General features: G+C 72.9%; 48 protein-coding genes and 6 pseudogenes (2 of these 54 running past the window's edge). 25 read left to right on the top strand and 29 right to left on the bottom strand.

Annotated elements, in window-relative coordinates; all coding sequences use genetic code 11:
* Positions 1-9, bottom strand: partial view of a streptophobe family protein gene (locus AC5677_RS30345; RefSeq protein ID WP_497191060.1) — the beginning only. 1275 nt of this gene lie to the left of the window's left edge; only the first 9 of its 1284 coding nucleotides appear in the window; it begins with the start codon at positions 7-9; the stop codon falls past the left edge of the window.
* A gap of 180 nt (positions 10-189) precedes the next feature.
* Here AC5677_RS30345 and AC5677_RS30340 point away from each other — a divergent pair, with 180 nt between their 5' ends.
* Positions 190-1449, top strand: a complete 1260-nt coding sequence (locus AC5677_RS30340; RefSeq protein ID WP_497191059.1) for a DUF6777 domain-containing protein — start codon at positions 190-192, stop codon at positions 1447-1449.
* 223 nt (positions 1450-1672) lie between these two features.
* Positions 1673-2857: a L,D-transpeptidase gene (locus AC5677_RS30335; protein ID WP_497191058.1), complete on the top strand. Its 1185-nt coding sequence runs from the start codon at positions 1673-1675 to the stop codon at positions 2855-2857.
* 78 nt (positions 2858-2935) lie between these two features.
* Here AC5677_RS30335 and AC5677_RS30330 read toward each other — a convergent pair whose 3' ends face one another.
* The 8 genes and pseudogenes from AC5677_RS30330 to AC5677_RS30295 form a co-directional block, all read right to left on the bottom strand.
* Positions 2936-4993: a phosphocholine-specific phospholipase C gene (locus AC5677_RS30330; RefSeq protein ID WP_497191057.1), complete on the bottom strand. Its 2058-nt coding sequence runs from the start codon at positions 4991-4993 to the stop codon at positions 2936-2938.
* A 302-nt stretch (positions 4994-5295) separates the two neighbouring features.
* Positions 5296-6609, bottom strand: coding sequence for an MFS transporter (locus AC5677_RS30325; protein ID WP_497191056.1), 1314 nt, complete (start codon positions 6607-6609; stop codon positions 5296-5298).
* Positions 6606-7664, bottom strand: coding sequence for a PLP-dependent cysteine synthase family protein (locus tag AC5677_RS30320; protein WP_497196816.1), 1059 nt, complete (start codon positions 7662-7664; stop codon positions 6606-6608). Before AC5677_RS30320 ends, AC5677_RS30325 begins: the two co-directional genes overlap by 4 nt.
* A gap of 205 nt (positions 7665-7869) precedes the next feature.
* Positions 7870-8241 (bottom strand): hypothetical protein, encoded by a 372-nt coding sequence (locus AC5677_RS30315; RefSeq protein ID WP_497191055.1) that lies wholly within the window; start codon positions 8239-8241, stop codon positions 7870-7872.
* Positions 8242-8464: 223 nt separating this feature from the next.
* Positions 8465-9001: a hypothetical protein gene (locus AC5677_RS30310; RefSeq protein ID WP_497191054.1), complete on the bottom strand. Its 537-nt coding sequence runs from the start codon at positions 8999-9001 to the stop codon at positions 8465-8467.
* Positions 9002-9105: 104 nt separating this feature from the next.
* Positions 9106-9804 (bottom strand): annotated as a pseudogene (locus AC5677_RS30305) (RNA-guided endonuclease InsQ/TnpB family protein); the annotation flags it as partial.
* Positions 9759-10010: pseudogene (locus tag AC5677_RS30300) on the bottom strand ((2Fe-2S)-binding protein); the annotation flags it as partial. The pseudogenes AC5677_RS30300 and AC5677_RS30305, both read right to left, overlap by 46 nt.
* The gene (locus AC5677_RS30295; RefSeq protein WP_497191053.1) at positions 10007-10399 is read right to left on the bottom strand and encodes a hypothetical protein; all 393 of its coding nucleotides are present in this window, start codon (positions 10397-10399) and stop codon (positions 10007-10009) included. The gene AC5677_RS30295 and the pseudogene AC5677_RS30300, both read right to left, overlap by 4 nt.
* A gap of 406 nt (positions 10400-10805) precedes the next feature.
* Between AC5677_RS30295 and AC5677_RS30290 the strand changes: the two genes are divergently transcribed.
* Positions 10806-12026 (top strand): serine hydrolase domain-containing protein, encoded by a 1221-nt coding sequence (locus tag AC5677_RS30290; protein WP_497191052.1) that lies wholly within the window; start codon positions 10806-10808, stop codon positions 12024-12026.
* Positions 12027-12087: 61 nt separating this feature from the next.
* On the opposite strand, the gene AC5677_RS30285 is transcribed toward AC5677_RS30290, so the two are convergent.
* Positions 12088-12612 (bottom strand): MarR family winged helix-turn-helix transcriptional regulator, encoded by a 525-nt coding sequence (locus AC5677_RS30285; protein WP_497191051.1) that lies wholly within the window; start codon positions 12610-12612, stop codon positions 12088-12090.
* Positions 12613-12783: 171 nt separating this feature from the next.
* Between AC5677_RS30285 and AC5677_RS30280 the strand changes: the two genes are divergently transcribed.
* Complete coding sequence (locus AC5677_RS30280; protein WP_497191050.1) at positions 12784-13098, top strand: hypothetical protein; 315 nt, start codon at positions 12784-12786, stop codon at positions 13096-13098.
* Here AC5677_RS30280 and AC5677_RS30275 read toward each other — a convergent pair.
* The gene (locus AC5677_RS30275; RefSeq protein WP_497196815.1) at positions 13063-14451 is read right to left on the bottom strand and encodes a hypothetical protein; all 1389 of its coding nucleotides are present in this window, start codon (positions 14449-14451) and stop codon (positions 13063-13065) included. The two genes, AC5677_RS30280 and AC5677_RS30275, sit on opposite strands and share 36 nt — an antisense overlap.
* 180 nt (positions 14452-14631) lie before the next feature.
* On the opposite strand from AC5677_RS30275, the gene AC5677_RS30270 reads away from it, so the two are divergent.
* Positions 14632-15888, top strand: coding sequence for a molybdopterin-dependent oxidoreductase (locus tag AC5677_RS30270; RefSeq protein WP_497196814.1), 1257 nt, complete (start codon positions 14632-14634; stop codon positions 15886-15888).
* Between the two features lie 107 nt (positions 15889-15995).
* Entirely contained in the window at positions 15996-16478 is a 483-nt protein-coding gene (locus AC5677_RS30265; protein ID WP_497196813.1) for a hypothetical protein, read from the top strand.
* A 206-nt stretch (positions 16479-16684) separates the two neighbouring features.
* Here AC5677_RS30265 and AC5677_RS30260 read toward each other — a convergent pair.
* From AC5677_RS30260 to AC5677_RS30245, 4 genes and pseudogenes are all read right to left on the bottom strand, one after another.
* Positions 16685-17122, bottom strand: a pseudogene (locus AC5677_RS30260) (methyltransferase domain-containing protein); the annotation flags it as partial.
* Complete coding sequence (locus tag AC5677_RS30255) at positions 17119-17796, bottom strand: TIGR04282 family arsenosugar biosynthesis glycosyltransferase (protein WP_497191049.1); 678 nt, start codon at positions 17794-17796, stop codon at positions 17119-17121. The gene AC5677_RS30255 and the pseudogene AC5677_RS30260, both read right to left, overlap by 4 nt.
* The gene (locus AC5677_RS30250) at positions 17793-18485 is read right to left on the bottom strand and encodes a glycosyltransferase family 2 protein (protein WP_497196812.1); all 693 of its coding nucleotides are present in this window, start codon (positions 18483-18485) and stop codon (positions 17793-17795) included. Before AC5677_RS30250 ends, AC5677_RS30255 begins: the two co-directional genes overlap by 4 nt.
* Before the next feature lie 51 nt (positions 18486-18536).
* Positions 18537-19580 (bottom strand): annotated as a pseudogene (locus AC5677_RS30245) (NAD-dependent epimerase/dehydratase family protein); the annotation flags it as partial.
* Positions 19581-19789: 209 nt separating this feature from the next.
* Between AC5677_RS30245 and AC5677_RS30240 the strand changes: the two are divergent.
* Together AC5677_RS30240 and AC5677_RS30235 are read left to right on the top strand one after the other, a co-directional pair.
* Complete coding sequence (locus tag AC5677_RS30240; protein WP_497191048.1) at positions 19790-20887, top strand: PP2C family protein-serine/threonine phosphatase; 1098 nt, start codon at positions 19790-19792, stop codon at positions 20885-20887.
* Positions 20888-21291: 404 nt separating this feature from the next.
* Positions 21292-21783: an HPP family protein gene (locus tag AC5677_RS30235; RefSeq protein WP_497191047.1), complete on the top strand. Its 492-nt coding sequence runs from the start codon at positions 21292-21294 to the stop codon at positions 21781-21783.
* Between the two features lie 25 nt (positions 21784-21808).
* On the opposite strand, the gene AC5677_RS30230 is transcribed toward AC5677_RS30235, so the two are convergent.
* From AC5677_RS30230 to AC5677_RS30195, 8 genes and pseudogenes are all read right to left on the bottom strand, one after another.
* Positions 21809-23008 carry a 4-hydroxybenzoate 3-monooxygenase gene (locus AC5677_RS30230; protein ID WP_497191046.1) on the bottom strand — a complete coding sequence of 400 codons (1200 nt, stop codon included), beginning with the start codon at positions 23006-23008 and terminating at the stop codon, positions 21809-21811.
* Entirely contained in the window at positions 23005-23835 is an 831-nt protein-coding gene (locus AC5677_RS30225) for an alpha/beta fold hydrolase (protein ID WP_497191045.1), read from the bottom strand. Before AC5677_RS30225 ends, AC5677_RS30230 begins: the two co-directional genes overlap by 4 nt.
* Positions 23832-25220, bottom strand: a complete 1389-nt coding sequence (pcaB, locus tag AC5677_RS30220; RefSeq protein WP_497196811.1) for a 3-carboxy-cis,cis-muconate cycloisomerase — start codon at positions 25218-25220, stop codon at positions 23832-23834. The genes AC5677_RS30225 and pcaB overlap by 4 nt, the downstream gene beginning before the upstream one ends.
* A gap of 58 nt (positions 25221-25278) precedes the next feature.
* Positions 25279-25899, bottom strand: coding sequence for a protocatechuate 3,4-dioxygenase subunit alpha (pcaG, locus tag AC5677_RS30215; protein ID WP_497191044.1), 621 nt, complete (start codon positions 25897-25899; stop codon positions 25279-25281).
* Positions 25899-26735 (bottom strand): protocatechuate 3,4-dioxygenase subunit beta, encoded by an 837-nt coding sequence (gene pcaH / locus AC5677_RS30210; protein WP_497191043.1) that lies wholly within the window; start codon positions 26733-26735, stop codon positions 25899-25901. The genes pcaG and pcaH overlap by 1 nt, the downstream gene beginning before the upstream one ends.
* Before the next feature lie 60 nt (positions 26736-26795).
* Complete coding sequence (locus AC5677_RS30205; RefSeq protein ID WP_497196810.1) at positions 26796-28004, bottom strand: thiolase family protein; 1209 nt, start codon at positions 28002-28004, stop codon at positions 26796-26798.
* Entirely contained in the window at positions 28004-28729 is a 726-nt protein-coding gene (locus AC5677_RS30200) for a CoA-transferase subunit beta (protein ID WP_497196809.1), read from the bottom strand. The genes AC5677_RS30205 and AC5677_RS30200 overlap by 1 nt, the downstream gene beginning before the upstream one ends.
* A gap of 144 nt (positions 28730-28873) precedes the next feature.
* Positions 28874-29674 (bottom strand): annotated as a pseudogene (locus tag AC5677_RS30195) (CoA transferase subunit A); the annotation flags it as partial.
* 172 nt (positions 29675-29846) lie between these two features.
* Here AC5677_RS30195 and AC5677_RS30190 point away from each other — a divergent pair.
* A complete protein-coding gene (locus tag AC5677_RS30190) occupies positions 29847-31544 on the top strand; it encodes an IclR family transcriptional regulator domain-containing protein (protein WP_497191042.1) in 1698 nt (565 codons plus the stop codon).
* A gap of 51 nt (positions 31545-31595) precedes the next feature.
* Here AC5677_RS30190 and AC5677_RS30185 read toward each other — a convergent pair whose 3' ends face one another.
* Together AC5677_RS30185 and AC5677_RS30180 are read right to left on the bottom strand one after the other, a co-directional pair.
* Positions 31596-32930 (bottom strand): MFS transporter, encoded by a 1335-nt coding sequence (locus tag AC5677_RS30185; RefSeq protein WP_497191041.1) that lies wholly within the window; start codon positions 32928-32930, stop codon positions 31596-31598.
* Positions 32931-33066: 136 nt separating this feature from the next.
* Positions 33067-34125, bottom strand: a complete 1059-nt coding sequence (locus AC5677_RS30180) for a YihY/virulence factor BrkB family protein (protein WP_497191040.1) — start codon at positions 34123-34125, stop codon at positions 33067-33069.
* Between the two features lie 18 nt (positions 34126-34143).
* On the opposite strand from AC5677_RS30180, the gene AC5677_RS30175 reads away from it, so the two are divergent.
* On the top strand, positions 34144-35787 hold the full coding sequence (locus tag AC5677_RS30175) for an acyl-CoA dehydrogenase family protein (RefSeq protein WP_497191039.1): 1644 nt from the start codon (positions 34144-34146) through the stop codon (positions 35785-35787).
* Between the two features lie 161 nt (positions 35788-35948).
* Here AC5677_RS30175 and AC5677_RS30170 read toward each other — a convergent pair whose 3' ends face one another.
* The gene (locus AC5677_RS30170) at positions 35949-36365 is read right to left on the bottom strand and encodes a hypothetical protein (RefSeq protein ID WP_497191038.1); all 417 of its coding nucleotides are present in this window, start codon (positions 36363-36365) and stop codon (positions 35949-35951) included.
* A gap of 310 nt (positions 36366-36675) precedes the next feature.
* On the opposite strand from AC5677_RS30170, the gene AC5677_RS30165 reads away from it, so the two are divergent.
* The 14 genes from AC5677_RS30165 (at position 36676) to AC5677_RS30100 (ending at position 50020) form a co-directional block, all read left to right on the top strand.
* Complete coding sequence (locus AC5677_RS30165) at positions 36676-38007, top strand: helix-turn-helix domain-containing protein (protein ID WP_497191037.1); 1332 nt, start codon at positions 36676-36678, stop codon at positions 38005-38007.
* Between the two features lie 463 nt (positions 38008-38470).
* Entirely contained in the window at positions 38471-39172 is a 702-nt protein-coding gene (locus tag AC5677_RS30160) for a class F sortase (RefSeq protein ID WP_497191036.1), read from the top strand.
* 321 nt (positions 39173-39493) lie between these two features.
* The gene (locus AC5677_RS30155; protein ID WP_497191035.1) at positions 39494-40096 is read left to right on the top strand and encodes a GNAT family N-acetyltransferase; all 603 of its coding nucleotides are present in this window, start codon (positions 39494-39496) and stop codon (positions 40094-40096) included.
* Between the two features lie 130 nt (positions 40097-40226).
* On the top strand, positions 40227-40310 hold the full coding sequence (locus AC5677_RS30150) for a putative leader peptide (protein ID WP_352300790.1): 84 nt from the start codon (positions 40227-40229) through the stop codon (positions 40308-40310).
* A 209-nt stretch (positions 40311-40519) separates the two neighbouring features.
* Positions 40520-42232, top strand: a complete 1713-nt coding sequence (locus tag AC5677_RS30145; protein WP_497191034.1) for a nitrite/sulfite reductase — start codon at positions 40520-40522, stop codon at positions 42230-42232.
* Positions 42233-42311: 79 nt separating this feature from the next.
* The gene (locus AC5677_RS30140) at positions 42312-42512 is read left to right on the top strand and encodes a hypothetical protein (protein WP_497191033.1); all 201 of its coding nucleotides are present in this window, start codon (positions 42312-42314) and stop codon (positions 42510-42512) included.
* Positions 42509-43198, top strand: a complete 690-nt coding sequence (locus AC5677_RS30135; protein WP_497191032.1) for a phosphoadenylyl-sulfate reductase — start codon at positions 42509-42511, stop codon at positions 43196-43198. The genes AC5677_RS30140 and AC5677_RS30135 overlap by 4 nt, the downstream gene beginning before the upstream one ends.
* The gene (cysC, locus tag AC5677_RS30130; protein ID WP_497191031.1) at positions 43198-43812 is read left to right on the top strand and encodes an adenylyl-sulfate kinase; all 615 of its coding nucleotides are present in this window, start codon (positions 43198-43200) and stop codon (positions 43810-43812) included. Before AC5677_RS30135 ends, cysC begins: the two co-directional genes overlap by 1 nt.
* Complete coding sequence (gene cysD, locus AC5677_RS30125; protein WP_497191030.1) at positions 43809-44747, top strand: sulfate adenylyltransferase subunit CysD; 939 nt, start codon at positions 43809-43811, stop codon at positions 44745-44747. The genes cysC and cysD overlap by 4 nt, the downstream gene beginning before the upstream one ends.
* A 2-nt stretch (positions 44748-44749) precedes the next feature.
* A complete protein-coding gene (locus AC5677_RS30120) occupies positions 44750-46105 on the top strand; it encodes a sulfate adenylyltransferase subunit 1 (protein ID WP_497191029.1) in 1356 nt (451 codons plus the stop codon).
* Positions 46106-46319: 214 nt separating this feature from the next.
* Positions 46320-47426: an aliphatic sulfonate ABC transporter substrate-binding protein gene (locus AC5677_RS30115; RefSeq protein WP_497191028.1), complete on the top strand. Its 1107-nt coding sequence runs from the start codon at positions 46320-46322 to the stop codon at positions 47424-47426.
* A gap of 46 nt (positions 47427-47472) precedes the next feature.
* A complete protein-coding gene (locus AC5677_RS30110) occupies positions 47473-48276 on the top strand; it encodes an ABC transporter ATP-binding protein (RefSeq protein ID WP_497191027.1) in 804 nt (267 codons plus the stop codon).
* Positions 48263-49234 (top strand): ABC transporter permease, encoded by a 972-nt coding sequence (locus tag AC5677_RS30105; protein WP_497191026.1) that lies wholly within the window; start codon positions 48263-48265, stop codon positions 49232-49234. The genes AC5677_RS30110 and AC5677_RS30105 overlap by 14 nt, the downstream gene beginning before the upstream one ends.
* 15 nt (positions 49235-49249) lie before the next feature.
* Positions 49250-50020, top strand: a complete 771-nt coding sequence (locus AC5677_RS30100) for a sirohydrochlorin chelatase (RefSeq protein WP_497191025.1) — start codon at positions 49250-49252, stop codon at positions 50018-50020.
* Positions 50021-50059: 39 nt separating this feature from the next.
* On the opposite strand, the pseudogene AC5677_RS30095 reads toward AC5677_RS30100, so the two are convergent.
* Positions 50060-51160: pseudogene (locus AC5677_RS30095) on the bottom strand (glycosyltransferase family 2 protein); the annotation flags it as partial.
* A 241-nt stretch (positions 51161-51401) separates the two neighbouring features.
* Positions 51402-52343, bottom strand: coding sequence for a LysR family transcriptional regulator (locus AC5677_RS30090; RefSeq protein WP_497191024.1), 942 nt, complete (start codon positions 52341-52343; stop codon positions 51402-51404).
* A gap of 362 nt (positions 52344-52705) precedes the next feature.
* Here AC5677_RS30090 and dnaE point away from each other — a divergent pair, with 362 nt between their 5' ends.
* On the top strand, positions 52706-56302 hold the full coding sequence (gene dnaE, locus AC5677_RS30085; RefSeq protein ID WP_497191023.1) for a DNA polymerase III subunit alpha: 3597 nt from the start codon (positions 52706-52708) through the stop codon (positions 56300-56302).
* A gap of 121 nt (positions 56303-56423) precedes the next feature.
* Here dnaE and AC5677_RS30080 read toward each other — a convergent pair whose 3' ends face one another.
* Positions 56424-57341: the 3' portion of a S8 family peptidase gene (locus tag AC5677_RS30080; protein ID WP_497191022.1), read on the bottom strand. It continues 288 nt past the right edge of the window; 918 of the gene's 1206 nt are visible here — the last part of the coding sequence; the start codon falls outside the window, past its right edge; its stop codon occupies positions 56424-56426.

Below are 57341 nucleotides of genomic sequence, written 5' to 3'. Positions count from 1 at the left end.
CTGACTCACGCTGCCTCCTGCCGGACGGCGGGTCGGGGGAATCTCCCCCACGGTAAGCACGCACAGGCCACCCCGCTTGCGGACGACACCGACCACCGGCACACAATGACCCAAAGGTTGACGAATCCGGGCAGACTCCGGGCGGCGCTCGCTTCGCCGGATGGCCCGCACGCGCCGGAAGAGGGACCCGTGACATCTCAGCCGCCGCCCGACAGCCACCCGACCGGACCGCCGTCAGGTCCGCTCTCCGGCCCCTCCGCGGGCTCACCGTCCGGGTCCTCGTCCGGCCCCTCGTCCGAGCGGCCGACGCGGCAGGGCGGGCCGCCGACCGAGGTGGACCGGCCGCACGGACCCGGCGGCGGGGGCCCGGATGACGGCGGGTCCGGTGGCGGCGGGTCCGGCGGCGGAGGCGGCGGCAGGGGCGGTGGGGCGGGCGGCGGTGCGCCCTGGTGGCGGTCCACCCCCCGGGTCGCGATCATCGCGGCCGCCGTCGTGGCGGCCGTCGCGCTGACCGTCATCCTGACCCGTCCGAGCGGCAACGGCGCGGGCGAGGTGTTCCTCCAGCCCGCCGCCGCGGAGGGGCCCGACCCCTTCACCAAATCGACGGCGAAGCAGTCCGCCCCGCCGCCGTCACCGAGCGCGTCCACCGGTACGCCGTCGAGCCCGTCGCCCGGTACCGCGTCCGGCACGCCCAACTACCCGGGCTCGGAGCCCGGCCTGTACGGCGGCAGCCGGAACGCCGCCGCCTGCGACGTCGAGCAGCAGATCCGGTTCCTGGCGAGCGACCGGGCCAAGGCCAAGGCATTCGCCGGCGCCGCGGGCATCGACGCCGGCGCCGTACCGTCCTTTCTGCGCTCGCTGACGCCGGTACGGCTGCGGATGGACACCCGCGTGACCAACAACGGCTTCCAGGACGGCAAGGCCGTCCCCTTCCAGTCGGTGCTGCAGGCCGGCACCGCCGTCCTCATCGACTCCCGCGGTCTGCCGCGGGTGCGCTGCGCCTGCGGCAACCCGCTCCAGCGACCGGTGCCCCTCAAGGCCCATGCCCGCACGACCGGCACGGCCTGGCCCGGATACCGCGCCTCGAACACGGTGGCCGTGCAGCCCGCCACCACCGAGGTGAAGTCCTTCGTCCTCTACGACCCGGAAACGGGCGAGTACTTCAAGCGCCCCAAGGGCAGCAACGGCGGCACCGACCGCTGGACATCGCCCCCCACCCGGTCCCCCTCCGGAACCCCGTCCTCCCCGACCTCCTCCGCCTCGGAGACCTCCCCCACCTCCACGTCCTCGGAGTCCTCCGCCACCCCGTCCCCCACCGGCACCGAGACCGCCGCCACCCCGCCCGGAACCCCGACCGGCACCCAGGGCCCGACCGCGCCGCCACCCACCACCGGGTCCCAGCCCGCACCGGCGTCGACGGGCGGCGGTACGGGGCAGACCAGCCCGTGAACCCACCCGGGGTCCACGCCCGCGCCGACCCCGGCGACCGGAGCCGTGCCCCGGACCAAGACCGGCACCGACACCAAGACCGAGACCAAGTCCCAGACCGAGACCGAGACCGAGACCGAACCGTGGCATAAATCTCCGATCCCTCAGACAACCTCCGAAGCAGACAAACCCTCTGTAGGTGCGGCGGGTTCCCGCCGTCAGCTGTCTGCTTTGGAGGACCTTCGTGCACGCCGCACCTCGTCGCCATTCCGTCCGGTACCTGCCTGCGCTGATAGCGACGGCCACCCTGCTGACCGCGTGCGGGACGGGTGGCGGCGCGGACTCGTCGAAGGCCGACGAGCCCACGGCCAAGGTGACGGTCACCCCGGCCGCGGGCAGCAAGTCGGTCAAGCTGGGCTCGGCCATATCCATACGCGCCGACCGCGGCAAGCTCACCTCGGTCGAGGTCAAGGACGACCAGGGCACCAAGGTCGACGGGCGGATGGGCGCCGGCGGTACGTCCTGGACGTCGAACGGCAAGGTCCGCCCCAAGACCACCTACACGGTGAAGACCCGGGCGAAGTCGACGGGCGGCAAGGAAACCGCCGCCACCTCGGTCTTCACCACGGAAGCGGCCGACAAGATCAACAAGCTCACGAACTTCCCCGGCGGCGGGCAGACCGTGGGCACCGGAATGCCGGTCTCGATCCTCTTCGACAACCCCGTCGCCACGGACCGTCGGGCCGGTATCGAGAAGGCGCTGAAGGTCACCACCCAGCCGCATGTCGAGGGCGCCTGGGGCTGGGTGAAGGACTATTCCGGCAAGGACCGGATCGACTGGCGGCCCAAGGACTACTGGCCGTCGGGCACCAAGGTTTCCGTCAAGGGCGCGCTGTCCGGGATCGACTCCGGCTCCAACGGCGGCTGGTTCGCCCGCGACTACAACTTCGGCTTCCGCATAGGCGCCGACCACAAGGCCGTCATCGACGTGCCCTCGCACACCCTGACCATGTACGAGAACGGCAAGAAGGTCGGCAGCGTCGTCGGCTCCGCGGGCTCCCCCCAGGACCCCACCCGTGGCGGCGTGCACACTGTGCGCAGCAAGAACGCGGCCGAGACCATGGACTCCTCCACCATCGGCCACGGCAACGAGTGGATGCTGGACTCGAAGTGGGTCACCCACCTCACCGCCTCGGGCACCTTCCTGCACTCCGCGCCCTGGAACAACCAGCTCGGCGTGGCCAACACCAGCCACGGCTGCTTCGGGATGTCCACCGGCGACGCCAAGACGGTCTACGACTTCCTGACGATCGGCTCCACGGTCAAGGTGAACGGAACCAGCAACCCCAACAAGACCGACGTCGGCAACGGCCTCGAGGTCTGGCAGGAGACCTGGCAGCAGTGGCAGCAGCGTTCCGCGCTGCGCTGACCCCCATTGGTCCGCTCCACCCGCAACGGGCAGGGGCCGGTGCCCGAGGCACCGGCCCCTGCCGGGCGGAGCGGCCGCTCAGCCGGTGATGATCGCCGGGTCGCTCACCCCCGGCTGACCGTTCTCGACGTGTCCGGCGAGGCGCCGCAGGAAGCCGGCGTCCGCGTCGGAGGCCACCGTCAGGTCGTACCAGCGCTTGCTGGCCCGCAGGTCGACGGTGTGGTCCACGGTGGCGCCCGCCTTGACCTTGAACGTCTCGGCCGCGCCACCGTACGCGTTGGTCACGGTGAGGTTGACGTCGGCGGATCCCTTGTTCGTCAGGGTCAGCTTGAGGTTGCCGCTGACCTTGTCGTGGCGGGCGGTCACCTCGGGTCCCGCGGTCTTGCCGGGGCCCTTGAAGACGCGCAGGAAGCCGTTGGGGCCGAACACCGACAGATCGTGTGTGCCCTTGGAGTACGCCGAGTTCCAGGTGTCGGAGAGCGTCTTGCCCGCCTCCGTGGTGTACGTCCAGGGGCCGTCGGTGCGGTTGCCGGAGCGGACGTGGAAGCAGGCGCCCGCCGCGTCACCGCCGCTGAAGGTGAGCGTGAACTTCCCCGCCGCCGGGTCCGCGGCGCCGTCCACCAGCGGCGCGTACCGCAGCGGGCGGGAGGGGCGGGAGCCGGCCTCCTGCTTGGGCAGGGCCGGGTTCGCGGGGGCGTGCGGGACGTAGTCGGGGTGCCGCTCGTGGTCCGGCGGCTGGTAGGCCGCGGTGTCGGGGAGCTTCGCCGGGTCGGTGTCCTTGACGCCGAAGTCGAAGGCGGAGGTGAGGTCGCCCGCGATGGCGCGCCGCCACGGCGAGATGTTCGGCTCCTTGACGCCGTAGCGCTTCTCCATGAACTGGATGATCGAGGTGTGGTCGAGGACCTCCGAGCACACGAACCCGCCGGTGCTCCACGGCGAGACCACGATCATCGGGACCCGCTGGCCCATGCCGTAGTGGCCCGCGGAGTAGCTCGCGTCACCGGGGAAGTAGTCCAGCGTCGTGTCGACGGTGGACTTGCCCTGGGAGGCGGAGGAGGGGACGTACGGGGGGACGATGTGGTCGAAGTAGCCGTCGTTCTCGTCGTACGTGATGAACAGGGCGGTCTTGCTCCACACGTCGGGGTTGGACGTGAGGGCGTCCAGGACCTGGGAGATGTACCAGGCGCCGAAGTTCACCGGCCAGTTGGGGTGTTCGCTGAACGCCTCGGGCGCGGCGATCCAGGAGACCTTGGGGAGCTTGCCGGCCTTCACATCCGCCTTGAGGACGTCGAAGTAGCCGTCGCCCGCCTTGGCGTTGGTGCCGGTGCGGGCCTTGTCGTAGAGCGGGTCGCCGGGCTTGGCGTTGCGGTACTTGTTGAAGAAGAGCAGCGAGTTGTCGCCGTAGTTGCCACGGTAGGCGTCCTCGATCCAGCCCCACTTGCCGTTGGCGTCCAGGCCGTCACCGATGTCCTGGTACACCTTCCAGGAGACCCCGGCCTGCTCCAGGCGCTCGGCGTAGGTCGTCCAGTCGTACCCGGCCTCCGCATTGCCGAGGACCGGGCCGCCGCCCTTGCCGTCGTTGCCGACGTGACCGGAGAGCATGTAGTAGCGGTTGGGGTCGGTGGCCCCCATGAACGAACAGTGGTAGTCGTCGCAGACGGTGAACGCATCGGCGAGCGCGTAGTGGAACGGAATGTCCTTGCGGGTGAGATACGCCATGGTGCGCTCGGACTTGGCGGGCACCCACTGGTCGTACTTGCCGTTGTTGAACGCCTTGTGGCCGCCGGCCCAGTCGTGGTCGAGGCCCGCGATGAACTGCATGCCGAGGTCCTCGGCGTCCGGGTGGAAGGGCAGCACGTCCTTGCCGACGCCGGGCTGGTTCCACACCGGCTTGCCGTTGGGCAGCGTCACCGGGCGCGGGTCACCGAAGCCGCGGACGCCCTTCATCGTGCCGAAGTAGTGGTCGAAGGAACGGTTCTCCTGCATGAGCACGACGATGTGCTCGACGTCCTGGATGGAGCCGGAACGGCGGGTGGCAGGAATGGCCGCGGCGCGGGCGATGCTGCCGGACAGGGCGGAGACGCCCGCGGTGGCACCGGCTATCTGGAGGAAGCGCCGACGGTTGAGTTCAGCCATGGCTTCGGGAACCTCTCGGTGTGTGGGGGATTTTGCGGAAGTGGAGACCGTGCTGTGTGTTCGTGTGAGGGGTTGTAAGGAAACAGGGCTCAGCAGAGTGTTCCAAGAGGAACGAGCGCCAGGGAAGCGGGGGTGTCCCAAGTGCGACACCTCGCGGTACGCACGGCGAACTCCCCGGGCGGGGGCGCCGGGAGACGGCGTGGTGGCGTATTTCCGGTGAACGGCGCAAGAGGGTGCAGGTCGTGCGGCGGCCGTCCCCGCGGGTGCGGGGACGGCCGCCGACGGGAGGTGGCCCGCCGCGCTCAGGCGGTGGCCGGTTGCGGGCCCGGGACGGCGACCGGGCCGAGCCGGCCGGTCCGGTGCAGGCCGTAGAGGGCGGCGCTGCACGCCAGGCCCAGCGCCGTCAGGACGAGCCAGGGCAGGGCGGGCAGCCCGGCCGCGCGGGAGGCGTCCAGGGCGGCACCGGTGAGGAGGTTGCCCAGGGTGATGCCGACACCGCAGATGGTGTTGTAGAGCCCGTAGTGGGTGGCGACCAGCCGGTCACCGCAGAGCCGGACGATGGTGTCCATCTCGAACGGGTAGGTGATCATCGTGCCGATGGCGAGCAGCAGCGCGGCGAGCGCCGGCGGGACCGCCGCCAGCGCCCAGCGGCCGATACCCGCCTGCGGGACCGGCAGCGCACCGGCCGCCAGGACCGGCACGAACGCCAGCCCCATCGCCAGCAGCCCCCAGGCGAGGGCGCGGCCGGCAGCCAGCCGCGCCTTGCACCAGGCCGTCACCCGCGTCTGCCCGACGATGGTGCTCAGCCCCGACACGGCGAAGAGCATCGCGACCGCCGCCGTGCCGAACTCCCCCTCGCCGCCGAGGCGTTTCACCTCCAGCGGCAGCGCCAGATAGACCTGGAAGGAGAGCACATACGAGCCGATCATGGCGCCGGAGAAGAGCAGGAACGGCCGGTTGGCCAGCACCCGCCGCCACTGGGAGAGCACGCCCTCGCGCCGCCCGTTCCCGTCGCCGTCCGCACCGGCCGCGGCGCCGTCGCCGCCGCGGGCGGGCAGCGCACGGATCTGCACGATGCTCAGCAGCGCGAAGATCCCCGCCGAGACCAGGCAGGTGACCCGGAAGTCCACGCCGGTCAGCACCATGCCCACCAGCGGGCCGAGCAGAATTCCCGCCTGGTAGAAGACGTTGAACAGCGCGAAGGCCTCCAGCCTGCGCTCCCCGGCCTCCGCGGCGAGGTAGGCCCGCACCGCCGGGTTGAACAGCGCCCCGGCCAGTCCGGTGGCCGCGGACGCCGCCAGCAGCGCGGGCAGCGAGTCCACCAGGCCGAGCGTGGCGAACCCGACCGTCCGCAGCACACAGCCGGCCACGATCAGCGGCTTGTAGCCGAGCCGGTCGGCCAGGGTGCCGCCGATCAGGAACATCCCCTGCTGGCTGAAGTTGCGGACGCCGAGCACCAGCCCGACCAGCCACCCGGCCAGCCCGAGCGTCCCGGACAGATGCGCGGCCAGATAGGGCATCAGCATGTAGAAACCGAGGTTGATGGTGAACTGATTGACCATCAGCAGCTGGACGCTGCGCTCATAGGAACGCACCTGGGTGAGCGTGCCCTTCATCGGCCCGCCCCCTCGGGTGCCGCGGCCCGCAGGGTGAGCGGATCGACGACGCCGGCACACCGGCTCCAGGCGGTGATCTCCTTCTCGTCCGGCCGTCGCACCGTCTCCGGCCCGTCCGCCGGCGGGGCGTCGAGGAGTCCGTGGGCGGCGCAGTACTCGTCGTCGTACACCGTCTCCAGGTAGCGCTGCGGGCCGTCCGGGAAGACCGCCGCGATGCGCGTCCCGGCCGGTTCGGTGCGGCTGAGCCAGCCCGCCACGAGCGCGACCGCGCCGACGCTCCAGCCGCCGGTGGCGTAGTGCGAGGCCGCCAGCCGGCGGCAGGTCCACACCGCTTCGCCCGGCGCGACCCAGTGCACCTCGCTGAACTGTTCATAGGCGACGTTGCGCGGATAGATGCTGGAGCCCAGCCCGCGCATCAGCCGGGGGCGGGCGGGCTGGCCGAAGATGGTCGAGCCGATGGTGTCGACGCCGACGAGCCGCAGCTCCGGATAGAGCTGACGCAGCACCCGGGACACCCCCGCGGAGTGCCCGCCGGTGCCGACGCTGCACACCAGCATGTCGATATGGCCCAGCTGGCCGGCGAGTTCGAGGGCCAGCGGCAGGTAGGCGGAGGTGTTGTCCGGGTTGTTGTACTGATCCGGGCACCAGGCGCCGGGGTGCGCCGCCAGCAGCGCGGCCACCCGGTCGCGGCGCGCCTGCTGCCAGCCGCCGCTGGGGTGCGGCTCCGGTACGAGGTCGACCCGCGCCCCGTACGCGGTCAGCAGCCGGGTCATCGAGGGTTCCAGGCCGGGATCGGTGACGAGGGTGACGGGATGCCCGTACACCATTCCGGCGAGCGCCAGGCCCAGCCCGAGGGTGCCGCTGGTGGATTCGATGATCCGCCCGCCGGGCCGCAACTCACCGCGGGCGCGGGCGCGTTCGACCATGTGGAGGGCGGGGCGGTCCTTGATGCCGCCGGGGTTACGGCCCTCCAGCTTGGCCCAGAAGCCGCGGCCGGGCGGGGTGAGGGGTTCGGAGATGTGCAGGACGGGGGTGTTGCCGACCAGGCCGGGCATGCCGGAGGTCTCCCGGGCGGGCCGGCCTCGGGTGGGCTCGGGGGGCACCGGAACGGTGGGCAGGGTGGGAAGGGGAAGGGCGGGAAGAGAGTGCATGTGTCGCTCTCGTTCGGTGTGCGGGGATGGGGGCACTCCTCTCGCGCGCCGGGCCGCTCGGGCGCGGCGCGCGGCGGCCGGGCCGTGGGGCCGGCCACGCGGGCGGCTCCTATATCCGGCGCCTGCACAGGGCGGCGAGCGTCCGGCGGCCGCCGCGCGGCGGTCCGCGCCGCGCGGGCCCGCGCCCCGCGGCCGGACGCCGCGCGGCCACGACCACCACCGCGGCCAGGGCCGCCGGCGGCGCGCCGCCCCCGTCCCCGACGGCCGTCCGCCCCTGCGGGATCCGGCCGCTCGTGGCATGCCCGCACTCGCTGTGCCGGCCGTCGTCCTCCGGTGCCTGTGCCAGGGGTGCGTGGCCCGCCGACGGCACCGCCGGGGCGGCCGCCGGACGGGGGTGATCCGCACCGCCCGCACCGCCCGCACCGCCCGCGCCGGAACACGGCAGCGCGGTCAGCAGCAGCCCGCCGAGAAGCAGCAGCACGGCGAGCGGCCACCGTGGGCGGAGCCGGGCGGACCGGAGGAACGGGAACGCGGGCAGTAAGGGGCGGGTCCGGACGGGAGGGCGAAGCGACACGGGTCCTCCATGGCATGACCGCCGCCGCGCCCGCGAACGGAAGGAGAACGCGGAGCGGCGCAAGCGGTGCGAGCAGGGGGCGGCGAAGAGCGAGGTCGACAGCAGGAGCGGGCCGGATGCGGCCGGAAATCTAGACCTGCTGAACGACGCGCCCCGTGGCGCTGCGCAACGGCGGCAGGGCCGACGCGTCACCGGCCGCCCGGGACCGGCCCCACAGGGGGGCGTGCGCCGGAGCCTCGGCCACCTGCGCGGGACAGGGGAGGGTCAGCCCGGCGCCCTGCTGCGGCTGCCCCGAGACACACAGCTCGGAGGAGTGCGAGTGGGCGGGGGCCGCGGGACGGTCGCGGTCGGCGCCGTGACCGTCCTCGTCAACTGCCGTGAGCAGCAGGGCCGATGGGGCGATGGCCGTCGCACGCTCGGCGGCGGCCGCGGTGACCGTCGCCACGGCGACGGCGGACACGGCGGGCGGCGCCGACACGACGGACGGCACGGACACGGTGGGCACGGCGGGCACGGCACCCGCCGCATGTCCCTCCGCGCTCTCCGCCCGCGCGCCGTGCGCGAGGGTCACGCAGAACAGCATCAGCAGGGCCGGCCACAGCAGCCGGAACGGGACCGTTGCACCACGGTCCCGCACGCTGCGAAGGGGCGACCACGCCGTTGCCATGCCGCGATCGTAACCTCCCGTGCCGGACGAGGCGCGCAGTTCGGCCACGCGCGGGCCGCCCCGCCGGTCCGTCAGGAGGCGAGCCGGGGCGGGACCGGGGAAACCTGCTGTGCGCGCTTGAGCTTCTTCCCCGCCCGGCGCAGGAAACGCGGGGCGTCGATCTTCGTCCCGTCCGAGAGGACCGCAAAGCGTCCCAGGCCAAGGTCGATGCCGACCACGGCATCCGTCTCGGGCAGGCACTCGGTATCGGTCTCGACCACAAAGGAGGCGAAGTACCTACCGGCCGCGTCCTTGATCACGGTCACCGTGGACGGCACGGAGGGCAGGTGGCGAGACCACTTCACCCGCACATCACCGATCTTCGGCAACAACAAGTCCCCGCCGCTCGTGATCTTCCACCGGGCATTCGCTGTGAACCGCAGGGCCTGCCCGTTGTCCTTGCGGGACTTGAACCGTGGTGCGCCCATACGTGGGCGCTTACCTTTGAGGCCGTCGAAGAAGTTCCGGTAGGCGGCGTCCAGGTCCCGCAAGGACTGTTGCAGGACGACGGCCGACACCTCGCCGAGCCAGGCCCGGTCCTCGGTCTTCTTCGCCTCGGTGATCAGCAGCTTCGACAGCTCCCCGGTCTTCGGGAACGTCCCGCCACCAGCACGGGCGGTCTCACGGGCCCGAAGAGCATCGTTGTAGACCACCCGCGCACACCCGAACGCACGGGCCAGCGCAACACGCTGAGGCTCGTTCGGGTACAGGCGGAAGCTGTACCGAAGCTGCGCCCGTCCTGCGCCACGGCCAGCAGCAGACAGCTGTTGGCCCGCCGGCCGTCGACGAGCACCGTGCACGCACCGCACTGCCCGTGGCCACAGCCCTTCTTGGCCCCGGTGAGGTCGAGGCGCTCGCGCAACACGTCCAGGAGCGTGGTCCGGTGACCCACGGTCACGGTGTACGTCGTCCCGTTCACCCGCAGGTACAGCGCGGAACTCTCGCCGCCCGCCGGGTGCCGGGCCGTCACCGGGTCTCCAGCCGCAGTTGGACCTCCTGTTCCTGGTCACCGGCGGCCGTGCCGACGATCCGTACCGAGAATGCGTGCGCCAGGCTCTCGCGCAGCCGGGCCACCGCCCAGTAGCCGCCCTGGAGGTCGACCGTCACCGGCGCGGTCAGCGGCCGCGGCGCGGCCTGGGCCCGCAGTTCGCTCGCGTCCACGGTCACGGTCCACACGGTCGTGCCCGCCCCGGCCACCTCCGTGGGCACATCGTCCGCCTCCCGGTCGGAGGCGAAGGACTCGCGCAGGGCGCTGAAGACCGCATGCGCGTCGTGCGTCGCACAGCCGACGATCTCCACCACGACCTCGTCCGGGGGTTGCGGGTGCTCCGCGTGTGACGTCTGTTCCGCGCTGTTCACTGTCGGGGCCTTCCTCTGGGAGCCGAACGCTTCCAGGCTCGCTCCATGGCTCCCCGTGTGCGACCGGAGACTCGAACGAGTGGTTTAAATGGGCGCAACTTCCCAAAACACCCCCAGAACATTACCGTAAGTGACGAAAGGGGGCACCCTGTGAACGATGGGCGGGAGTACGCCAAAGGGGGACCGACGGGGGACTGCGCCATCCGGACGCACCCCGCTGAGCCGGACGGGCTCCCGTAGTTGCCACGGTCATCGACCGGACGGATCATCCGGTACGGAACGACGCACTCCGGAACTCCCGTACGAGAACGGCACATACGAGAAGGGGCACGCACGCCGGGGACCCGGGCGAGAGCGGTCGGCGCGAGGGCGGACAGGTGTGAGGACGACGTGAGGGAGAGTCACCATGGCACAGGCGGGGGAAGCCACCGTGAGCGGACACTGCGCGCCGGGCTTCGAAGGGGTCCGGGAGGCCTTCGAGCGGAATTTCCGGGTGCACGGGGAAGTCGGCGCGGCGGTGGCGGTGACCCTGCACGGCGAGACGGTGGTCGATCTGTGGGGCGGGCATGCGGATGCCGGGCGGACGCGCGGCTGGGAGCGCGACACCCTGGTGAATGTCTACTCGACCTCCAAGGGGCTGACCGCGCTGTGCGCCCATCTCCTCGTGGACCGGGGTGAGCTGGAGCTGGATGCGCCGGTCGCGCGCTACTGGCCGGAGTTCGCACAGGCCGGCAAGCAGGACATACCGGTGCGCTGGCTGCTCAGCCACCGTGCCGGGATGATCGCGCCGCGTGAGCCGGTGGCCGCGCGGTACGCCTACGACTGGGATCACGTGTGTGCCGCGCTGGCCGCCGCGCCGCCGTGGTGGGAGCCGGGCACCGCGCAGGGGTATCACGCGGTGACGTTCGGATATCTCGTGGGCGAGGTGGTCCGGCGGATCAGCGGGCAGTCGCTCGGGGCGTTCCTGCGGAGCGAGATCGCGGAGCCGCTGGGCGCGCGGGTGTTCATCGGCACGCCCGTGGAGGAGCACCCGCGGTGTGCCGAGATGGTCGGGCAGCTGGACGAGGCGCGGATCGCCGAGCGGTTCCCGGGCGTGCCGAAGCCGCCGTTCCGGGCGCTCTCGGACCATCCGCTGGCCGTGGTGATGCTGGCGCTGACGTACATCCCCACCGGTGACGTCAACAGCGCCGCCTATCGCTCGGCCGAGATCCCGGCGGGCAATGCGCACGCCTCGGCGCACGGCCTCGCCACCGTCTACGGCGCGCTGGCGAGCGGGACGCTGGTCCGGCCCGCCACGCTGGAGGCGATGCGCGAGGCACAGAGCCTGCCGCACGAGCCGGATCTGGCGATCGACGCGCTCGCGCCGCCCGGGACGGAGCGGCAATGGGGGCTGGGTTTCATGCTCAATCACCAGGGCCAGGCCGGTCCCAATCCGCGCGCCTTCGGGCACGGCGGCGCGGGCGGCTCGTACGCCTTCGCGGATCCGGAGAACGGCATGTCCTATGCGTATGCGATGAACAAGTACGGCACGGGCGCCACCGGCGATGCCGACCCCCGCAACATGGGGCTGCTCGCGGCGACATACGAGGCACTGGGGCGGACGCAGGGCGCCGGCGCCCCGGCGTGAGCACCCGCCGATTCCCGTCATGCACCCGCCGTATCCCGTCCCGCGCCGCCCGCCGGGGGCCCTACGGCGCGGCCGACTCCGGTGGCGGCGCCGGGTTCGGGGCGACGCGGGGTTCACCGGCCGCGTCCGTGAGCGCACGCAGCGAGGTGATCAGGCCGGCGCGCTGTTCCGCGGGCAGCCGGGAGACGATGCCGGCGATCTCCGCATGCCGGTGGGAGAGCACCCGCGCGACGAGGTCGTGGCCCTGTGCCGTCAGGCTCAGGACGACCTCGCGGCGGTTGCCGGGGTTGGCCTGCCGGCTGACGCTGCCGGACGTCTCCAGCCGGTCGACCATCCGCATCGCGGTGGAGGGGTTGACGCCCAGCGCGGCGGCGAGCGAGGCGAGCTTGAGCGGGCCCTGACTGTCCAGCACCACCAGGGCGCGCAGCTGGGGCAGGGTGAGCGCGGGCTCGGTCTCGGCCAGCGCCCGCGCCGATATCGCGACCAGCAGCCGGGAGGCGGTCAGCACGGCGGCGATCACCTCCTCGGCGTCGTCGTCGAGTCCGCGCTCGGTTCCCAAATGCTCTTCGTGCCCCTTGGCGCCCATGGCGTCTTTATACCCGGTGGGGGCGTTTTCCCTGGTGGGGGGCCGTACGGGCGGCATCGGGCGCCCGCGGTCCGCACACTCCGCGCTTGCCGTTGCACGGCGCAATAATGGAGAGATGCGGTACGGATCCGTGCCCGGCGCGCAGGTGTGCGGGGCGCGGGAAAGGCAGTGGTGACCATGGACAGGGACGCCGAGACCGTTCACGAAGCGTATTCGTTCGTCTGCCTGCACTGCGGATACGCGTGGGAGCAGGAGTACGAGATCCGGCACTCCACGGATCTGGCCGGGCAGCGGCGGACCGACTACTTCGCCGGGGGCCGCCACGTCGCCTCGCCGCTGACCCGCGCGGACTGTCCGGCGTGCAACCGCGGGCCGCTGCGGATCCTGCGCCCCGGACGGGTGAAGGCGTCGCGGTCGCTGTTCGCGTGGTCCAGCTACCCCGACTGGTCGTCACCATCCGGTGTACAGAAGGTGGTTGACGAGTAGCGGCAGGACGGCCTGGGCCGTCAGCCAGTGGCGATGCCGGGCGGCGGGCAGCAGCGCGGCCGCGGGCAGCAGCCAGACGGCGAACGGCAGCCAGATGCGTTCGGTCTCCGCCTTGCTCATGCCGGAGAGGTCGGCGGCGAGCAGGGTGACCAGGGCGGCCAGGGTGAGCAGGACCAGCCGGTCGGCGGCCGTACCCGGGGGTGCCTGACGCAGCCGCCGCAGGGCCGGGGGTGCCGCCGCCAGGGCGTGCCGGAGACCGGCCACGGTCGCGAGGCCGGTGATCAGGACGGCGCAGGCGAGATTGCCCCAGATCCAGTACGCATACGGGCGGACCGCCGCGGCGCCCTGGTAGTAGCGCTCGACCAGGAGGCGGTAGCCCTCCCACCAGTTGAATCCCGCGAGGGTGAAGGCGGCCGCGACGGCCGCCGCTCCGGAAAGGAACAGGGGCAGCGGGCGGAGGGTGCGGTTCATCAGCAGGATCGCCGCGGCGATGAGGGCGATGAGGGTGAGGCCGTAGGAGAGGTAGCAGGTGAGGCCGAAGAGGAGGCCCGCGGCGAGGGCGGCCGCCGCCGGGGCGCGCACCGAGCGGGTCGCGGCGAGCGCCAGGAGGGCGAGGGCCCAGGCGGCGACGGCGGCGAAGTAGCCGTCCGCGGAGGTGCCGATCCAGACCGCGGCCGGGGCCAGGACGAGGAAGGGCGCGGCCCGGCGCGCGACCGGCTCGTCGGCGAGGGCGCGCAGGGCGATCAGCGCGGCGGCCGCGGCGGAGCTGCCGAGGGTCAGACACCAGATGCCGGCCCAGGCGCCGCCGCCCAGGCCGATGCGGTCGAGGCCGACGAAGGTGAGGACGGCGGCCGGCGGGTGACCGGCGACGTGGGCGGGCCAGGAGTCCGGGCCGTGGTGGAGCAGGATGTGGTGGGTGAAGTCGCGCAGCGCCGGGCCGAGGCGGTCGAAGCGGTGGATGACCGTCAGGTACTCGTACGCGGTGGTGAGGCGGTTGGCGATGCCGGTCCGGAAGCCGTCGATCAGGGCCAGCGACCAGATCCAGGCCATCGAGGCGAGCCAGCCGGTGAGGACGAGGGCGCGCCAGGGCAGGCGGGCGGCCAGCGGGGGTCCATAGGCGATGACGAGGACGGCGACGGTGAGCGCGGCGGGGCTGCCGGGGCCGAGGTGCGGGAACCATGAGGCGTACAGCGGGGGCCAGTTGACACGCAGATTGCCGGTGGTGCGCTGGATGACGGTGCCGACGACGGCGGCGGCCGTGACGAGGAGGACGCCGGCGGCGGCGGCCAGCAGATCGGCGCGGCACACGCGGCGTTCTTCGCCGGACGCACGGCGGGCCGCGCGGGGCGTCACACGAGGGGGCAGACGAGGGGTCACACCGGAACGCTAGGGCGCCGACGGGCCGTCACGGCTGCTCTGTCGCAGCGACGTCAGGGTTTCGTCATGGGTCGTAGCCTCCTGGCGGCATCGGTTGCGGCATACCGTCGGAGCGCGGCGGGGCACCCCCGTCGCACGACCCGTCGAGGACACATGATGCGTGCCCGTCTCCCCGTGCCCACTCCCCCTACCTCGCCGTCGTTCTGGCGCAGTCCGCGGCGCGGCCCCCGGCTGACGGCGCTGCTCGGTGTCGTGCTGCTGGCCGGTATCACGCTGCTGTTCGTGACCGGGCTGCTGTCGTACGCCGCGTACAACCCGGATCTGGCCGGCGGGGTCAACGACAAGACACCGGACAAGGGTCTGTTGGGCTTCTATCTGTTCGCCTGGCCGACCGGTCCGCGCTGGCTCTACCGGCTCACCCAGGGGCTGCATGTCACCCTCGGCATCGCGCTGGTGCCGATCCTGCTGGCGAAGCTGTGGTCGGTGATCCCGAAGCTGTTCACGCTGCCGCCCGCCCGGTCGCCGGGCCATGCGCTGGAGCGGCTGTCGTTGCTGCTGCTGGTCGGCGGTGCGCTGTTCGAGTTCGTCACCGGGATCCTCAACATCCAGCTGGACTACCTCTTCCCCGGGTCGTTCTATGCGCTGCACTTCTACGGGGCGTGGGTGTTCATCGGCGCGTTCGTCGCGCATGTGGTGCTGCGGCTGCCGCGCACGGTGCGGGCGCTGCGGGAGCGTACGGACCCCGCCGCCGAGGCCGATGACACGGGGCTGGTCGCGGCCCGGCCGGCCGCGCCGACCGTATCGCGGCGCGGCGCGCTGTGGCTGGTCGGCGGCGGATCGCTGGTGCTGCTCGCGACGACGGCGGGGCAGAGCATCGGGGGGTGGTGGCGGCGTACGGCGCTGCTGGCGCCGCACGGTGGCGCGGACCCCGGGAGCGGCCCGAACGGCTTCCAGATCAACAAGACCGCCGCGTACGCCGGGATCCGGCCGCAGGACACCGGTGACGACTGGCGGCTGACGGTCGAGGGCGGCGGCCGGCGGGTGCGGCTGAGCCGCGCCGAGCTGCTGCGGCTGCCCCAGCATGCGGCGGCGCTGCCGATCGCCTGTGTCGAGGGCTGGTCGACGGACGATCAGCTGTGGAGCGGGGTGCGGCTGCGCGATCTCGCCGCGCTGGTGGGGCTGGGTGAGCGGCCGCCGGATGTGGTGGTGGAGTCGCTCCAGCTGCACGGGGCGTTCCGGCGGGCGGCGCTGCGCGCCAACCAGGTGCGGGACGGGCGGGCGCTGCTCGCGCTGCGGGTGGGCGGCGCGGAGCTGTCCGAGGACCACGGCTATCCGGCGCGGATCATCGTCCCGGCGGCGCCCGGGGTGCTCAACACCAAGTGGGTGGCGCGGCTGACGTTCGGGGAGCTGTGATGGCGCGGCGGGTACGGGCGGCGGCACTGCGGGCATCGCTGTGGGCGTGGCTGCGGCGGATCGGGCGGCGCCACTGGTACGGCGAGGGGGCGCTGCATCTGCTGCTGATGCTCGCCTCGTTCGCGCTCACCGGGTATGCGGCGGTGCGGCTGCTGGCCGGGGCGCAGTGGCCGCTGGTGGTGGTGTGGTTCGTCGGGGCGGCGCTGGTGCACGATCTGGTGCTGCTGCCGCTGTATTCCCTTGCCGACCGGGCGGTGTGCGCGGCCACCGCGGGGGCGGGGCGGCACCGCGCGTGGACGGCGTATGTGCGGGTGCCCGCCATGCTGTCGGGGCTGTTGCTGCTGGTGTGGTTTCCGCTGATCGCGGGCTCGGCGGGGGTCCCGGCCGGGGCGGCGGAGCGCTACGAGTTGGTCACCGGCCTGCCCGGTGAGGCGTTTCTCGCCCGCTGGCTGCTGATCACGGCGGTGCTGTGCGCGCTGTCGGCCCTGTTGCTGGTGGGCGGTGCGGCGGCGCCTTGGCTGCGCGGGGCGGCGGCGCGGGCGCGGCGGCGCAGGGCCACGAAGCGGCGCTCGGCGCCCTCCGACCGCTGATCCCCGGGCTCCGGCACGCTCCAGCGCTCCACCGGCGCCCAGCCGGCGGCGGCCGCGTACCGCAGCAGCGCGGGCGTGCCCACCCGGGCCCACGGGAACAGTCCGCCCGCCTCGCGGCGCCCGCCGTACCCGCCGTCGACCCGCACCCGGACCCGCTCGTCGACGTCCTCTGCCGTGGTCTCCACGAGGAGCAGCCCGCGCGTCGCGAGCAGTTCGGCGATCCGCAGCAGCAGGGCACGGGGGTCGCCGCCGATGCCGATATTGCCGTCGAGCAGCAGCGCGGTGCCCCAACTCCCCTCGTCCGGAAGGGAGTCGAAGACCGAACGGCACAGGGCGGTGCCGCCGGTCGCCGCCGTACGGGCCACCGCGGCCTCGCTCACATCGATGCCGAGCGCCCGGCGGCCCTGGGCGGCGAGGGCGGCGACGAGCCGGCCGGGGCCGCAGCCGATGTCGAGGACCGGGCCCTCGCAGCGGCGCAGCGCCGACAGATCGGCGGCGTCCGCCCCGGCGCACCAGCGCTCGACGTCCAGGGGCAGCAGCCAGCCGTCGGGGCGGCGCAGGAACAGCGGGCCGCGGCCGCTGCGCAGCGCTTCGGCGTACGGGTCGGCGCCCCAGGCCGGGGCGGTGTGGGCGGTGCCGCTCATCGTTCGGTGACCGCCGTCAGCCGGGCGAGGGCGGCGGCGAACCGTCCGCCGGGTGCGGCGGCCGCGACGCGTTCGGCGTCGGCGGCGGTGTCGACATCGCACAGCGGCGGCAGGTCCCGCACCCGGAGGCCGGCGCCGGTGAGCCGGGCGCGCTGAGTGGCGCCGGTGTGCGGGGTGGACATCGGGACGCCGCGGAGCAGCCGGGGGTCGGGCTCGGCCAGGCCGAGCGCCCAGAAGCCGCCGTCCTCGGCCGGGCCGAACCAGGCGTCGCAGCGCTGCCAGGCGTCCGGTGCCAGGGCGGGGGCGAGGAGTTCGGCGGTGACCTGGGGGGTGTCCATGCCGAGGAGCAGGGTCGGGCCGGGGCTGTCGGCGAAGGCCGCGGCGAGCCGTTCGTCGAGGCCGCCGGAGCACTGCGGCCGGATCTCGAAGCCGGCGGGCAGCCAGGCGCCGGGGCGTCCGTCGAGGACGAGGACGCGGCGGCGGGCGGGCATGGTGCGGACGGCCTGGAGGGTGTCGCGCAGGGCGGCCTCGGCCAGTTGGGCGGCCTCGTCGGGCGTATAGGGCGGGGTGAGCCGGGTTTTGACCCGGCCGGGGACGGGTTCCTTGGCGATGACCAGGACCGTGGTCGGCCCCTCGGCGGCGGGCGGTGCGTCGCCGGTGCGCTGGTCGCTCATCGGGCCGCCTCCTGCGTCCCGGTCTCCGCACCGGGCACGGGCGGCGGCTGCCGCAGCACGCCGCGCATATCGCGTACCGCGTGCCAGGTGCCGCGCCAGGTGCCGGTGACCTTGGAGCGGCCGGTGCGCGGGCGGTAGGGGACGTCGCGTTCGGCGATGCGCCAGCCGGCGTCGGCGGCCCGTACGACCATCTGGAGCGGATAGCCGCTGCGGCGGTCGGTGAGGCCGAGGCCGAGCAGGGCGGTGCGGCGGGCGGCGCGCAGCGGGCCGAGGTCGTGCAGGGTCAGGCCGGTGCGGCGGCGCAGCATGCGGGTCAGTGCGAGGTTGCCGAGCCGGGCGTGCGGGGGCCAGGCGCCGCGGCCCTGCGGGCGCCGGCGGCCCAGGACGAGGTCGTGCCGGCCGTCCTGTACGGCCCGGACGAACGGGGTGAGCAGGCCGGGGTCGAGGGAGGCGTCGCAGTCGCAGAAGCAGACGATGTCGGCGTCGGCGGCCAGCAGTCCGGCGTGGCAGGCGGCGCCGAAGCCGCGGCGCGGTTCGTGGACGACGGTGGCGCCGAGGTCGCGGGCGACTTCGGCGGAACCGTCCGTGGAGCCGTTGTCGACGACGATCGCCCGCCAGCCGTCCGGGATGCGGGCCAGGACCCAGGGCAGCGCGGCGGCCTCGTCCAGGCAGGGGAGGACGACGTCCACCGGGGCCGGGGCCGGGCGCGGGGCGGTGCGGGCCGGGGCTGCCGGGGCGGCCCGCAGCCCGTCCCGGGCGAACTCGGCCATGCCGTCGGCGAATCGGGTCCGGGCCCGCCAGCCGAGCTCGTCGGCGATCCGCCGCGACGACGCCGTGATGTGCCGGACGTCGCCGAGGCGGTACTCCCCCGTCACGACCGGCTCCGGCCCGCCGTACGCCCGTGCCAGCGTCTGAGCCATCTCCCCCACGGTGTGCGGCTCTCCGCTGCCGGTGTTGTACGCGGTCAGCGTCCCGGCATCCCGGCCCGCCAGGGCCTCCAGCGCCACCGCGTTGGCCGCGGCGACATCCCGTACGTGCACGAAGTCCCGCCGCTGGCCGCCGTCCTCGTACACGGTGGGTGCCTGGCCGCGGGCCAGCGCCGAGCGGAAGAAGGAGGCCACGCCGGCGTAGGGGGTGTCGCGGGGCATGCCGGGCCCGTAGACGTTGTGGTAGCGCAGCGCGATGGCGCGGCCGCCGGTGGCCCGCGTCCAGGAGGCGGCCAGATGTTCCTGGGCGAGTTTGGTCGTCGCGTACACATTGCGCGGGTCGACGGGCGCGTCCTCGCCGACGAGTCCGGGGCGCAGCGGCGCACCGCAGACGGGGCAGCGCGGCTCGAACCGCCCGGCGTCCAGGTCCGCCGGCGTACGGGGCCCCGGCCGCACCACCGCGTGTTCGGGGCAGGTGTAGCGGCCCTCCCCGTAGACCACCATTGACCCGGCGAGCACCAGGGCGCCGACCTCGGCCGCGGCCATCTCGGCGAGGAGTACGGCGGTGCCCAGGTCGTTGCAGCCGACGTAGTCGGGCGCGTCCGCGAAGTCCTTGCCCAGGCCCACCAGCGCCGCCTGGTGGCAGACCGCGTCCACGCCGCGCAGGGCCTCGGCGACGGCCGCCCGGTCGCGGACGTCCGCGACGATACGGCGCGTGCCCGGCCGTGGCGGGGGCGGTTCGGGGTGGGCCGACGGCAGCAGCGCGTCGAGGACGACGGGTTCGTGTCCGCGCTCCGCCAGCGCCGCGACGACCTGCGATCCGATGAATCCGGCGCCGCCGGTGACCAGTACACGCATGCCGGTCACGCTAAGCGCGGCGGGGCGTCGCGGCCCGTCCGGCGGGCGGTGCGTCATGGGTCCGTAAGATCCCCGGCCCGGCGGCCGGCCGCCCGTGGCGGTCCCTGGACGGCGATTTGATAACAGAGCGGCATGACGGTATTTCGGTCCGGCATATCACGCATATGCTCAGGTCGGGGGCGGTTTCCCCCCGCATGCTGCCGCATCAGATGACCCCGTCGGAGTACACCTTGGCCGTGTCCCATACCGAGCAGTGCACCGGCTCCCGGGTGCTGTTCGCGCTCCCGTATGCCGTGATGGCCGCGGTCTGTGCGGGGGACCTGATGGCGGGCCCCGGGCTCGGGCTGCTGCCGCTCGTCTCCCTCGGGCCCGCGTTCGCCGGGCTGGTCGGCGGCTGGCGGCGTACGGCCCTGGTCGGGCTGATCGCGGCCGTCCTCTGTGTCGCCCTGGGCGTCTACAGCGACCTGCTCGAAGGACGGCGGGGACTGACCGCGCTCCTCACGGTGGCCGGGGTCACCGCGGCGGGCGTGCTGGCCGCGCTGATGCGTCAGCGCCGCGAGGCGGAACTGGCCAGCGTCCGGTCGATCGCCGAGGTCGCCCAGCGCGTCCTGCTGCGCCCGGTCCCGCGCGGCGCGGGACCGCTGGTGATCGCCGTCTCCTACACGTCGGCGGTGGCCGAGGCCCGGATCGGCGGGGACCTGTACGAGGTGGTGACCTCGCCCGGCGGCGTACGGATGATCGTCGGCGATGTGCAGGGCAAGGGGCTGGAGGCGGTGGAGACCGCGGCGGTGGTGCTCGGCGCGTTCCGCGAGGCGGCGCACGACGAACCCGACCTGTCCGCGGTCGGCGAGCGGGTGGAGCGCGCGCTGAACCGGCATCTGGCGGGCGAGCGCTTCGTCACCGCCGTGCTGGCCGAGGTCGGCGACGGCCCGCACGCCACCCTCCTCAACTTCGGCCACCCGGCACCCCTCGTCGTCCGCCCCAGCGGCGCGGTCGCCTTCGCCGCCCCGCCCGACCGCGCCCTCCCGCTCGGCCTCTCCGACCAGGTCGCCGATCCGCCGCGCCCCTACGCGCTGCCGTTCGCCCCCGGCGACCAGCTGCTCTTCTACACCGACGGCGTCACCGAGGCGCGCGATGCGGCGGGCCGCTTCTACCCTCTCGACGAACGCGCCGCCCTCCTCAAGGACCCCGACCCCGAGGGGGCGTTGCACGCGGTGCGGGAGGATCTCGTCGAGCATGTCGAGGGGCCGCTGCACGACGATGCGGCGATGCTGCTGGTGCGCTACCGGGACGGGCACGGGGACTGACCGGCCTCGTGGGAGCACCCGGTGGAACAGGAACCCGCCGTCGGAGTACGGGTGCGGGTCGACCCCGCCGGAGCTGACGACCGCGAGCCGGCGCACCCGGTGCCGTGTCATCGCGGCGACGATATGGGCCACGTCGCGCGCATAGGTGGTGATCGGCTCCTTCCCCGGGGGCACGCCGAGCGTCGGCAGCACCGCATCCCGTTCCGCCGCGGCGGCATCGACGGCTGCCGGGTGACATGGCGGGGAAAAGTTGCGTACGACCGGGTCGCGGGGGTCCGGTGGGCGCTGGGGCAGCCCTCTGTCCGAGATGTCCGGCGCCTTGCCCACGAGGCAAGACGTTCATCCGTCATTCAACAATTTGTTTATGATCTGGGGTCCTCGCCCACCCTGCCGGAGCCCACCGCATGCCCACACCCCTGCCCGCCGCCACCCCCAGGCCGCGCCCGCTGCACGTACTGCGGGCCACCGCCTTCGCCATCGGTGCCCTGCTCCTGCTGGTCGGTGTGGGGGTGTTGCTGCACGAGCCGCTGCTGATCCCGCCGCTGGCGGCCAGCGCGGCACTGGTGCACGGGGCCCCCGGGCTGCCGATCTCCCAGCCGCGCAACCTGGTCGGCGGGCAGCTGCTCTCCGCCGTGATCGGCTTCGGCACCCTGGCGGTGACCGGGAGCAACGGCTGGGGCGCGGCGGTGGCCGCCGGGATCTCGCTGGGCGCCATGATGCTCACCCACCTCTCCCACTCCCCGGCCGCCGCCACCGCGGTGATCGTGGTGCTGCAGGCCCCGCATCCGGTGCCGTTCCTCCCCCTGCTCGCGCTGGCCACGGCGCTGCTGGTGGCGATCGGCCTGCTGCCGGGCCGCATCGGCGGGCATCCCGTCCGCTACCCGGTCGCCTGGTGAACCGGGCGTTCCCCCGCAGGTCCGGTCACACCAGCGGCAGTCCCGTGTAGTTCTCCGCCAGTTCGGCCGCGGCATGCGGTGACGTGGCGATGCGGTCGAGCTGGGAGAGCTGGAGCCGGGTCTCGAAGGGGCTCTGGTCCGGGTCGGTGTGCAGCGTGGCGGTCATGAAGGACGAGAAGTGCTCGGCACGCCAGACGCGGCGCAGACAGGTGGCGGAGTAGGCGTCGAGGAGGTCCGTCGAGCCGGTGCGGTGCAGGTGGGCGAGGGCGCGGGCGAGCACGGTGACATCGGCGACGGCGAGGTTGAGGCCCTTGGCGCCGGTGGGCGGGACGATGTGCGCGGCGTCCCCGGCCAGCAGGAGGCGGCCGTAGCGCATCGGTTCGGTGACCGAGCTGCGCATGGGGAGGACGGAGGTGGCGGTGATCGGGCCGCGTTCCAGCTTCCACGGGGTGCCGCGGGAGGTGTCGAGGGCCGCGCGGGTCTCCAGTTCGTCCCAGATGCGGTCGTCGGGCCAGTCGGCCGGGTCGGTGCCGTTGGGGACCTGGAGGTAGAGGCGGCTGACGGTGGGCGTGCGCATGCTGAAGAGGGCGAAGCCGCGTGCGGAGTGGGCGTAGATCAACTCGTCGGAGGACGGGGGGACCTCGGCGAGCACGCCGAGCCAGGAGTAGGGGTAGCTGCGCTCGTAGGTGCGGCGTTCGTGGGCGGGGACGGCGTGCCGGGCGACGCCGTGGAAGCCGTCGCAGCCGACGACGTAGTCACAGGTGAGGGTGTGTTCGCGGCCCTCGTGGCGGTAGCGGATGTGGGGGGTGCCGGTGGCCGCGCCGGACACGGCGAGCGCCTGGGCGCCGAACAGCAGGGGCGGTCCGGCGGCGAGCTGGAGGGATATGAGGTCCTTGACGACTTCCGTCTGGGCGTAGACGGTGACGCGGCGGCCGCCGGTCAGCGCGGGGAAGTCGAGGCGGTGGGCGCGCCGGTCGTAGCGCAGCTCGATGCCGTCGTGGACCAGGCCCTCCCGGTCCAGCCGCTCCCCGGCGCCGCAGGCGCGCAGCACATCGACGGTGCCCTGTTCGAGGATGCCGGCGCGCTGCCGCCGTTCGACGTAGGCGCGGTCGCGGCTCTCCAGGACGGTGCAGTCGATTCCGGAGCGGTGCAGGAGGCGGGCGAGCAGCAGGCCCGCGGGGCCGCCGCCGATGATGCCGACCGTGGTGTGGCGTGGGCGCGTCACCAGGGGGTTCCTTCCGTGAGGTGGGCGAGGAGGGCGGCGAGCACCGGGGCCGGGCGTTCGACCGTGGCCAGGTGGGCGGCCCGGGGGAGCTCCAGGAGGGTCGCGTCCGGGATGCCGTCGGCGAGTTCCCGGGCGTGCGGGGGCGGGGTGGCCGGGTCGGCGCGGCCCGCGATGACGAGGGTGGGGGCGGTGATACGGGGCAGGGCGGCGCGCAGGTCGTAGGCGGCGAGGGCGTCGCAGCAGGCGGCGTAACCCGCGGGCGAGACCGTACGGCGCAGCGCGTCGACCAGGGCGGTGGCCTGCGGGGACGCGGCGAAGGCGGGGGTGAACCAGCGGGTGGCGGCCGTATCGGCGACCGGGCCGGTGCCCCGCTCGCGGACGAGCGCGGCCCGCTCGTGCCAGGCGGCCGGCGCGCCGAAGCGGGCGGAGGAGCAGATCAGGGCGAGGGAGGCGAGGCGTTCGGGGTGGTGCGCGGCGAGCCAGGCTCCGACGGCGCCGCCGAGGGAGACGCCGGCGTAGGCGAAGCGGTCGATGCCGTGGGCGTCGGCGAGCGCCAGGACGCGGCGGGCGAGGCCGGGGACGGTGACGGTGACGGGGGGAGCCGGGGTGGCGGGGGTCGCGGTGGCAGGGGTCGCGGTGGCGCGCGGGGGGTCGTCGTGGCCGGGGAGGTTCCAGCGGAGGGTGCGGAACCGGCGGGCCAGGGCGGGTAGTTGGGGGTCCCACAGCCGGTGGGAGGTGCCGAGGGAGGGGCCCAGGATCAGCGGCGGGGCGTCGTCGGGGCCGTCCACGGTGTGGTGCGGGAGCGGGGCGGCGGATGCGGGGGTCATGGTGCGGGCTCCTGCGGGTGGGGCGCGGGGCGGGCCAGGACCCGGTCGACGAGGGGTCCGGCGGCGCCCAAGTAGGCGGTGGGGTCCAGGAGTTGGCGGAGGCGGTGCTCGGGGAGGACGTCGGGGCAGACCTCGGGGCCGAGGGCTTCGAACAGGTCGATGCCTTCCTCCGCGGCGCGGCGGGCCGCCGCGTCCAGCGTGCGGCGGGCCTCGGCGCGGCCCATCAGCGGGGTGAGGGCGGCGACGAGGCGTTCGCTGACCACCAGACCGCCGGTCGTGCCGAGGTTCTGCCGCATGCGGTGCGGGCGGACCCGCAGCGCCGCGGTCAGTTCGGCGGCGTCCCGCGCCGCGCCGCCCACCAGGCGCAGCGCCTCGCGCAGCGGCTGCCATTCGGCGTGCCAGGCTCCGGCCGGGCGCTCATCCTCGGCGACGAGGGACCCGTACAGCACCGCGGCCAGCGCCGGGACCTGGCGGGCGGCGGCCGCGATCAGGGTGGCGCGCACCGGGTTGGCCTTGTGCGGCATGGCGGACGATCCCCCGCCGCCGCCCTCGGCGAGTTCGCCGATCTCCGTGCGGGAGAGGGTCAGCACATCGGCCGCCATCTTGCCGAGGGCTCCCGCGGTGAAGGCGAGCGCGCCGGCGAGGTCGGCCACGGGGGTGCGCAAGGTGTGCCAGGGCAGGGCGGGTTCGGCGAGGCCGGTCTCGGCGGCGTAGGCGGCGAGGAGCCGGGTGGCGGGGCCGGGGCCGGTCCCGGCGTAGGCGCCGAACGCCGCGAGGGTGCCCGCGGCGCCGCCCAGTTGGGCGGGGAGCGCGGCGCGTACCGCGGCGAGCCGGTCGTCGGCGTCCAGGACGAGGCTGCGCCAGCCGGCGGCCTTGAGGCCGAAGGTGGTGGGCACCGCGTGCTGGGTGAGGGTGCGCCCGGCCATGGGGGTGTCGCGGTGCCCGGCGGCCATCCGGTGCAGCGCGTCGGCGGTGCGGCCCAGGTCGGCGCGGACGGCGTCCAGGGCGCGGGCGCTGACCAGCATGGTGGCGGTGTCCAGGATGTCCTGGCTGGTGGCGCCCCGGTGGACATGGGCGGCGGCGTCCGGGTCGCGGTCGGCGACGGCGGCGGTCAGATCGGCGACGAGCGGGACCACCGGGTTGCCGGCGGCGCGGGACCGCAGCGCGAGGTCTCCGGAGAGCGGGGCGGCCGCCGCCTCGGTGACGGCCGCGGCCGCCGCTTCCGTGGCGAGCCCTAGGGCCGCCTGGGCGCGGGTGAGCGCGGCCTCGGCGTCGAGCAGGGCGCGCAGATACGCCGCGTCCCCGGTGCGGTCGGCGACGGCGGAGCCGGCCCAGGAGGGGCTGAGCAGTCCCAGGTCGGCGGCGGGGCAGGGGGCTTGGGGCATCGGGTCCGGCGGCGGGCCCGACGGCGGCGGGCCCGACGGCGCGGATCCGCCCGGCGTGTCATCGGAAGGCAAGGAAGACCGTCTCCTCGTGGGCGCCGTCCTCGGCGCCCTGCAGATGGATGTCGAAGCGGTAGCGGCGGGCGGGGCCGTCGGCGCGGGCGAGGAGGGTGCGCGCGCGGTCGGCGGGGAGCCGGGAGAGCAGCGGGTCGGCGGCGTGGGCCGTGCCGTGCTCGGGGAAGTAGACGCGGGTGAAGAGGTGGTGCAGCAGTCCGCGGGCGAAGACGCAGACGGCGAGGTGGGGGGCGGCGTCGGGGCGCCCGGCGGGGGCGGTGGCGGGCAGGGTGCGCAGGGCGTAGTGGCCGTCGGCGTCGGTGGGGACGCGGCCGAAGCCGGTGAAGTCCACGCCGTTGCGGCCGATGACGGCGCCGGTGGCCGGGTCCCGGCGCAGCGAGCCGGGCGCGCCCGTCAGGCCCCCGTCGGGGCCCGCCTGCCAGAACTCCAGCAGCGCGTCCGGCACGGGGTCGCCAGCTCCGTCCCGTACGTATCCGTGGACGGTGACGGTGTCCGGATGGCCGTCGGGCGCGATCCGTTCGCCGCCGGGGAACGGCAGGGCGTGGCCGTAGAACGGGCCGATGGTCTGGGACGGGGTCGGCGGGAGCGCCGGGGTGGCGGGGGGCATCAGCGGCCTTCCTCGGTCCAGGTGGCGGACGGGCCGTCCAGGACGATGTCCCAGCGGTAGCCCAGGGACCATTCGGGGCGGGACAGTCCGGGCTCGTAGGCGGCCACCAGGCGGGCGCGGGCGGCGGGGTCGGTGACCGAGGCCAGGATCGGGTCGTGGCGCAGGAGCGGATCGCCGGGGAAGTACATCTGGGTGATCAGGCGTTGGGCGAAGGCGGAGCCGAAGAGCGAGAAGTGGATATGGGCCGGGCGCCAGGCGTTGTCGTGGTTGCGCCAGGGGTAGGCGCCGGGCTTGACGGTGGTGAAGGTGTAGCGGCCCTCGTCGTCGGTCAGCGTCCGGCCGACGCCGGTGAAGTGGGGGTCGAGCGGGGCCGGGTGCTGGTCGCGCTGATGGGCGTAGCGGCCGGCGGCGTTGGCCTGCCAGATCTCGACGAGCTGGCCGCGGACGGGGCGGCCGGTGCGGTCGACGATGCGGCCGGTGACGGTGATGCGTTCGCCGAGCGGCTCGCCCGTGTGCTGCCGGGTGAGGTCGGCGTCGAGGTCGGTGACGTCGGTGCTGCCGAAGACCGGGCCGGTCAGTTCGACGGCCTCGGGGTCGGCGAGCGCGGCGATCTCGACGAGCGGGTGGCGGGGGTGGCGGGAGATGCTGCTGCGGTAGGGGGTGTAATCGCGGGCGGGGTGCTCGGGGGCGGGCTCGCCCGCGGCACGGGCCCGTGCGGCCGCGGATTCGAGCGCGGCGATCTCGCGGGCGATGCCGGCCTGATCGGTGGTGCGGGACTGATCGGTGCTGCCGGACCGGCGGGTGGTGGCGGACCGGCGGGTGGCGGGTACGGTCATCAGGACTCCTTCGTGGAGGCCCGGCTTTGGCCGGGTGAGGCGGCGGCTGTCGGACACGCCCTAGCTCTCCAGTACCACCGCGAGTCCCTGGCCCACGCCGATGCACAGCGTGGCGAGTCCCGTGCCGGAGCCGGCGGCGGCCAGCCGGTGGGCGAGGGTGCCGGTGATCCGGGCGCCGGAGGCGCCGAGCGGGTGGCCGAGGGCGAGGGCGCCGCCGTGCGGGTTGACCAGGGCGGGGTCGAGTTCGGGCAGGCCGGCGAGGCAACCGAGGGCCTGGGCGGCGAAGGCCTCGTTCAGCTCGACGGTGTGCAGATCGGTGAGGCGCCGTCCGGCCTTGTCCAGGGCGCGCCGGGCGGCCTCGACGGGGCCGAGCCCGAAGTACTGCGGCTCGATGGCGGTGACGGCGCTGCTGCGTATCCGGGCGAGCGGTGCGCACCCGGTGGCGCGCAGTCCCCGCTCGTCCATCAGCAGCAGGGCGGCCGCGCCGTCGTTGAGCGGCGAGGAGTTGCCCGCCGTGACGGTGCCCTGCCCGGTACGGAAGGCGGGCCGCAGCGCGGCCAGTGCCTGGAGGGAGGTGTGCTCGCGGATGCTCTCGTCGCGGACCAGGGGCGCCGGGTCCGCCCCGTCCGCCCCGTACGGCACGACCTCCGCGTCGAAGGCGCCGTCCTTCCAGGCGCGGGCCGCCTTTTCGTGGCCGGCCAGCGCGTAGGCGTCCTGCTGGGCGCGGGTGATGCCGTACCGGTCGGCGATCAGCTCCGCGCCCTCGCCGAGGGCGATGGTCCATTCGCCGGGCATCTCGGGGTTGGTCAGCCGCCAGCCCAGGGTGGTCGAGTGCAGGGTCCCGGGGGAGGCCGGGAAGGCGCGTTCGGGCTTGGGCAGCACCCAGGGTGCGCGGCTCATCGACTCCACCCCGCCCGCGACGGCCACCGAGGCATCGCCGAGGGCCACGGCGCGGGCGGCCTGGATGACGGCTTCCATTCCGGAGCCGCACAGGCGGTTGACGGTGACGCCGGGCACGGTCACCGGCAGCCCGGCGAGCAGCACCGCCATCCTGGCCACATCGCGGTTCTCCTCGCCCGCGCCGTTGGCGTTGCCCAGGTAGACGTCGTCGATCGTGGCCGGATCCAGTCCCGGTGCACGGTCCACCAGGGCCTTGAGGACATGCGCGGCGAGATCGTCCGGGCGGACGCCGGAGAGCGCGCCGCCGTACTTGCCGATGGGGGTGCGGACGGCGTCGACGACGAAGACGTCCCGCGGGCGGTCGGTGATCACGAGGCCTCCTTCAGGGCGCGCAGGGCGGCGAGTTCGGCGGCGGTGGGCGGGGCGGTGACACCGATCCTGTCGGCCACCTTGAGGTCCCAGCCGGTGGCGTCCCGTACCTGATCGGCCGTCACGCCCGGATGCAGCTCGGTCAGGAGGAGTTCCGCGGTGTCCGGGTCGGGGCGGAGCACGCCGAGGTCGGTGATGACGGCGGTCGGGCCGGCGCCGGGCAGGCCGAGGGCCGCGCGGTCCCCGGGGCCGCTGCCGTGGCCGAGGGTGGTGACGAAGTCGAGTTCCCGCACGAAGTTGCGGCGGCTGTGCCGGAGCACCATCAGTACCTGACCGCAGTTGGCGGCGATCTCCGGGGCGCCGCCCGCGCCGGGCAGCCGCCCTTCGGGCCGGCCGGGGCCGCGGTCGACGAGGGTGGTGTTGATATTGGCGAACCGGTCGACCTGGGCGGCGCCGAGGAAGCCGACGTCGATCCGGCCGCCCTGCAGCCAGTAGTTGAAGATCTCCGGTACGGACACCACGGAGTCGGCGGTGTCGGCGAGTTCGCCGTCCCCGATAGACAGCGGAAGCCGGGTGGGCTTGGAGCCGAGGGTGCCGGACTCGTAGACGAGCACCAGGTCCGGATTGACGGTGCGGCGGGCGAGATTGGCGGCCGTACTGGGCAGGCCGATGCCGACGAAGCAGGTACGGGCGCCGGCCAGCGCACGGGCGGCGTTGATCTCCATGAGCTCGTCGGGGGTGCAGGCGGGGGCGTCGTCAGGGATGTCGGCGGGTTCGCTGGTGGCGGCGGCACCGGAGGCGGCCGTCGGCCGCCCGCGCCCCTCCTTGCGCGCGCCCTCCTCGCGCGCCCTCTCCGTGCACGCCCCCTCCTTGCGCACCTCCTCCGTCACCCACCGCCCGAACGCCTCCCGGTCCCGCGCGATCGCGTCCCACTCCCGGTAGAAGGCGTTGTCCCGGACCGAGTACCCGGCCGCGTACGAGGGATGGGCGCCGCCGGGGACCACCGCTACCGCATCGACGACCCAGCTGGGCAGTACGACGCTCCCGGGACGCGGCTCCAGCGTGCCGACGAGTTCCTCGACGGTGACCAGGACGCGCCGGGCGGCCAGCGCCGCCTCCTTCTGCACTCCGGCCAGGCCCCACAGCTGGACATTGCCGGCCCGGTCGGCCTGCTGGGCGTGAATGACCGTCACATCGGGGTTGAGGGCGGCGACGGCGGCGAGCTCCTCCCCCGTGAACGGGCAGGTGACGGTGGAGACCGTGGTCGTACGGCCGGGGATATCGCTGCCGCGGTAGCCGCGCAGCACCGCGAACGGAAGCCTCGCGGCGCCCGCGGCATAGCGGTTGGCCATCCCGGCGTGGCTGTGCTCGTCGGTCTCCAGCGGGGCGGGCCAGCCGTTCTCGACGGCGTCCCGGAAGCGGTGCAGCGAGCCGACGCCCGGGTTGCCGCCCCAGGAGAAGACCAGTTTGCGGGCCGCGCCCGCGCCGATCAGCTGGTCGTAGACCACGTCCGGGGTCATCCGGGCGAGCGTGAGGCCCGTGATGTTCTGGCGGATGATCTCGTGCGCCGCCGCGAACGGGATCAGATGGGTGAACCCCTCCAGCGCCACGGTGTCCCCGTCGTGGATCAGTTCCGCGACGGCGTCGTGCAGGGAACGGATGTCGGCCATGTCCTCGCCTTCGGTTCCGGCTCAGGAAGCGTCTGTTCGCGTTCACCGGCCTCCGTTCGTCCAGTGAACTAAAGTTCAGAATCGAGCTGCCCTGAGTTTGAACCCCGCCCCCGGCCCTGTCAACGGCTCGCCGGGTACCGTTCCGACGAGATCGCCGCACCGTGGAGAGCCGATGAGCCACCCCGCACCCACCGACCCGTCCTCGCCGACCCCGCCGCCGGAGGCGGTGGCCCCGCTGATGCGCAGCCTGACCGTGCTGCGCGCACTGGCGGCCGGCGGCGGCCGGCAGGCGGTGGGCGATCTGGTGCGCGGCACGGGGCTCGCGCGCTCCACCGTGGACCGCGTGCTGAGCACCCTCGCCCGGCTCGGCTACCTCCGCACCGAGGGCCGGGACGCCGTCCTCGCGCCACGGCTGCTGGAGCTGGGCAACGCCTACCTCGCCGCATCCGAACTCCCCGACCGGCTCGGCCCGCTCGCCGACCGGCTCGCCGACGCACTCGACGAATCGGTCTCGCTCGCGGTCCCGGACGGCGACGGGGTCCGCTTCGTCCACCAGGCGACCCGCCGCCGCGCCATGTCCCTGGCCTTCCGCATCGGCGATCTGCTGCCGGCCGAACGGGGCGCGCCGGGCGCGCTGTTCGCGGCGGCGTGGGACGCGGACGACTGGCGGCGCTGGCGGCAGCGGCGGACGGCCGACCCCACGGACGCGGGCTTCCCCGCCGTACCGCCGCGGCCCGCCGCGGACGCGCCGACGGCCACGGACGACGCCCCGGGCAGCGGCTTCGAGGCCCGGGTGGCCGCCGCCCGGACGGCCGGCTGGTCGCAGGACGACCAGCTCATCGAGCCGGGCCTGGTCGCGGTGGCCATGCCGGTACGGGACCCGGAGGGGCGCACGGTCTGCGCGGTGAGCGTCGTCAGCCACACCAGCCGGCTGAGCGCGAACGGGCTGCGGGAGGCGGTGTCGCCGCGGCTGCGGGAGACGGTGGCCGCCATGGAGTACGCCCTGAGCGCGCCGTCCGCCGCCGACGCCGACGCGGACCCCGTAGCGGCGCATGCGGGCTGGATGCGGGCGTCGAAGCAGCAACTGGGCCCCGAGTTCGTCGAGTCGATGGCCCGCGGGCTGATCACCCTCACCGCGTTCGGCGCCGGCCGCGCCGCCCTCCCCCTCACCGCCGTGGCCGAGGCCACCGGCCTGGCCCGCGCCACCGCCCGCCGGGCCCTGATCACCCTGGAGCACCTCGGCTACATCGCCTCGGACGGCAAGCTCTTCCGCCTCACACCGAAGGTCCTGGAGCTGGGTTTTGCGCATCTCTCCGGTCTGACGCTGCCCGCCGTCGCCCAGCCGCATCTGGCGGCGCTGGTCGAGCGGGTCCACGACTCGGCGTCGATGGCGGTGCTGTCCGGCGACGACATCCAGTACGTGGCGCGCGTCCCCACCGTCCGCATCATGAGCGTCAACATCACCGTGGGCACCCGCTTTCCCGCCCACCCCACTTCCATGGGCCGCGTCCTCCTGGCCGGACTCCCCCCGGCCGAGGCGTCCGCCCGCCTCGCCCTCACTCCCCTCGAACCCCTCACCCGCCACACGGTCACCGACCCGCAGCGCCTGATGACGCTCCTGGAGTCCGTCCGCGCCGAGGGCTACGCCCTGGTGGACGAGGAGCTGGAGGAGGGCCTGCGCTCCCTCGCCGTACCGGTCCACGACCGCACCGGCCGCGTCGTGGCCGCCGTCAACGTCTCGACGCATGCGGCCCGTTGCACACCGGACGAGGCCCGGGAGGCCATCCTCCCCGCGCTGCGCGAGGCGGCGGCGGCCATCGAGGCGGACCTGCGCGTGGCGGGACGGTTCGTACGGATCCCGACGCGGTGAGCGGGGCACCGGCCGCGCCGCCCGGCTGACGCCCGCCGGGCGGCGGAGCCGTCAGCCCCGGGCGCCGCGGCCGGCCACCGCCACCAGCCCGATCGCCACCGCGCCCAGCAGACCCGCCAACGCGAAGACATTGAAGCCCAGTTGGTCGTTGCCGCCGGCCGCCAGGGCGCCGCCGAGCCAGGGGCCGACCACGGCGCCGGTGCGGCCGATGCCGGTGACCCAGCCCAGGCCGGTGGCGCGTTCGGCGGGCGGGTAGAGGCGGTCGGCGGCCGCGTAGACCATCGTCTGCGCGCTGAAGAGCCAGACGCCGGTGACCGCCACGACCACATAGGTGAGGGCGAGCGGCAGATGCGCCCCCAGGAGCAGCGCGCCGACGGCGGTGAGCAGGAACCACAGGGCGGAGACCGCGACCGGGGAGAACCGGTCGGCGATGCGGCCGGCGAGGAACATACCGGCGATACCGCCCGCGTTGATGATGAGCAGGAAGCTGACCGAGGACGTCAGGCCGTAGCCGGTGGCGCGCATCATCTGCGGGAGCCAGGTGCTGACGCCGTAGACCAGGAGCAGACCGCAGAAGGAGGCGAGCCACAGGAGCGGGGTCGCCCCGCGCACACCGGGACGGAAGAGGGCGCGGATCGCGCCCAGGCGGCTCTTGGCTCCCGGGGCCGGCGCATCGGCGGCGACGGGGCGGGCCATGCCGTAGCGGTCGGCGAGGGCGTCGGCCTCGGCGGTACGGCCCTTGGCGAGGAGGACGCCGGGGGATTCCGGCAGCAGCCGGTGCAGCAGCGGGGCGGCGATGACGGCGGGCAGCACACCGGCCCAGAACACCGAACGCCAGCCCACCGCGGGGGCGAGCGTCAGGCCCAGGCCGGTGGCGACCATGCCGCCCACGTGGTACGAGGTCATCAGCAGGCCGGTGGCCAGCGCGGCGCGGCGCGGCGGCGCGAACTCCATCACCATCGAGAGGCAGATCGGCATCAGGCCGCCGAGCCCGAGCCCGGCGAGGAAGCGTCCGGCGCCGAAGAGCGCGGGCCCGCCGGACAGGGCGCAGACCGCGGACGCGGCGGAGAACAGCAGCACGCTGGCGACCAGGACCGGACGGCGGCCGAGCCAGTCGGTGAGGGTGCCGGTGGCGAGGGCGCCGATCAGCATGCCGAAGGTGGTCCAGCTGCCGATGGTGCCGGCCGCGCCGGGGGTGAGCCCGAGCGACGGGTCGTCGAGCATGTGCGGCATGACGGCGCCGTAGACGCTGACGTCCATGCCGTCGAAGAAGACGGCGAGCCAGCACAGCGCGAGGACGGGCGCGACGGAGCGGAAGGTGTGGCGGGCGGGGGCGGGGGCGACGGAGGTGTCCGTGGGGGACGCGGGCGTGCCGGTGGGCGACATGGCGACCTCGGATTCACAGCGGGCCGGGTGGCGCGCGAGCGATAACGGATGTTCGCGTGGTGAACTTTCGTTCGCTTAACTGGCTGAGGATCCTCTCCCCGCGCCCCGGCGCTGTCAATGGCCCGCGCACCCGCCGCTATCCGGCGGCCGGCCCCCGCCCCGGCCCCTGCCCCTGGTCCCGCCCCTTGCCGTCGTCGCCGCCGCGCTCACCGTCCGGAGCCCGGCGCCCCTCCCCCACCGCATGCACCCGCCGCTCCCGCTCGGCGCGCCCCGCGGCCGTGGCGACCGAGGGCCACACCCGGTCGAGGGCGGCGTTCATCGCGGCCCCGACCAGCACGGCGAAGGCGGAGACACCGATCCACAGCAGCACGGCGACGGGCGCGGCCAACGACCCGTAGATCGTGGGCCCCTCGACGGTCGAGGTGAGGTAGAGGCGCAGCAGAAAGCTGCCGAACACCCACATCGCGAGGGCGACGACGGCACCGGGAATGTCCTCCGGCCACGGCGAACGGACGGGCACCGACACGTGGTAGAGCGTGGTCAGAAAGGCCACGGACAGGATCAGCACGACCGGCCAGTACAGCACCCGGACGATGTCGGCGCTGGCCGGCAGCCAGCCGACGACCGCGTCCGGCCCGGCCACCATCAGCGGCAGCGCGACGGCCCCGACGACCAGCGCGCCGAGATACAGGACGAACGCCAGCAGGCGGGTCCTGACGATGCCGCGCCGCCCGTCGAGCCCGTACATGATGGTGATGGTGTCGACAAAGACATTCACCGCCCGGGAGCCGGACCACAGGGCGATGGCGAAGCCGAGGGAGATCACGTCGGGACGGCGGCCGGTGAAGACATCGTTCAGCAGCGGCCGGGCGATCTCGTTGACGCCCTTGTCGGAGAGCACGGTGGCGGAGGCGTCGAGGATGTTCTGCCGGATGCTGTCGATGGTTTCGTGGCCGATCCACTGCTCCATATAGCCGAGCAGGCCGATCAGTCCGAGCAGCAGCGGCGGCAGCGACAGCAGGCAGAAGAACGCGGCCTCGGCGGCCAGCCCGGTGACCCGGTACTCCATGCAGGAGTTGACGATGTCCTTGAGCAGCAACCATGCCAGCCGTCGCTTGGAGACATTGCGGTAGAGGACCCGGGCCCTGGTCAGACGGCCCGCCGGCCGTTTGACTGGTTCGTTTGCTGGCGGCACCTCCTTACCGTAGCTGCCATGGCAGCCAGCACTCATACGGTCACGAACCAGCCTCCGCCGCTGGTCGGATACGACGTCTTCGCCTCCGACCGGGCGCTCACCGAGGCGATCACGCGGTACGTCGAGGACGTACGGCTCGACGAGGTACGGGAGGAACTGAGCCGGCTCGGGCAGGCCGCCGGCTCCGCGCACGCCCAGCAGTGGGGCGAGCAGGCCAACGCCCATCCGCCCGTCCTGCGCACCCACGACCGCTACGGGCACCGCATCGACGAGGTGGAGTTCCATCCGGCCTGGCACCGGCTGCTGGGGCACGCCGTCACCTCCGGTCTCACCGACGCCTGGTCGCGCCCGGACGGGCAGGTCCGCCGCACCGCCGGATTCCTCGTCTGGAGTCAGGCGGAGGCGGGGCACACCTGCCCGGTGTCGATGACCCATGCGGCGGTGCCCGCGCTGCGCGCCGACCCGGAGCTGGCGGCCGTCTGGGAGCCGCTGCTGACCTCGCATGTCTACGAGCGGGAGCTGCGGCCGGCCGCCGACAAGGGCGGCGCGCTGGCCGGGATGGCGATGACGGAGAAACAGGGCGGCAGCGACGTACGCGCCAACACGACGCGCGCCGAGCCGCTGGCCGCGCCCGGCGAGTACGTCCTGACCGGGCACAAGTGGTTCTGTTCGGCGCCGATGTCGGACGTCTTCCTGGTGCTGGCCCAGGCGCCGGGCGGGCTGACCTGCTTCCTGCTGCCGCGGGTGCTGCCGGACGGCACCCGCAACGCCTTCCGCATCCAGCGGCTCAAGGACAAGCTCGGCAATCGCTCGAACGCCTCCGCGGAGATCGAGTTCGACGGGCGGAGCTGGGCGCGCCGGGTGGGTGAGGAGGGCCGCGGGGTGGCGACGATCATCGAGATGGTCGCGGCGACCCGGCTGGACTGTGTGACGGGGGCGGCGGCGGTGATGCGGCAGGCGGTGGCGCAGGCGGTGCACCACTGCGCGTACCGGGAGGCGTTCGGCGGGCCGCTGATCGACAAGCCGCTGATGCGCAATGTGCTGGCCGATCTGGCACTGGAGTCGGAGGCGGCGACGGCGCTCGCGCTGCGGCTGGCGGCGGCCGTCGACAGCGGCAGCGAGCAGGACCGGCACCTTCTGCGGCTGGCGGTCCCGGCCGCCAAGTACTGGGTGACCAAGCGGTGCACGCCGGTGGCCGCCGAGGCGCTGGAGTGCCTGGGCGGCAACGGCTATGTCGAGGAGTCGGGGATGCCGCGGCTGCTGCGCGAGGCGCCGCTGAACTCCCTCTGGGAGGGCTCGGGCAATGTCCAGGCGCTGGACGTGCTGCGCGCGCTGCAACGCGAACCGGCCGCGCTGAACGCGTACTTGACGGAGATCGGCACGGCGCGCGGCGCGGACCACCGGCTGGACCGGGCGATCAAGGGGCTGCTGACCGAACTCGCCGATCTGGACGGCATCGAGGCGCGGGCCCGGCGGCTGGTGGAGCGGCTGGCGCTGGTGCTCCAGGGGGCGCTGCTGGTGCGGTACGCACCGCCCGAGGTGGCGGACGCGTTCTGTGCGTCGCGGCTGGGCGGCGATGCGGGGGCGGCGTTCGGGACGCTGCCGCACACGCTGGATCTGGCGGCGATCGTGGCGCGGGCGCGGCCGGTCACCGGCGGCTGAGGCCTGCGGGGCGGCGCCGCGGGGCGTTCTGCGGGGCTGGCGCGGCGGCGGGTTCCCCGGCCCCCGTGGAGAGCGGGGGACCTCCGGGGCCGGGGCCGGGGGACCCCGCCGCCGCGCCGGTCAAGGAGCGGTGCCGCGCCGACTCGGCACCCCTCCCGGTCTCAGGGCCATCTCGGCGGGTCCGCCGCGGTCCGCCCGCGCCGCGCCGCGTCGATGGCCAGGATGAGGTCCCCGTCAGGTGCGTCCGGCCGGAAACCGGCCAACGCCCCACGGGCCTCGTAGTAACGCAGGATCCGGCCCGCGTCTTCCCCTTCCGTACGGCCCGCCTCGCACAGATGCACCACGAGGTCGGCGAAGGCCAGCGCGGGCAGCAGCCCGCCGACCCGCGCCACCCGGTCGAGCAACCGGGGCGCACCGTCGATGACATAGCCGTCGGCGGGCAGCGGCTGACGTCTGATCAGAACGTCGACCGCGGGCAGCCTGGGCACCCCGTAGTGAGCGGCCAGCCGGCCGGCGCGCGCGATACGCAGTCCCTCCGCCGCTCCGATCACCACGACGCGCGGAGCGGTCGCCCCCATGGTGCGCTCTCCTCCCGCGCCGTGCCCTGCGGATATGGCGGCGGCCGATGGAATCCCCGGCGGACAGCCGGGGCTCGCCGACGGGTGTCCGGCAAGCCTCCGGCAGAGGGACGCCATCGACCGCTGGAACAAGAGTCCCGGTGCGCGTCATAGGCCACAACGGTTGCAGCCGGTTGCAGCCGGTCCGGCGGATCTGCCCAATGGACCTGCGTTTTCGGCCCGGTGACGGCACGATGGGCACGGGCCGGGGGGAGGCCCCCCGTGGGCGGCTTCCGGTGGCCGCCGGGAGAGTTGCGCAACGGGGAGCAGCGTGAAGCACACAGCGATCGGCAGCGCCGTCCGGTCGGCCCAGGAGATCCGCGAGACCGCGCGCCGCCTGGCCTCGATCCGGGAGGCGGCGCTCGCGGGCGAGCCGCCGCCCGATGCGCCGTCGGACGCGCCCCGGCCGGTCATCGGCGAGTCCTGGTTACGGGCCATGGGCTCGGGCGTCGACCCGGAGCGGGACAGTGTCCAACACCCGCTGTCCATGGCCGAGTTGGAGCACCGTCGGCACAATTCCCAGCTGACGGCGGTACTCCCGGTCCTCCATGACGGGCTGCTGGCGGCCGCCGACGCCGCGCAGCAGATCATGGTCGTCACCGACGCGGAGGGCCGGGTGCTGTGGCGGGAGGGCAGTGCGCCGGTCCGGCGGATGGCCGACCGGCTCGGCTTCGACAAGGGCGCCGACTGGACGGAGGGCGTGGTCGGCACGAATGCGATCGGTACGGCACTGGTGGCCCGGCGCCCGGTGCTGGTGCACTCCGCCGAGCACTTCGTCCGCAGCCACCACCAGTGGACGTGTGCCGCGGCGCCACTGCACGACCCCCGCGACGGCCGGCTGCTGGGCACGGTGGACATCAGCGGCCCGGCGCATTCCTTCCATCCCACGACGCTGTCCCTGGTCTCCGCGGTCGCCCGGCTGGCGGAGGGCGAGCTGCGCACCCGGCATCACGCGTCCCTGGAGCGGCTGCGGTCGACGGCCGCCCCGATCCTCGCGCGGATCGGCGGCCGGGCGCTGGCCGTCGACCCGAACGGCTGGATCGCCGGGGTCACCGGCATCACCCCGCCGGACCGGGTGGCACTGCCCAAGTCACCCCAGGCCGGGCCGCTGTGGCTGCCGCGGCACGGCATGTGCACGCTGGAGCCGCTGCCCGGCGGCTGGCTGATCCGCATCGGCCGCGAGGAGCCGGCCGCCGGGCCCAGCCGGGTGCTGCTGGACGTCAGCGGCCGGGACGGCGCCACGGTCACCGTCACCGGGCCGGCCGGCGGTTGGTCGCACGGGCTGTCCCCGCGCCATGCGGAGCTGCTGTTCGTCCTCGCCACACACCATCCGCAGGGCCGCAGCGCCGCCGAGCTGGCCCAGGACCTGTTCGGGGACCGCGGCCGGACGGTCACGGTCCGCGCCGAGCTGTCCCGGCTGCGCCGCCATCTCGCGGGGGTGCTGGCGCACCGGCCGTACCGCTTCGCGGACGGACTGGAGGTGGAGCTGCGGCTGCCGTCGCGGCCCCTGGAACTGCTGCCGCACTCGTCGGCACCGGCGGTGGTGGCGGCGCGGGACGCGGCGCTTGGCTTGGGCCCCACGTTTTCGGCTTCCCCGCCGTAGGGGTTTCTCTGGGTGCGCCTGCGGCGGGCGGTGCCGCTTGCGCGGGGCTGTTCGGCCGCGGGACCGGGCCTCCGGACTCCGTCCTGCGGCCCGCCCCCTCCCCGATGGGGGTGGGGAAAAACGGTGGGGGTGTACGTCGGCGGTCAGGTGTGCCTGGTGGACACGACCATTGGCACCCGACATGAGACGTCCGCCCCCACCGGCCTCTCCCACTCACCCACGGGAGGGGACGGCCCGTAGCGGCGAAGCCGTGTAGGGCCGTCACCGCACCCGACAAACCCACGCCCGCCGCAGGCGCAACGCACAACAACCCCCACGGCGGGAAACCCGAACACGTACGGCCCAGGCAAAGCGCAGCGAAGTGGCCCGCTACCTCGCGCGCACCTAGCGTGCTGTCGGTGGACCGTGCGCGGCGCGGGAGCGCGGCCCCGGGAGGAGGGAGCACGGTCCCGGGAGGAGAGCGATGAGCCTGACGGGCCGGTTCGAGGAGCCGCGCGCGGAGCACCCGCCGCGCCGGCCCAACTGGGGCGTCATGGCCCTGGTCGGCCTCACCGGCTTCGCCATGCTGCGCAGCGGGCTGTCGGACGAGGCCGACGGTCCGCCGCAGCCGCACGACGGCACCACGCTCACCCCGGTCAACGGCCACCCCTCCGGGCCGCCCCCGCTCACCCGCTCAGCCGTCACCCGGGTCGACATCCCCTCGCTCCGGATCTCCGCCCCGCTGGTCCCGCTCGGACTCGACAAGGACGGCCGCATAGCCGCCCCGCCGGCCCGGAACCCCCGCCTCGCGGGCTGGTACACCGGCGCCCCCGCCCCGGGCGAACGGGGCACCGCCGTGATCGTCGGCCATGTCGACAATTACACCGGTCCCGCCGTCTTCTACCGCCTGGGCTCCCTGAAAAAGGGCCGGACGATCCGGGTGACCCGCGCGGACGGACGCATCGTGACCTTCGAGGTCTACGGAATCCAGGTATTCGCCAAGGAACACTTTCCGTCCCGGCGGGTGTACGGCACCACCGGGCGCCCGGAACTCCGAATTCTGACCTGCGGCGGCGGCTATTCCGCGAGCACGGGATATACGGGAAATCTGGTGGTCTTCGCCCGGATGACGCGGGCCGCGACGGCAGCCCCGACATCCCTTGCCGATCGCACCGACTCCCGCTGATGGAGGGGGAGTTGCGTCGTCCGAAGTCCGGTCCTGAGGCCCAGGTGACAGCGTTGTCCGAGTTCACACATCTCGCCGAACCCGTCCCGGCCGGCAATGCGCTCGCCCCTCCCCGAATCGCCGGGAGATCTCATTTCCCTCACCGAACTCCGACGTACTGGGAATTGCTTCACCACGCTCCCGGAAACGCCGCGGCACCTCCCCCCTCACCCGCCTCCACCTCGACGGCAATCGCCTCACGGCCGGCCGCCCCCGCCGGGCCGGGCGGTGCGGCGCCGGGGCGATCGCCGGCCCCGGCGGCGGCTGTGATGTCCTGACCCCATGAGCCACTCGGTCACCACCTGGTACCTGGAGCAGACCTCGCCCTCCGACCTCCTCCCCGCCGGGGCGCCGCCCACCGAGCAGGGTGTCCGTATCGTCCGGTCCGGGACTCCGTCGCCGGAATTCAGCCGGTTCCTCTATACGGCGGTCGGCGGGGACATCCTGTGGACCGACCGGCTGGACTGGTCGTACGCACGGTGGGCGGAATACCTGGGGCGACCGGGCGTGGAGACCTGGGTGGCGTACGAGCGTGGGACACCCGCCGGGTTCATCGAGCTGGATGCGCAACCGGAGGGGGCCGTGGAGATCGCCTACTTCGGCCTGCTCCCGGCCTTCCGGGGGCGCCGGATCGGCGGGCATCTGCTGGCGTACGGCACCGCGCGGGCCTGGGACCTGGCGGAACGGTGGCCGGAGCGGGAGCGGACGACGCGGGTGTGGGTGCACACCTGCAGCGACGACGGTGCGCATGCGCGGGCCAATTACGAGCGGCGCGGTTTCCGGGTGCACGAGACGACGGTGACGGAGGAGGCCGAGGTGCCGATGCCGGGACCCTGGCCGGGCGCCGGGCCCCTCGTACCCTTGCAGGATCCCGCCGGAGGGTGACCCCGGAGCCGCCCCCGGAAGGCGGCCCCGGGAAGTGATCCACCACACAAGGTCTCGCCATTCGGGACAGCGATGTCCAAATCCTGGACGACGGTGGACTGGCCAGAGAGCCGCGTGCCACGCTTCCGTCATGTCTAGAGCTGGAATTGCCTTGGTGAGTCGGCGGCACGTCGACCTCGGCCGCATGTCCAGCGCCATTTGTCGGACAGGCTGACGAAGCGCCGACCAGGGCGCCGAGCCCCGGACAGCACCGCCAGCACTACCGATCACCCGCCGTCCCCATCGTCGCGGACGCGGCCGTACCCCGCCCTTGCAGGACACCTCGACGCGTTGCCGCGCGCCGCGTTTCAGTGTGTCTGCGCAGGTCACGCGGGTGTGCCGCGCCCGTCCGCCCCTTGAGCCCGCCCAGAAGGACGTACACCCATGGCCGCCGCCACCCCGGACAACCCCCAGCCCTCGGCCGGGGCCGCCACGACGCGCCGCAAGGCCGGCCGCCACCGCGGCGAGGGCCAGTGGGCCGTTGGCCACTTCACGCCGCTCAACGGCAACGAGCAGTTCAAGAAGGACGACGACGGTCTCAATGTGCGGACACGCATTGAGACGATCTACTCGAAGGCCGGCTTCGACTCCATCGACCCCAACGACCTGCGCGGGCGGATGCGCTGGTGGGGCCTGTACACCCAGCGCAAGCCCGGGATCGACGGCGGCAAGACCGCGATCCTGGAGCCGGAGGAGCTGGACGACAAGTACTTCATGATGCGGGTGCGCATCGACGGCGGACGGCTGACCGTGCCGCAGCTGCGCGCCATCGGCGAGGTCTCCGAGCAGTACGCGCGCGGCACCGCCGACATCACCGACCGGCAGAACATCCAGCTGCACTGGGTCCGTATCGAGGACGTCCCCGCCATCTGGGAGAAGCTGGAGGCCGTGGGCCTGTCCACGACCGAGGCGTGCGGCGACTGCCCGCGCGTGATCATCGGCTCCCCGGTGGCCGGCATCGCCGCCGACGAGATCATCGACGGCACCCCGGCCGTGGACGAGATCCACGAGCGCTACATCGGCAGCAAGGAGTTCTCCAACCTGCCGCGCAAGTTCAAGACCGCGATCTCCGGTTCGCCGGTCCAGGACGTGGTCCACGAGATCAACGACGTGGCGTTCGTCGGCGTCGTGCACCCCGAGCACGGACCGGGCTTCGACGTCTGGGTCGGCGGCGGCCTGTCCACCAACCCCAAGCTCGCGCAGCGTCTGGGCACCTGGGTGCCGCTGGACGAGGTGGCCGACGTCTGGGCCGGTGTGGTCGGGATCTTCCGTGACTACGGCTACCGGCGGCTGCGCACCCGCGCCCGGCTGAAGTTCCTGATGGCCGACTGGGGCCCGGAGAAGTTCCGCCAGGTGCTGGAGGACGAGTACCTGGAGCGGAAGCTCGTCGACGGCCCGGCGCCGGAGGAGCCCGCGCAGAAGTGGCGCGACCACATCGGTGTGCACCGGCAGCAGGACGGCCGGTTCTACGTCGGGTTCGCCCCGCGCGTCGGCCGGGTGGACGGTGCGACCCTCACCAAGATCGCCGAGCTGGCCGCGGCGCACGGCTCCGACCGGCTGCGCACCACCGTCGAGCAGAAGATGATCATCCTCGATGTGCCCGAGGACCAGGTCGAGCCGCTCGTCGCCGGACTGGAGGCGCTGGACTTCCAGGTCAAGCCGTCGCCGTTCCGGCGCGGCACGATGGCCTGCACCGGCATCGAGTTCTGCAAGCTGGCGATCGTCGAGACCAAGGGCCGCGGCAGCTCGCTGATCGACGAGCTGGAGCGCCGGCTCCCGGACTTCGACCAGCCGCTCACCATCAACCTCAACGGCTGCCCCAACGCCTGCGCCCGTATCCAGGTCGCGGACATCGGTCTCAAGGGCCAGCTGGTCCTGGACGACGACGGCAACCAGGTCGAGGGCTACCAGGTCCACCTGGGCGGCGCGCTGGGCCTGGAGGCCGGGTTCGGCCGCAAGGTCCGCGGTCTGAAGGTCACCGCCGCCGAACTCCCCGACTACGTCGAGCGGGTGCTGCGCAACTTCGAGGCGCAGCGCACCGACGGCGAGCGGTTCGCCCAGTGGGCGGCCCGTGCGGAAGAGGGTGCGCTGAAGTGACCGGGTCCCGGACCGAGCGGGAGGCACAGTGGGCGAGCCTCGGCGCGCAAGCGCGCGCTGAGGCTGAGCGGGAGGCACAGTGAGCGAGCGCGCCGCCCCCTTCTGCTGCCCGTACTGCGGTGACGAGGACCTGCGTCCCTCCGAGGAGGGTTCCGTCCGCGGCGAGGGTGCCGCCTGGGAATGCCGGTCGTGCAGCCGCGCGTTCCGGCTGAAGTTCCTGGGCCTGCTCTCCCAGGGACTCCCCGCTTCCCCCTCATCTTCTGCTGGAGGTGCGTCGTGACCACTGCCACCGATCTGCCGCAGCTCGCCGAGCGCGCGGGCCGCGACCTGGAGGACGCGTCCCCGCTCGAGATCCTGACCTGGGCCGCCGAGACCTTCGGTGCCCGCTTCTGCGTCACCTCCTCCATGGAGGACGCGGTCGTCGCCCATCTCGCCTCGCGCGCCGTCCCGGGCGTGGACGTGGTGTTCCTGGACACCGGCTACCACTTCCCGGAGACCATCGGGACGCGGGACGCGGTGGCGGAGGTGATGGACGTCAACGTCATCACGCTGACGCCCCGTCAGACCGTCGCCGAGCAGGACGCCGAGTACGGACCGAAGCTGCACGACCGCGACCCGGACCTGTGCTGCGCACTGCGCAAGGTCAAGCCGCTGGAAGAGGGCCTGACCGGCTACGACGCCTGGGCGACCGGGCTGCGCCGGGACGAGTCCCCGACCCGGGCGAACACCCCGGTCGTCGGCTGGGACGCCAAGCGCCAGAAGGTCAAGATCTCGCCGATCGCCCGCTGGACGCAGGCCGACGTGGACGCCTACATCGCCGAGCACGGCGTGCTCACCAACCCGCTGCTGATGGACGGCTACGCCTCCGTCGGCTGCGCCCCCTGCACCCGCCGGGTCCAGGCGGGCGAGGACGCGCGGGCGGGCCGCTGGGCCGGCAGCAACAAGACCGAGTGCGGGCTGCACTGATGGCCGAATCTCAGAATTTTCGGGACACCTTGCAGGGCACGACAGATGTACACGACATTGCGGAAGCTCAGGAGAAGCCGATGACGGGCGCCACGGTGTGGCTGACCGGACTGCCGAGCGCGGGCAAGACGACGATCGCGTATGCGCTCGCGGAGCGGCTGCGCGAGCAGGGCCGCCGGGTCGAGGTGCTGGACGGCGACGAGATCCGCGAGTTCCTCTCGGCCGGCCTGGGCTTCACCCGCGCCGACCGGCACACCAACGTCCAGCGGATCGGCTTCGTCGCCGAGCTGCTGGCGAGCAACGGGGTCACGGCCCTGGTGCCGGTGATCGCGCCGTACGCGGACTCCCGGGAGGCGGTGCGCAAGCGTCACCAGGCCGAGGGCACCGCCTACCTCGAGGTGCATGTGGCCACCCCGGTCGAGGTGTGCTCCGAACGCGATGTGAAGGGGCTGTACGCCAAGCAGGCGGCCGGCGAGATATCCGGCCTGACCGGCGTGGACGACCCCTACGAGCAGCCCGAATCGCCCGACCTGCGCATCGAGTCGCACACCCAGACCGTGCAGGAGTCCGCAGCCGCGCTCCACGAGCTTCTCGTCGAAAGGGGACTGGCGTGACCACCGCGACCATCGCTACCGAGACCGAGGGCGACAGCCCCTACGCCCTGTCGCACCTGGACGCCCTCGAGTCCGAGGCCGTGCACATCTTCCGCGAGGTGGCGGGTGAGTTCGAGCGGCCGGTGATCCTGTTCTCCGGCGGCAAGGACTCCATCGTCATGCTGCACCTCGCGCTGAAGGCGTTCGCGCCCGCCGCGGTGCCGTTCTCCCTGCTGCACGTCGACACCGGCCACAACTTCCCCGAGGTCCTGGACTACCGCGACCGTACGGTGGAGCGGCACGGCCTGCGCCTGCACGTCGCCCACGTACAGGAGTTCATCGACCGCGGTGAGCTGCGCGAGCGCCCCGACGGCACCCGTAACCCCCTGCAGACCGTCCCGCTGCTGGACGCCATCGAGAAGAACCGCTTTGACGCGGTCTTCGGCGGCGGCCGCCGGGACGAGGAGAAGGCGCGCGCCAAGGAGCGGGTCTTCTCGCTGCGCGACGAGTTCGGCGGCTGGGACCCGCGGCGGCAGCGCCCGGAGCTGTGGCAGCTCTACAACGGCCGCCACTCGCCCGGCGAGCACGTCCGCGTCTTCCCGCTGTCCAACTGGACCGAGCTGGACGTGTGGCAGTACATCGCCCGCGAGAAGATCGAGCTTCCCGCCATCTACTACGCCCATGAGCGCGAGGTCTTCGCCCGCAGCGGGATGTGGCTGGCGCCCGGTGAGTGGGGCGGCCCCAAGGACGGCGAAACGCTGGAAACCCGCCTGGTGCGCTACCGCACGGTCGGCGACATGTCCTGCACCGGCGCGGTCGACTCCGACGCCGACACCATCGAGGCCGTCATCACGGAGATCGCCGCCTCGCGCCTCACCGAGCGGGGCGCGACCCGGGCCGACGACAAGATGTCCGAGGCCGCCATGGAGGACCGTAAGCGCGAGGGGTACTTCTAACCATGAGCACCACCAATGCTGTTGAGGGCGTCGTCGACGCCGGCGCGACCTCGCTCCTGCGTTTCGCCACCGCCGGCTCCGTCGACGACGGCAAGTCGACCCTGGTCGGGCGGCTGCTGCACGACTCCAAGTCGGTGCTCGCCGACCAGCTCGAGGCCGTGGAGCACGCCTCCCGCAACCGCGGGCAGGAGGCGCCGGACCTGGCGCTGCTGACGGACGGGCTGCGCGCCGAGCGCGAGCAGGGCATCACCATCGATGTCGCCTACCGCTACTTCGCCACGCCCCGGCGCCGCTTCATCCTCGCCGACACCCCGGGCCATGTGCAGTACACCCGGAACATGGTCACCGGTGCCTCGACCGCCGAGCTGGCCGTCGTCCTGGTCGACGCCCGTAACGGCGTCGTCGAGCAGACGCGGCGGCACGCGGCCGTGGCCGCCCTGCTGCGCGTCCCGCATGTCGTCCTCGCGGTCAACAAGATGGACCTCGTCGACTACGCCGAGCCCGTCTTCGCCGCCATCGCCGAGGAGTTCACGACCTACGCGGCCTCGCTGGGCGTCCCGGAGATCACCGCGATCCCGATCTCGGCGCTGGCCGGCGACAACGTCGTGACCGCGTCGGCCAACATGGACTGGTACGGCGGCCCGACCGTCCTCGAGCACCTGGAGACCGTCCCGGTCGTCGCCGATCCCTCGGACGACCCCGGCCGCTTCCCGGTCCAGTACGTGATCCGGCCGCAGACCGCCGAACACCCCGACTACCGCGGCTACGCGGGCCAGATCGCCTCCGGCGTGCTGCGCGTCGGCGACCCGGTGACCGTGCTGCCCTCGGGCCGCACCAGCACCATCGAGGCGATCGACGCCCTCGGCCAGGCCGTGGACGTCGCCTGGGCGCCGCAGTCGGTGACCGTCCGGCTCAGCGACGACCTCGACATCTCGCGCGGTGACCTGATCGTCCCGACCGCCACGGCGCCGTCGGTCTCCCAGGACATCGAGGCGACGATCTGCCATGTCGCGGACCGGCCGCTGACCGTCGGCCAGCGGGTGCTGCTCAAGCACACCACCCGCACGGTCAAGGCGATCGTCAAGGACATTCCGTCCCGGCTGACCCTGGACGACCTCTCCCAGCACCCGGCACCGGGCGAGCTGGCCGCCAACGACATCGGCCGGATCGTCGTGCGGACCGCCGAGCCGCTGGCCCTGGACGCCTACGCCGACTCCCGGCGCACCGGCTCCTTCCTGCTGATCGACCCGGCGGACGGTACGACGCTGACCGCGGGAATGGCGGGCACCGCCTTCGCGGAGGCGGCCGCGGAGGCCGCTCCGGCCGCCGAGGCGGACGACGACGGATGGGACTTCTGAGCATGCTCAAAGACATGTTCTCCACCTTCGCGATAGAGGGCGGCCGGATCGGCAGCGGCGCCCTCGGCAGTGGCCAGGGAGGAGTCGGGCGATGTGTGTGCTGACGATGCTCGACTCCGTACCCCCCACACCCCCCTTCCGAAGATCCATTGACTTGCCGGGCGCGCCTTAGACGGGCGCATACCGCCCCGGCCCTCCGAGAGGAACTCCTCCCGTGTCTGCCGTTCGACACCGCCTGCTGGCGGCCGCCGTCACCGTCCCGCTCCTGGTAGGCGCGCTGGGCGCCTGCGGCTACGGCTCCGAGGCCAAGAAGGACACCGCGGCCGACGTCGCCCCCAAGGGCCCCAAGATCGACGGACTCGATCAGGTCCGGATCGGGCTCTTCGGCAATACCACGCACGCCACCCCGCTGGTCGGCCTCCAGAAGGGCCTGTTCCAGAAGGAACTGGGCGGCACGGAGGTGAAGTCCTCCACCTTCAACGCGGGCCCCGCGGAGATCGAAGCCCTCAACTCGAACGCCATCGACATCGGCTGGATCGGCCCCTCGCCCGCCATCAACGGCTACGCCAAGTCGCACGGCAAGAGCCTGAAGATCATCGCCGGTTCGGCCTCCGGCGGTGTCTCGCTGGTGGTCAACCCCAAGAAGATCAAGAGCCTGAACGATCTCAAGGGCAAGAAGATCGCGACCCCGCAGCTGGGCAACACCCAGGACGTGGCGCTGCTGAACTTCCTGGCCGACAAGGGCTACAAGGTCGACGCCACCACCGGCAAGGGCGATGTCACCGTCCAGCGCACCGACAACAAGGTGACGCCGGCCGCCTTCGAGCAGGGCTCCATCGACGGCGCCTGGGTGCCCGAGCCGACGGCCTCCAAGCTCGTCGCCGCGGGCGGCAAGGTGATCCTCGACGAGAAGAAGCTGTGGAAGGACGGCAAGTTCGTCATCACGAACGTGATCGTCTCCCAGAGGTTCCTCAAGGAGCACCCCAAGGCCGTCGAGGCGGTGCTGCGCGGCTCGGTGAAGACCAACGCCTGGATCCGGTCGCACCCGGAAGAGGCGAAGCAGGCGCTCAACGACAAGCTCGCCGATCCGAACGTCGCCGGCAAGGCGCTGCCGGACAACGTCATCGACCCGGCGTTCAAGAACATCGACGTCACCGATGACCCGCTGGCCGCCACCCTCCAGGAGGAGGCGGACCACGCCGTGAAGGCGGGCCTGCTCGAGAAGCCGGACCTCAAGGGCATCTACGACCTCACCCTGCTGAACAAGGTGCTCAAGTCCGAGGGCAAGAAGCCGGTCGACGACGCCGGCCTCGGCAGCTGACCGCCCTCCATTCCCTAGCACCGCAGTCCCCCAGGAGGTGACACCGATGACGACCACCACACTCACCAAGCAGCCCGCCCCCGCGGCCCCGGCCGGCACCGAGACGTACGCCGCTCGCATCGACCATGTCTCGAAGTCGTTCGGCCGCCCCGGCGCGCAGCAGCATGTGCTGGACGACATCAGCATCGATGTCGCACCGGGCGAATTCGTCTGCCTCCTGGGGGCCTCGGGCTGCGGCAAGTCCACCCTCCTCAACCTCGTCGCCGGCCTCGACGCGCCGTCGGCGGGCAGCATCGACACGCCCGACGGCCGGCCGGCCCTGATGTTCCAGGAGCACGCGCTCTTCCCGTGGCTGACCGCGGGCCGCAACATCGAACTGGCGCTGCGGCTGCGCGGGGTGCCCCGCGCCGAGCGCCGCGCCGAGGCCGAGCGGCTGCTCGAACTCGTCCGGCTGGGCGGTGCGTACGGCAAGCGTGTGCACGAGCTCTCCGGCGGTATGCGCCAGCGGGTCGCGATGGCCCGTGCGCTCGCCCAGGACAGCCAGCTGCTGCTGATGGACGAGCCGTTCGCCGCGCTCGACGCCATCACCCGCGACGTCCTGCACGACGAGCTCACCCGCATCTGGCGCGAGACGAACCTCTCCGTCCTCTTCGTCACCCACAACGTCCGCGAGGCGGTACGGCTCGCGCAGCGGGTGGTGCTGCTCTCCTCCCGTCCCGGCCGGATCGCCCGCGAGTGGCAGGTGGACATCCCGCAGCCGCGCCGTATCGAGGACGCCGCGGTCGCCGACCTTTCCGTCGAGATCACCGAACAGCTCCGTGGGGAGATCCGCCGCCATGGCCAGCACTGAGACCACGTCCGCCACCGGAAAGGCCGGCGCGGACGCCGCCGATCCGGTCGCGGGCGCGCCCTCCGAAGCCACCGCCGAGGGGCCTGCCACCCGCGACACCGCCGGCGACCTCGCCGGTCTGGAGGCCGGGCTCGACGCCCTGGAATCCACCGTCGTCGATCGTCAGCCCTGGCTGCGTACCGTCGCCTCAAAGGCGTTCCCTCCCCTCATCGCCATCGCGATCGTGCTCGGGCTGTGGCAGCTCGCCTACCACTTCCAGCTGAAGCCGCACTACCTGCTGCCGAGCCCCGTGGACGTCGCCCGGTCCCTGCAGGACAAGTGGCTCGAGGGCACGCTGCTGAACTACGTGTGGACCAGCGTCTCCCGAGGCGCCCTCGGCTTCCTGGCCTCGGTCGTCATCGGTACGCCCCTCGGTCTGGTCGTCGCCCGCGTCAAGGCCGTACGGGCAGCGATCGGCCCGATCCTGAGCGGTCTGCAGTCCCTCCCCTCGGTGGCCTGGGTCCCGGCGGCGATCATCTGGTTCGGCCTGAGCGACGCCACCATCTACGCGGTGGTGCTGCTCGGCGCTGTCCCCTCCATCGCCAACGGCCTGGTGGCCGGCGTCGACCAGATCTCCCCTCTCTACCTGCGGGCCGGCCGCACCATCGGCGCCACCGGCGTCGCGGGCGTACGCCATGTCCTCCTCCCCGCCGCGCTCCCCGGCTATATCGCCGGCCTCAAGCAGGGCTGGGCCTTCTCCTGGCGCTCCCTGATGGCCGCCGAACTCATCGTCAACGCCCCGGACCTGGGCACCGGCCTGGGTCAGCTGCTGGAGCAGGGCCGCGAGATCGGGGACCTGTCCTGGGTGCTGTCCGCGATCCTGCTGATCCTGATCGTCGGTATCGGTATCGAGCTGCTGATCTTCGCGCCGATCGAGCGTCGGGTGCTGCGCAGCCGCGGCCTCCTCGTGAAGAGCTGAATCAAGAGCTGAGCCATGAACGCACGTCCCACTCTTCTCGTCATCGCCCACGGCAGCCGCGACCCGCGGCACGCGGCGACCGTCTCCGCGCTCTGCGCGCGGGTGCGGGCGCTGCGGCCGGGGCTGCGGGTCGAGGTCGGCTACCTCGACTTCAACGCGCCCGCCGTGCCCCGCGTTCTCGAACGCCTGTCGGTCGAAGGCGTCCGGGACGTGGTGGCGTTGCCTCTCCTCCTCACTCGCGCCTTCCACGCGAAGTCCGATATCCCCGCGGTGCTGCGGGAGGCCGCGCTGCGGCTCCCCTTGCTGACCGTCCATCAGGCCGAGGTGCTCGGCCCCTCTTCCCTCCTGACCGCCGCGCTGGAGCGGCGGCTGGAGGAGGCCGGGCTGCGGCCCGGCGACCGCCGCTCGACCGGGGTCGTGCTGGCCTCGGCGGGCTCCAGTGACCCGGAGGCGATCGCAGTGATCGCTGAAATCGCGCGGGAGTGGCGGCGCACTGCCAACTGGTGTGCCGTGCGACCTGCGTTCGCCTCCGCATCTCTGCCCCGTACGGCGGACGCCGTGCGGGCACTACGGGCCGAGGGCGTCGGCCGGGTGGCCGTGGCGCCGTACGTCATCGCCCCCGGCTTCCTCCCGGACCGGATCGCCGCCGGGGCCCGCGAGGCCGGCGCGGACATCCTCGCCCCGGTGCTCGGCCCCGCCCCCGAGCTGGCCCGGCTGCTGCTGCGCCGCTACGACCAGGCGGCCGAGGCCCGCGTCCGGCAGAAGCTGACGGCGCTGAGCGCCTGACGGGAGCGGGCCGGCCGGTGCGTGCCGGGCCGCGGCGGGTCATACGGCTGCCGCCGCGGACGCCCCCGGCCGGAAATCGGCCCGGCCTTTCTCGTAGACCGTCAGGCCCCGCGCCAGATGGAGCGGCACCAGCAGCAGCTCCACGATGAGGGCCTTCCAGGCGTAGACGAGGTTGACGGCCTTGGTCGCGTAGACGCAGGGGATGTTCAGCAGGACTCCGGCGAGCGGGAGTCTGCGGCGGCGGGCGGCATAGACCAGCGGTGGCGCCGTCAGCACCAGCTCGGCCCCGGCCCACCAGGCGAAGGCCGACGCCGGCGACTGATCGGTCGTCGCGGCGACCACCACGGGGGTGGCCCACCACAGGGGCGCGGTGAGGATCTCCAGCAGGGCGAGCAGCACCCAGAGCGCCAGCAGCGGTTTGTGCACGATCAGCCGCCCGAGATGCAGCCGCACGTTCTGACAGAAGCCGGCCATCCAGCGCCAGACCTGTTTGCGCAGATAGGTGAGGTCTTCCGGGTCGGCGGCCAGGGCCACGGCGTCCGGGACATACACCGCCCGCCGGCCCGCGATCTGCTGCGACCACGTGTAGTCCATGTCCTCGACGATCGTCCGCTCGGGGAATCCGCCGAAGGCCACCAGGTCGTCCCGCCGGAAGACCGAGCAGCAACCCGAGCACACCATGGGGCTGTTGGCGCGGGCCTGGATGGGGCGGTGGAAGTGAAAGCCGAAGAGGTACTCGGTCGACCGACCGCGCTCCCAGATCGTGCGCGTATGGCGGGTGCGGACCGTGCCCGCGGCGACCGCGACTCCGGGGTCGTCGAAGACGGGAACGACCGTCTCGATGTAGTCCGGCGCGAGAACGGTATCCGCGTCGACCGCCAGGACGAGGTCGGTGGTGCAGTGCGGAAGCGCGTAATTCTGCGCCTTGGCCTTGCTTCCGAGGTTGTGTGGTGGCCGGAGAACGCTCACGCCGTGTGATGTCGCCACCTCGCCCGTGCGGTCGGTGGAAGCATCGTCCACGACCAGGACCCGGTCAGGCGGCACCGTTTGGCAGGCGAGCGATTCCAGTGTGGCCGGCAACCCCTCCTCCTCGTTGTGAGCTGGGACGATGACGGTGATGGTGTGCATGGCGCGCTCCCCCTGTCTCGCGGATCTTGCCGACTACGGCGACGGTCAGGCCGATCACGCCGTAGACGATGGTGCTGATGCCGATGAACGGCAGGCCTCCGTGCATGTCACCGACCGTAGCCGGATGGGGGGTTGAATGGTTTCGGAGGCAGCCTCCTGTGGATAACTCGACCGAGCCCCCTTCCCGGACGCGGCCGGTCCGGACGAACACGGCGAACACGGCGAGCGCGGCAAGCGCGGCAAGCGCGCCGGGCTAACGCGGAGGGCGCTGCGCCCACTTCGGGATCCAGATCTCGCCCTCGGGGCGGCCCGGGTATGCGGAGGTGAGGTGGTCCCGGAGTGCGGCGAGGGCGGGGTGCGGGTTGTCGGTGCGCCAGAGCATGGAGTGTGGGTAGACCGGGGTCGGGTCATGCAGGGGGATGCGCCGCAGGTCGTGGCCGCTGGGCCAGACGAGAGGGGTCTGCTCGCTGACGAAGGTGGCCAGCGTCGAGGAGCTCGCGACCGTGTCGAGGAGGTAGTCGACGCCGAAGTTGGGGCCGATCGCGTCGATGGTGAACCCGAACTCGGCAGCGAATGTGTCGTAGTAGGCCGTCCACTCGGCGCCGGGGGCGTTGCCGGGCATCCAGATCCGGCGGCCGGAGAGCCGGGCGGGGGCGACCGAGGGGGCGGAGGCGAACTCGTGGGCCGGCCCGGTGAACAGCTGCAGGGGCTCGTCGAAGACCGGGGTGGCCGCGATGCCGTCGGGAAGCCGCAGGCCGGGCATGGTGACGGCGCGGAAGGTCGCGTCGATCGTTCCGGACTCGAGGGCGGCGATGGCCTCGTCGGAGCCGAAGAGGGTCACGACATCGAGCTCGATATCGGGGTACCTGCGGTGGAAGTCGCGCAGCCGGCCCGCCAGAGAGACCCGTCGGCCGATCACATCGACGCGTAGCGGGCGGCTGCCCGGCCGTACGGAAGCGGCGGCCCGCTCCTCGGCCTGGAGGAGCGTCCGGGCATGGGGCAGGAACGCCTGTCCGTCGATCGTGAGCCGGGCGCCGCGCGCGGTGCGGCTGAACAGCTGCACACCGAGCTCCTTCTCCAGCACGGCGATGCGCTTGGAGACGGCCTGCGGGGTGATCGACAGGTTGACGGCGGCTTCCTGGAACTGTCCCGCGTCCACGGCGGCGACGAATGTGCGCACGGCAATGAGGTCCACACCGGCCATCCTAGGTGACCGGGAAATCAACCATTGGTTGAGGGCAAGGGGCGAAATGGTTGTTTGATTCCGGTACTCCGGGCTCGCTTTGATGTCTCTGGTCAACGTGTGGTGTTGCAAGGCAGCTCGGCAGGAGTGCGACGCCCGGCGGCCGGACGGTCGCGGACGGGACTTGAGGGGCCCGGTCCGGTCGTCCGCCCGAGCGGGTGCGGTCCCTCCGGTCGCCCCGCCTTCGCGATCACACGCGAGGGGCCGCGCGGCCCGACCGTCCGCCGATGCCGGTGCGTTCGGTCGCCGGCAAGGTCACTTCCGCGGCTTCGGCCGGGGTGTGGCCTCCTACTCGCCTCGGAGAGGACTCACCCGTGCCGGATTCGTTCGTCCATCTGCACAATCACACCGAATATTCCATGCTGGACGGTGCGCAGAAGCTGAAGCCGATGTTCGCCGAGGCGGCCCGGCAGCAGATGCCGGCGATCGCCATGAGCGACCACGGCAACATGTTCGGGGCCTATGAGTTCAGCCAGGTCGCGAAGGGCTTCGAGGGCATCACGCCGGTCATCGGTATCGAGGCGTACGTCGCGCCTTCTTCGCGCTTCGGCCGGAAGCAGGAGTTCTGGGGGCCGGGAGGCCGCCGCGCCGTGAGCGAGGACGGTGAGGGATCGAAGGACGTCTCGGGTGGCGGCCGCTTCACCCATATGACCATGTGGGCCCGGAACATACAGGGGCTGCGGAACCTGTTCCGGCTCAGCACCCGGGCCAGCTACGAGGGCCAGTTCCCGGCCGGGAAGCCCCGTATGGACCGCGAGCTCATCGCCGAACGGCCGGAGGGCATCATCGCCACCACCGGCTGCCCCTCCGGCGAGATCCAGACCCGTCTGCGGCTGAACCAGTACGACGAGGCGAAGGCCGCCGCCGCGGCCTACCAGGAGATCTTCGGCCGCGAGAACTACTTCCTGGAGCTGATGGACCACGGCCTGGACATCGAACGCACCGTCCGCGGCGGCCTGTTGCGCCTGGCCAAGGAGCTGGGCATGCCCCTCCTGGCCACCAACGACGCGCACTACGTCACCGAGGACCAGGCCGACGCGCACGACAGCCTGCTGTGCATCGGCGTCGGCAAGAACAAGGACGATCCGAAGCGCTTCCGCTTCAACGGCTCCGGCTACTACCTCAAGAGCGCCGCCGAGATGCGCAGCCTCTTCGCGGATCTCCCCGAAGCCTGCGACAACACCCTGCTGATCGCCGAGCGCATCGAGTCCTACGACGAGGTCTTCGACCACATCGACGAGATGCCGCAATTCCCGGACGTGCCCGAGGGCGAATCCCAGGAATCGTGGCTGCGCAGAGAAGTCCTCACGGGCCTGGCGATGCGCTACGGGGATCCGGTGCCCCGGCACGTCATGGACCGCTTCGAGACCGAGATGGCGGTCATCGGCCCCATGGGCTTCAGCTCCTACTTCCTCGTCGTGGCGGACATCTGCCGCCACGCCCGGGACAACAGGATCCCGCTCGGTCCGGGCCGCGGCTCGGCCACCGGCTCCATCGTGGCCTACGCCACCCGCATCACCGAACTGTGCCCCCTGGAGCACGGGCTCCTGTTCGAGCGCTTCCTCAACCCGGAGCGCATCAACCCACCCGACGTGGACCTCGACTTCGACGACCGCCACCGCGACCGCATGGTCCGCTACGTCACGCAGAAGTACGGGGACGAGTACACCGCCATGGTCAACACGTTCGGCAGGATCAAGGCCAAGAACGCGACCAAGGACTCCTCCCGCATCCTGGGCTACCCCTACTCCCACGGGGAGCGGATCACCAAGGCGCTCCCGCCGGACCAGAACGGCACATCCGCCCCACTGGCCGCCGTCTTCGACCCTTCCCACGAGCGGTACGGCGAGGCCGGCGAGCTACGGCAGATGTACGACAACGAGCCGGACGTGAAACGGGTCATCGACACGGCGCGCGGGGTGGAAGGGCTGACCCGCGGTACCGGTGTGCACGCCGCGGCGGTGATCCTGTCCAAGACGAGGCTGACGGACCGGATCCCGCTGCACATGCGCGCCTCGGACGGCGTGAAGATCACCGGGTTCGACTACCCGTCGTGTGAGGCGATGGGGCTGATCAAGATGGATTTCCTGGGGCTGCGGAACCTGGGTGTCATCGACCAGGCCATCGAGAACATCCGCGAGAACCGGGGCGTCAGCCTGGCCACCGTGGACCCCATGGACGGCGATTTGGCCACCGTCGTGATCCCGCTGGACGACGCCCCGACGTACCGGCTGCTGGCCGAGGGCAATACGTACGGGGTGTTCCAGCTCGACGGCGCCGGTATGCGGGTCCTGCTGAAGCAGATGGAACCCACCCGGTTCGAGGACATCGCGGCGGTCAACGCCCTCTACCGCCCCGGCCCGATGGCGGCGAACGCGCACACCAACTACGCGCACCGCAAGACCGGCCGCCAGGAGATCGCCCCGATCCACCCCGAGCTGCGCGACGCCCTGGAGCCGATCCTCGGGAACACCTTCCATCTGCTCGTCTACCAGGAGCAGATCATGGCCATCGCCCGGGAGCTGGCCGGATATACCCTGGGCGGCGCCGACCTGCTGCGTCGCGCGATGGGCAAGAAGAAGCCGGAGGTGCTGGCCGCCGAGTGGGACAAGTTCCGTGACGGCATGCGGGGCAACGGCTTCGGCGAGGAAGCCATCAAGGCGCTGTGGGACGTCATGCTGCCGTTCTCCGGCTACGCGTTCAACAAGTCCCACACCGCCGGCTACGGCCTCGTCTCGTACTGGACCGCCTACCTCAAGGCCAACTACCCGGCCGAATACATGGCCGCCCTGCTCACCTCGGTCGGGGACGACAAGGACAAGGCCGCGATCTACCTCGCCGACGCCCGCAAGAACGGCGTCCGGGTCCTGCAGCCCGATGTGAACGAGTCGGTCGGGGAGTTCACCGCCGTCGGCGACGACGTGCGGTTCGGACTGCGGTCCGTACGCAACGTCGGCGACAACGTCATCGACGCCATCGTCGACGCCCGCCGCAGCAAGGGGAAGTTCACGTCCTTCCCGGACTTCCTGGACAAGGCCGGTCTGCCCGCGCTGAACAAACGGGCCGTCGAATCCCTGATCAAGGCGGGAACCTTCGACTCCCTGGGGCATTCGCGCAAGGGGCTGACCGCCGTTCATGACGCCGCCATCGACGCCGTCGTCCCCGTGAAGAAAGCAGCCGTCTTCGGGCAGGACGACCTCTTCGCCGATCTGGGCGGCGAGGGCGCCGAAGCACCGGCCTTCGGCCTGGACTTCCCCATCGACGACGCCGAGTGGCCCCGCCGTCTGCTCCTGGCGACCGAACGCGAGATGCTGGGCCTGTACGTCTCCGCGCACCCGCTGGACGGCGCGGAGCACATCCTCGCCGGAGCCCGGGACTGCTCCCTCGCCGAACTGCTCGCTTCCGGCCGCACCACCGGCGATGTCCAGCTCGCAGGGCTGATCACCGGCGTCCAGCTCAAGATGACCAAACAGGGCAACGCCTGGGCCATCGTGCAGCTCACCGACCGCGACGCCGGCATCGAGGTCCTCTTCTTCCCCGCCGCCTACCAGCTCGTGCAGCACGCGCTGGCCGAGGACAACGTCGTCTGTGTCAAGGGGAGGATCGAAGACCGCGACGGCAGCGTGCACCTCTTCGGCAGGGAGCTGAGGACGCTGGACGTGTCCTCGGCCGAGCACGGCGGCAGGCCTCCCGTGCGGCTCGAGCTCTCCGCCCACCAGGTCACCGAACGGTCCGTGCGCGAGTTGAAGAGAATCCTCGCGGACCACCCGGGCGACAGCCCCGTCCGCCTCAGCGTCCGCGGCACCCGGAAGACCACCGTCTACGCCCTCCAGGCCAGGGTGAACGCCACCACCATCGCCTCCGATGTGAAGGGCGCGTTCGGGGCCGAGGCGTGGGCGGGGATCGCATGATGCCGGGCCCGGCCGGACGGCGAGGCCCCCGGCCGGGCTCCGGAACAGAAAAGACCGCCGGCCTTCGCGCCCCGTGGGGGAGGGCGCGAAGGCCGGCGGATGGTGCCGAGCTGCCGGATCGTTACTCGACGATCTTCAGGAGCTTGTTGGGCGTGCCGTCACCCGGGTTGCTGATCTTGTCGGGGGTGGCGCCGTCCGTCAGGGCCTTCTCCACGTCCGCGGGCTTGGCGTCCTTGTGGCCGGCCAGGTAGACAGCGGCGGCGCCGACGACGTGCGGGGTCGCCATGGACGTACCGGAGATGGTCTTGGTGGCGTCGTCGCTGTTGTTCCAGTCCGAGGTGATGTCGGAGCCGGGGGCGTAGAGGTCGACCACGCTGCCGTAGTTGGAGAAGTCGGACTGCTCGTCCTTGTTGGTGCTGGAGGCGACCGTGATGGCCTCCTTCACGCGCGCCGGGGAGCCCTGGCCCGCGTCGGTGGACTCGTTGCCCGCCGCGACGCCGAAGGTGACGCCGGAGTCGATGGCCTTCTTGACGGCCGCGTCGAGCGCCTCGTCCGCGCCGCCGCCGAGCGACATGTTGGCGACCGAGGGGCCCTTGTGGTTCTTGGTGACCCAGTCGATGCCCGCGACGACCTGCTCGGTGGTGCCGGAGCCCTGGCCGTCCAGGACCTTGACGGCCACGATCTTGGCCTTCTTGGCGACGCCGTGCGCCTCACCGGCGATGGTGCCGGAGACATGGGTGCCGTGGCCGTTGTCGTCCTCGGCCTTGTCGCTGTTGTCGATGGCGTTGAAGCCGTACGAGGCGCGACCGCCGAAGTCCTTGTGGCTGATGTGGACACCGGTGTCGATGACGTAGGCGGTGACGCCCTCACCCGCGCTGTCGGGGTAGTTGTACTTCTTGTCGCCCTGGGTGTCGGCCTGGTCGATGCGGTCCAGGCCCCACGACGGCGGGTTGTCCTGGGTGGCGTCGATGTGGAACTTCTTGTTCTGCACGACCTTGTCGACGGCCGGGTCGGCGGCGAGGCGCTTGGCCTCCTCCTC

It is taken from the genome of Streptomyces sp. JLSY215 (assembly GCF_059682825.1).
The sequence above is the reverse complement of the archived record's forward strand: the minus strand, read 5'-3'. Positions and strand labels throughout refer to the sequence as shown.

Excerpts from the sequence above, each read along its gene's own strand:
- AC5677_RS30185 (WP_497191041.1), bottom strand. The coding sequence starts at position 32,930 with ATGTCGCCCACCGGCACGCCCGCGTCCCCCACGGACACCTCCGTCGCC.
- AC5677_RS30175 (WP_497191039.1), top strand. The coding sequence starts at position 34,144 with ATGGCAGCCAGCACTCATACGGTCACGAACCAGCCTCCGCCGCTGGTC.
- AC5677_RS30225 (WP_497191045.1), bottom strand. The coding sequence starts at position 23,835 with ATGACCCCCGCATCCGCCGCCCCGCTCCCGCACCACACCGTGGACGGC.
- pcaG (WP_497191044.1), bottom strand. The coding sequence starts at position 25,899 with ATGCCCCCCGCCACCCCGGCGCTCCCGCCGACCCCGTCCCAGACCATC.
- cysC (WP_497191031.1), top strand. The coding sequence starts at position 43,198 with ATGGCCGAATCTCAGAATTTTCGGGACACCTTGCAGGGCACGACAGAT.
- AC5677_RS30170 (WP_497191038.1), bottom strand. The coding sequence starts at position 36,365 with ATGGGGGCGACCGCTCCGCGCGTCGTGGTGATCGGAGCGGCGGAGGGA.
- AC5677_RS30160 (WP_497191036.1), top strand. The coding sequence starts at position 38,471 with ATGAGCCTGACGGGCCGGTTCGAGGAGCCGCGCGCGGAGCACCCGCCG.
- AC5677_RS30145 (WP_497191034.1), top strand. The coding sequence starts at position 40,520 with ATGGCCGCCGCCACCCCGGACAACCCCCAGCCCTCGGCCGGGGCCGCC.
- AC5677_RS30150 (WP_352300790.1), top strand. The coding sequence starts at position 40,227 with ATGTCTAGAGCTGGAATTGCCTTGGTGAGTCGGCGGCACGTCGACCTC.
- AC5677_RS30200 (WP_497196809.1), bottom strand. The coding sequence starts at position 28,729 with ATGGAGATCAACGCCGCCCGTGCGCTGGCCGGCGCCCGTACCTGCTTC.
- AC5677_RS30320 (WP_497196816.1), bottom strand. The coding sequence starts at position 7,664 with ATGCCCGGCCTGGTCGGCAACACCCCCGTCCTGCACATCTCCGAACCC.
- AC5677_RS30105 (WP_497191026.1), top strand. The coding sequence starts at position 48,263 with ATGGCCAGCACTGAGACCACGTCCGCCACCGGAAAGGCCGGCGCGGAC.
- AC5677_RS30270 (WP_497196814.1), top strand. The coding sequence starts at position 14,632 with ATGCGTGCCCGTCTCCCCGTGCCCACTCCCCCTACCTCGCCGTCGTTC.
- pcaH (WP_497191043.1), bottom strand. The coding sequence starts at position 26,735 with ATGACCGTACCCGCCACCCGCCGGTCCGCCACCACCCGCCGGTCCGGC.
- AC5677_RS30235 (WP_497191047.1), top strand. The coding sequence starts at position 21,292 with ATGCCCACACCCCTGCCCGCCGCCACCCCCAGGCCGCGCCCGCTGCAC.
- AC5677_RS30330 (WP_497191057.1), bottom strand. The coding sequence starts at position 4,993 with ATGGCTGAACTCAACCGTCGGCGCTTCCTCCAGATAGCCGGTGCCACC.
- pcaB (WP_497196811.1), bottom strand. The coding sequence starts at position 25,220 with ATGCCCCAAGCCCCCTGCCCCGCCGCCGACCTGGGACTGCTCAGCCCC.
- AC5677_RS30100 (WP_497191025.1), top strand. The coding sequence starts at position 49,250 with ATGAACGCACGTCCCACTCTTCTCGTCATCGCCCACGGCAGCCGCGAC.
- AC5677_RS30290 (WP_497191052.1), top strand. The coding sequence starts at position 10,806 with ATGGCACAGGCGGGGGAAGCCACCGTGAGCGGACACTGCGCGCCGGGC.
- AC5677_RS30285 (WP_497191051.1), bottom strand. The coding sequence starts at position 12,612 with ATGGGCGCCAAGGGGCACGAAGAGCATTTGGGAACCGAGCGCGGACTC.
- AC5677_RS30155 (WP_497191035.1), top strand. The coding sequence starts at position 39,494 with ATGAGCCACTCGGTCACCACCTGGTACCTGGAGCAGACCTCGCCCTCC.
- AC5677_RS30310 (WP_497191054.1), bottom strand. The coding sequence starts at position 9,001 with ATGGCAACGGCGTGGTCGCCCCTTCGCAGCGTGCGGGACCGTGGTGCA.
- AC5677_RS30110 (WP_497191027.1), top strand. The coding sequence starts at position 47,473 with ATGACGACCACCACACTCACCAAGCAGCCCGCCCCCGCGGCCCCGGCC.
- AC5677_RS30240 (WP_497191048.1), top strand. The coding sequence starts at position 19,790 with ATGACCCCGTCGGAGTACACCTTGGCCGTGTCCCATACCGAGCAGTGC.
- AC5677_RS30190 (WP_497191042.1), top strand. The coding sequence starts at position 29,847 with ATGAGCCACCCCGCACCCACCGACCCGTCCTCGCCGACCCCGCCGCCG.
- AC5677_RS30120 (WP_497191029.1), top strand. The coding sequence starts at position 44,750 with ATGAGCACCACCAATGCTGTTGAGGGCGTCGTCGACGCCGGCGCGACC.
- AC5677_RS30265 (WP_497196813.1), top strand. The coding sequence starts at position 15,996 with ATGCTCGCCTCGTTCGCGCTCACCGGGTATGCGGCGGTGCGGCTGCTG.
- AC5677_RS30255 (WP_497191049.1), bottom strand. The coding sequence starts at position 17,796 with ATGAGCGACCAGCGCACCGGCGACGCACCGCCCGCCGCCGAGGGGCCG.
- AC5677_RS30325 (WP_497191056.1), bottom strand. The coding sequence starts at position 6,609 with ATGAAGGGCACGCTCACCCAGGTGCGTTCCTATGAGCGCAGCGTCCAG.